Below are 57,671 nucleotides of genomic sequence, written 5' to 3'. Positions count from 1 at the left end.
TCTTCATCCATCGCATGTATTTCATATGAATAATGGCTTGTGTTGATCGCTTGTACCGACCAGCGTGAATGATCTTCTAACGCCTTATAAGAAGTGGTAGCAACTGTAGTAAAGTCTGCATGCCTTGCCACCGCTGGTCCTACCCAATCCAAATAGCTATTAGCTCTTGCTCGCAAATATTCCTGTAGCGGCGCATCTATCGGTAAACTTTGTGCATCCTGCCAGTTGTCACGTGTTTTCTCCCAATTCTTCACAGAGCCCACTAAAATTAGGCGTTCCTTCGCACGAGTCATGGCAACATATAAAACACGCATTTCTTCTGCACGCATTTCCAGCTCTTTTTTTTCTTTTAACGCTAAAAACGGTAAAGATGTATATGTGATGCGATTTTCTGGGTCAATAGCCTTGACAGCGAGTCCAAAATCTTGGTCGAATAAATAAGGTTGATGAAAATCCATTTTGTTAAACGGGCGTCCCATTCCTGCAACAAAGACTACTGGATACTCTAATCCCTTTGAGGAGTGAATCGTCACAAGACGCACAACATCGTCCTTTTCGCCAATTGATTTTGCAGTACCTAAATCATCCCCACGCGTACGCATTCGATCAATAAAGCGGAGAAAGCGGAATAGTCCACGAAAGGCCGTTTTTTCATACATTAATGCACGGTCATGTAAGATGCGTAAATTCGCCTGACGCTGCTTACCATTTGGCATTGCACCAACCATTTCATAATAATGCGTATCTAAATAAATCCTCCAAATTAAATCGGATAATGATCCACGACGTGCTAAATCTCGCCAGTTTTCGAAGGCCAGCATAAAGCGTTGAAGCTTTTCAAATGTAGTTGATTGCACGCCATGCCCTTCGCTACGAATAAATTGACGTAAAGCATCATAGAACGGTACCTTCTGATCGGCTAAACGAATTTTTGCCAACTCATTTTCCGTTAAACCAACAAACGGTGCACGCAGTACAGAAGCTAGTGGAATATCCTGATAGGGATTATCGACTACCTTCAAGACATTTAACATAATCATCACTTCGAGCGCATCAAAATAGCCTTTAGATGACTCAGCATAGAGTGGAATCCCTGCCAGCTTAAATTCCTCCACTAAATCTGTCGACCATGTCATGGAGCGCATTAAAATCACAATATCACTATACTTTAATGGTCGCTCAGACTTCGTTTTCGTATCATAAACAGTTGTCCCATCTTCCATCATCAGTCGTATACGATCAATGATAAAGCGCGCCTCATATTGTGATTTTTTCAATTCTTCTAGCTCTGTAGTAGCTTCATTGCCCATTTCCTCAAGCTCTTCTGTTGCTTCCTCATCCTGTGGCGGATGCATCACTACAAGCTCAACAGGTATTTCTTTTTCATCATAAGGTGCTGCTGGCTTTAATGATGCATTGTCATCATAAAGAATCTCACCAACACGCTCTCCCATAATTTGTGCAAATACATAGTTTGTAGCATTCAACACTTCTTTGCGACTACGGAAATTAGCATTTAAATCAATTCTCATTCCCGTTACATCAGGCATCTCCAAAAAATCACTATATTTTCGCATAAAGAGCTTCGGTTCAGCTAATCGGAAGCGATAAATACTTTGCTTTACGTCTCCAACCATAAACAGGTTGCCATCCCTCTCTTCCCCTGTTTTGACAAGCTGCAAAATGGTTTCCTGTAGCATATTCGTATCCTGATATTCATCCACAAGTACTTCTTTAAAACGTTTTTTCATATCTAATGCAACTGGCGAAGGCTGAAGTTCACCATCTATTTCTACTGTCAAAATTTGTAGCGCATAATGCTCTAAATCTGAAAAATCAATGATTCCCCGTTCTAGCTTAGCTAGGCGGAACTGTTCACTAAAAGTAGCGGTCAGGTCTACTAATGTGGCAATTATTGGCGCCATTAATCGTATTTCTTCAAGTAGGCGTGCAGGTGTACGAACAAAATACGTTTCTTTGATTTTATTCATTATTTTTTTAGCTGCTTCTCTTTTTTTCTTCGCAAGCTCCTGTAACTCTACATCTACTAATGCATCTTTGGATACTCGTTTTAACGTAGACCATTTGACCATCGCAAAAAATTCAAATAGCTCCTGCCATGTACCGTTTTGGCTAATTCGAATCCCTTCTTGAATCATGGCAAAATCAACTTCTGCCGTTTCAGCATAAGGAGCCGGTCCGTCTGGCTGTAATGTAATCGCCCGCATTTCTGAAATTAACACGAAGGCTTCTTCCAAACTATGGCGAACGGTCAATTTAACATATTGAGAAAGCTCTAGATCATCAATCGTTACATCCTCTGCTAACTCGTATACTTGAGGAAGACTCCATAGCCATTTTTGAGGCTCTGCATGTACACGTGACGTATCATATAGTTTACTAATCAGCGTTTCGATTGCTTGATCATCACGATCCGAAGTAAAGCTATCAACAAGGCGATAAATAGCCTGTACTTGAGCCTCATCCTCAGCATCATAGGCATCTTCTAGAACATCCGTTAATACATCATCTCTTAATAAAGCGATTTCTGCTTCATTGGCGATACGAAAGCCTGGATCTATATCAAGCAAGTATGCATATTGCTTCACAATGGCTAAACAGAACGAGTGCAACGTGGAAATTTGCGCTTTATTGACAAGGCTAAGCTGGCGTCTTAAGTGATTAGATGTTGGATTTTCTGCGATTGCTTTTTCTAATGCCTCTGACATACGATGTCGCATTTCAGCGGCTGAAGCATTCGTAAAGGTCACTACCAATAGTTCATCCACATTGATAGGATTCTCGGTAGCAATGACTTTTTCAATCATCCGATTAATCAGTACTGCTGTTTTCCCAGACCCTGCCGCGGCTGAAACAAGTGTGTCTTGACCACTAGCATAAATCGCCTTCCATTGATCATCTGTCCACGTGACATCTGCTGGCTTAATAGGAATTGTTTGTGCCATGCTACTCCATCTCCTTCCGAATTTTATCAACAATGTCATTCGGCTTCGCTTGCGCCAACTGACGATAGCTTTGTTTACCATCTGAAGGATCAAATTGACAAACCGCGGCGAATTGACAGTAATCACATGCTGTTTTGGCTTTTAATTTATAGGGGCTAATGGCTGTATCACCAGATAAAATGCCATTCCCTGCTTCCTGATGTTTACGTCGAACGAAATGTTGTAACTTTTTCATATCATTGACAGGAACAATGCGTGATTGTGATTCAGACGGTGTCCCATCCTTTTTCATATATACAGGAATAATTTTTGAGTGCCCACTACTTTCTTCTAATTGCTCGTCCATCGATAAAATCGCCTCAGCATTTTCTGACAGTAGGCCCTTCATTTTATATTGCTTTAATCGATCTTCCTCTATTTCACTATCTGTTAAATCCTTATCTAGCTTTAACATTGGATTATGGACATGGACATACAGTACTCCAGCTGGTTCAGTTTGACCAGGTAGCCAATAAGAGCTATTTTCCATTGCTACATCTAAATACGTAAGGACTTGTAAGGACAATCCATAATAAACCTCATTTAAATCCAGATCTCGAGCTGATGATTTATAGTCGACAACCCGCAAATAAGAACGATCATCGATTGTTGCACTATCCACTCTATCAATGCGTCCTCGCATAAACATTTTCTTGCCGCTAGTCAAATCGATTTCAAGTGGTGGTAGCTGTTCATGCTGCCCTGGACCAAACGACGCCTCAATAGCAATAGGCTTGAAATGGGACACATTAGCATGCTGTGTCAGTGCAGTCATTGTGCGCTCAACAATGCGAATAAGCTTACGCTGAATATAGCGATAACGAGCACTCGACAATAAAATTTGATGTGAAAAGACAGGCACAATTTGCTCTACTGCTTGTCGTGCTAATTGTTTAATTTGCTGTGTTGTTAAACGAATCCATGATAACTGCTGGCGATGTGTTTCTTCTGTAATCCACTTTAATGCCTCGTGGAATAAATCACCCATCGCAAAGGTTTCAAGTCGGTATTCAGCACGTTCTTCTAAACGTAGACCATACGTAGTGAAATGAGAAAATGGACATCTAAAGTATTTCTCGATTCGTGACACACTTGATGTTAACTTCTGACCATATAATTCCTGTGTAATATATGTTTCAAGTGGCTCAGCTTCATTTTTATGGGTAATCGGATAGAGGACACGCTCAAAAATGAGTGCCCAATACGGATCTTGTTTATAAAATTTTTGTAATGCTAGCCATTCTGGTGCTAGTTCACGGCTATGCTCAGCTTGACGTAACTGCACCATCAGATGCGCTAAAGCCGTACGAGGGTGGCGTAAATAGGGTAAAACATCTCCGTTAAGTAATTCAATGGGATCCATCACCACTCGCTCAATGACAACTTCACTTAATAAACCAGCTGTTTTATCATTGCCAATCATTTTCTTGATATAAAGAGAGGATAGCAGTGCCTTGCCCTCTTCATCTGCCGTAGGATATGTCATATACAGCTTGTCAGATGGTGTTGTAATAGCACGGTAGAATAAGTAATTTTCCTGTAATAAACGATTGGTGGAGGTTGGTGCAAGCTCGTAGCCAATTTGGCTAAACCATTCTCGCTCTGTATCTGACAATAAACCCTCATATTCCATTCGAGTTGGATAAACACCATCATTCATACCCACTACAAAAGTAACTTTGATATTAGACAATCTGGCTAAATCAACAGTAGCGACCATGACCTCATCTAAGGTCGGCGGAATGCGAGAAAATTCTAGCGTATCAAACCCTTCATCAAGAATTTTAGCTGCTTCCTCCAAAGTCATTTCTTGCTCCCCAAACATATAGACGAATTGGTCAAGAACACCAATCCATTCGTTCCAAGCTTGCTCATGTTCACTCGCTGCTAATGCGTCACCTCGCTCTAGCTCACGATCTTTCATTGCTTGAAGCTTATCATAAACCTGTAATGACTCCACTAGCTCAAATAATGCAGTCGCAATATCTCTACCCGTTTTCGCACTATCAAGCTTATCTTGTAAATTCTTTAACGGTAGACGAATTTCATCTCGAATAGCCTCGATTTCCGCCTGCATAGCACGTTCCTCATCTGTTTGAACACGCGAATGGAATTCTAATCCACGATACTTTTTATAAAACCAACGTGCCTCCTCAAACCACCGTTCTCCATAGATGCCTTGTGCCAAGCAATAGTTTTCTAATCGATCTGCTCGCTCACGCCAGATGGTTAGCTCAGCATGTAATGGGAAAAATAAATCTGTTTTCACACTACGAAAAACAGGTTCGTACTTCCAAGTAGACGTCATGACCTCTAGTGCAGAACGACTTAGCTCGATTAGTGGATGATGTAACATCGTCTTTTTTGTATTTGTAAAAATAGGAATTTCATATTGTTGGAAAATACTTGTAATAAGTGGATCATATAGCTCTGCTTGTCTATATAAAAGAACTATATCCTGATAACGATAACCGTCTTCTCTTGTCAGCTTTGTTATTTCCCGGGCAATCGCATGTACTTCGGCTCGACGATTAGACGCTTCAAGTACCATCACATCTCCAGAAGATTTTTTCGTTTTGGGCACCAAATCAGTAAATTTAGCCTCCACATGCTGCAAATCTTCAGAATGGAACCTTTTAGTATTGTAAAAATGTAATGGTGCATCAACATCGATGCCCTCTTCATTGGCGATGTCATGCAACCGTTGATTTGTTAAAGCCGCCTCATGGAATAGTGCCTGTTCATCAAACGCTTCATCTGAATGATCAAACGGAAGAACAATGGTTACTTGTTTAGTTACTTTTAACAACTCACGTACTAATTCTAACTCCCGTACAGTGAAGGCGGTAAATCCATCAATATAAATGGTTGCTTGCTTCATCGTATCAGCATACTTCAATTGCTCTGTTAAAATTGGATAATAGCCCTCACTGTCGACATATGTCGTGCCTAGTCGTTCCTCTAAGGCCTGTAACACTACATGTAAATCATTTGCTTTAGCCTGTAAGGTATTTGGAGCATCAATTGCTTTTAATGATTCCGTTACCTCTGCTAAGACTGAGCTATTGACGCTATAGCGGCTAAATTCTTTTAAAAGTGTTTCAATCTCCTCCGTAAAGCCACGTTTTCCTGCTGCTTGTCGAAATAAGGAAAACTCACTTTTTTGTTCCTCTAAAAGTTTACGAATGAGCATTCGATAGCCATAGCCATTCACTTCTTTGCGAGCAATCCCGCCAGTTTCCTGTAAAACCAGCCACGCTAAACGCTTAAACGTCATCACTTGTGCACGGATCAAGCCTTGTAAACCATGCTTATTCGTCAACTCATATTCTGTAGAATAAGACATCTGGTCGGGGACAATTATGAAAATCGGATGTCCCAATGGCTCCGTTTTAAGCTGTTCAATGATCTCCTGATGAATAAATGCGGATTTTCCTGTTCCTGAACGTCCTGAAACAATACGCAATGACATATTCTTTCCCCCTCCTCATTGACTTGCCCATTTTGGGTGAATCTTTTGATGATTTGATTATTTGATACGCTTTTTGAGCATTTCCTTTGCTAGTTAGTTAACGTACCTATATTACAGCAACTTTAATCGTCTATCTTAAATTCTATCGAAAAAAACTAGTAAATACTATCTATCAACCTTCATGTGAGAAGATAATGACACAAAAAAACAGCCTCTTTAAAAATTAAAGAGGCTACAAACAATTGGTTAGCGAGCATGATGATCCTGATTTTTCGTCAATTTTCGCGCTTGCTTCAAATCTCTTTCCACACGAGCGTTCAAGCGCTTCTCTATCAGCTTACCGACCCACCATAAAATTACGATGGCTACAGCAGCAATGACCAATCTGACGGGGCTTGTCAATAACGATTTTAAGTCATAGCCCAACACACTCATGCCTAAAATCATCACGAACTTCCCAGCCAATAAAACGACTAAGTAAAACTTTTTATGAATATGGGATAACCCAGCAACAATATTGACAATAACAGATGGTGTAAAAGGGAAACAAAGGAGGACAAAAAGAGGGCTGATGCCATTCATATCCACCCATTTAATAAGTTTCTGAACCTTTTTACTACCTGTTAAAAATCGTAGCCTTGGATGCTTGCCAAAATGGCGAACAAGCAAGAAGACAGCATAGGAGCCCGCTACAGAGCCTAACCATGATAATAAGAACCCTAACCATAAGCCAAATGCACTTGCATTCGCTACAACAAATACGACTAATGGCAGAAAAGGTAAAAACGCTTCTAAAAATGGTAGCAGTAAACCAATGATTGGGCCAAATGTTCGATATTGTGCCGCAACCTGTTCAATATTTTCTACAGTAAACCATTCACTCAACATCGACACCTCTATTTATACTGTAAAATTAAATGAAAAATTGTTAGCCCTTCCGAAGTATTGCGATATTCATGGGGCTGATGCCCTGAGAATACTAGTGTATCCCCTTCATCCAGTAATTCATGCATATCCCCAGCAGAAATAACTGCTTGTCCTTTGATGACCATTACAGTTTCCTCTACCCCTTCTGTATGAGCTTCACTCTTACTAATTGCCCCTGGCTCCATTTCAACCTTATAAAATTCCCAGCCTCGCTCAGGATTATACGGAATAATGGAGTAGACACGATAGCGTCCCTCATCTTCATCCACATGCGGCACATCCTTACTGCTATAACGCATGTAATGAGCGGTTGGTGGCTGTAATAATGAAGAGAATGATATGCGCATACCAGCTGCGATTTTCCAAATTGTTGAAACAGTCGGATTAGCCTCACCCTTTTCAATTTGTGCAAGCTGTGCTTTACTAACACCTGTCGCTTTAGCTACGTCATCTAGACTTAGATGACGCTGCTGTCTAATTTTCTTTAATTGAAATGCTAAATTTCGACTCATTTGTTCCATTTTAATCACCAATTTCTATTGTTTATTTTATCAGACATATGTATACTTTAATAAACATCAAGAACTATCAAACAATTCCATCAATAGTATACATGGAAATGATTAAGAAAGGATGGCCTATTTATGACAAGTACAACAGAGCTTCATCATGATGATTCCATAAGCCCTTCCAACGACAGCTTTCTACAGGGCGTCAAAGATTGCATACCTACTTTACTCGGTTATATTAGTATAGGACTTGCATTCGGTGTTGTAGGTTCCGCTTCTGGATTATCTGTCCTTGAAATTGCCCTGTTAACGATACTTATTTATGCAGGATCTGCACAATTTATTTTTTGTGCACTTCTTTTAACAAGCAGCCCTGCCTCTGCTATCATTGTAACCATTTTTGTAGTTAATCTACGCCATTTATTAATGAGTTTAACATTAGCACCTCATTTTACGCGCTACTCTATGCTTAGAAATGTTGGTTTCGGTACATTATTAACGGATGAAACCTTTGGTGTCGCAGTAACAAAGCAAATGCAAACAGGCAAATTATACGGCAAATGGATGGATGGGCTTAACATCACAGCCTACATTTTTTGGATTCTCTCCTGTGTTGCAGGTGCCTTTTTAGGACAATGGGTAGCAAATCCCGAAAAATGGGGCCTAGATTTTGCTTTAATTGCCATGTTTGTTGCATTGTTAGTACTGCAATTGAGCAGTGTTGGCAAAAGCAAAATCATGCATTATATCAAGTTAATCGGCTATATGACAGTTATTATGTATGGCCTTTCTTATCTAGTGCCTTCACATGTAGCTGTGCTTCTAGCAACAGTCATTGTCGCAACAATTGGGGTGGTGACAGATAAATGACAACAACTTCTTATATGGTCTGGCTTATTATTGGCTGTGCACTTGTTACATGGCTGCCGCGTGTCATTCCATTTATTTTTGTACGTAGTGTAACACTCCCTGATGTTGCACTCAAGTGGCTCAGCTTTATACCTGTTTGTATCTTAAGTGCTCTTGTAATTGAAAACTTATTCGATACTGAAAGTGGGAAAGTAGTGACTCTTGATTGGCCCGTCTTTGTTACATTTGTGCCAACTCTTATTATTGCACTTATCACAAAAAGTTTATCGATTACTGTCATTGCAGGCGTAATCATTATGGCAGCTGTTCGATTTTTCATGTAAAAAGGTCAATCCCCTTTGAGAGGACTGACCTTTTTATTTCTTCATTTTACTAGCTAACCAAAAGCCTACGGTTAATGAAAATGCATCCATCACATAAATAATAGGCGAAGATGTATAGCCTGCATAAACAGAAGCTGCGATAAGTGCAATCGCTAATAACAGCGCAACATAGCGATTATAGGTAATTCTTGTAAACAATAAGACAAGGATCGCTGGTATAAATAGCGCTAATATCATTTTTCCAAAAACATCCATTATATTTCCCTCGGCTCAGCTAGTAATAAACCAATACGGTAATGATCATTGCTGTAAATCACATGCTGTGTTAAACGAATTTCATTGTTGCGGTCCAACACTTCTAGACGACAGTGTGCTGCATTTAATTGCAATGCCTCGTATAGCTCATTCTCTGTAAAAATAGATTTTCCATTTACTTTACGAATACATTCCCCTGCAAGCAAGCCCATTTTTTCTGCTGGCGAATCAGGAAGAACAGCTGCGATAATGGCACCCTTTGTACTTGGTGCAACGGCATAATGATCTGTTTTATCCTGCTGTGCAAAGTAGATAGAGATGATGATACGTATAATTGCCCCAACACCAAGTACGATGAAACCGATCATCGGCTCAAAATAAGCAGCTAAGCCACCTATTAAAATAAGCTCTCCAAGCAATAAGACAGATCGCCCTATTTTAGGTAATTTTATGACTGGTAATTCCTTTCTTGATAGCTTAGCAAAGCCAATGATAAGAGGGAATAAAACAAGTGCAAAGCTACTATCACCTATCGTAAACAGTGGCCAATATGGCAATACAGCCGATATAGCATCACCAGGCATAACAAAGAAAATAGGTAATACCCATACATTTTTTGTGCGATAGACAATAGCCTGCATACCCCGCTTTGTTTTCTCTATGGAAGGCGTTGATACCTTCATGGCAGCACGACGGATTAATAGCCCCTCTGCGATAACACAAAGGCCTGCCAAAATGGTAATCGTAACAATTGCGCCATCCTCTAAATTGCTCCCCTCCAAGGAAAATATCCACCAAGTAAATGTCCAATTGTAATAGGACATGGCCCATATCACAAGTGTTGCAATACCCATTGTCACAATGGGCGATAGTGCATTAATAAGGTACAGGACTAGCGCTACTATAGAAATTACTATTAAAATGATTAAAAATTCTTTTGGTACAGTAAGCCCTGCGACAATACTGATAAGAGAAATGAGCAGTGCATAAAGCCATCCATCTTTCCATTGTCCGATTAACTCTGTCCAGCCCCAAATAATACGTCTATTAAAATATTTACGCTCCTGTTTTACACGACGATATCCTAAAAAAATAGCAAATATTATGACTATATACAGTAATGGGTTGAGTAAAAAGCGGCCAATCGCTGTTACAATTTCTATTAAAATCTCACTAACCATACGAACACCCGCCATTTCTATCTTGAATACTATGAATTTATTGTATCAAACGACTACACTCTTGCGTAGTACAAACTCATCGAAAGCTTTGTATTATGTTATTTTTGTTCTGTCAGATAGGTTTATTGTTCAATAGTGTGCAGTAAAAAGCTAGTGGCCATCTGGAATTGCTGGTCATTTTGACGATCCGCTTTATAATTTTTTAATGTCTCATTTAAGCTATTGAAGAAAGTTGTATCCATATAAAATTCATCTTCTGCTAATTTTAATTTTTTCTGTTTGCGATAAAGGTTGACGGCCTCTGCAGTCGTTTCATCCATATAGCCATCTAAACGATCTATTTGATAGCCTAGTTTCTGTAAGGCAGTTTGTGAATAGGCGATCTCCTCACTCATATCACCGACTTTAAATTTACCTGTTAGTGGATGTAGTTGAAAAGCAAATAATTCATTTTGCTCAATTACTAAACTTGCTTCAATGCCTTGCCCATGAATCCATTCGCGTTTTGGTGTCAGCCATTTATTAGTTGATAATTTCAGCTCTCCACCATTTGATAGCTCCCAAGATTCCTGCACAGTCCCTTTCCCAAAACTCTTGACACCAATCAGTGAAGCACGTCCCCAGCCTTTTAAAGCACCACTCAATACTTCACTCGCTGAAGCACTACCTTGATTTTGTAAGACAACGATTGGGATTTTGTTCATCGTTGCTACATATTTTTCATCAAAGCCTTTCGTTTGCGTTTTCAATGGTTCCATAGCACCTTCCGCATTTTGCATATATGCAAATACCTTGCCATTGTCCAATACCGTGCTCAGTAGCGCTGCGACGCTATGTAAATAACCACCTGGATTATCACGTACATCAATCACAATACCTTCAACATCTTTACGAAGCAATTTACTCGTTTCAGCAACCCATTCATTGGCCGTTTTTTCCCCAAACAATGAGATAGCCACATAGCCGATGGTTGTATCTTCTACTTTTATAACCTCACTCGATACCGTTTTATTAGAGATTGCAGCACGCTCCATTGTCATCTTAATATGTTTATCCTCACTCGGACGGTAGACAACAATAGTTACCTTCGACCCTTTTTCACCTTGAATTAAATGCATTAATTCACTCATCGTTTTCCCATCTACACGCACTCCATCAACTTGTACAATTTCATCGAGTGAACGCATACCAGCTTTCTCAGCAGGTGAAGAACGAACTGGAGACACAACAATAAACTTCCCTTTATTTTCTGCTAGTTCAATCCCAATACCTACCCTTTCCTCAGCCAGCATTTGCCGATGTTGCTCGGCCTCTTCCTGGGAGTAATACGTACTATATGGATCCTTAATGGCATCAGCCATACCGCGAAGAGCCCCCTCCACCAATGCATCCTTTTTTGTGCTGTAGACTGATTTTTCTTCAATAAGTGTCATGGCTTCACCAATTGTATCAACCTCCGTAACAAGCTCCTTTTTATCGTCACTAGAAAACCAATCAAAGTAAATACCACTACCTACCACCAAACTACTAAGCAGGACTCCGACACCGGCCGTTAATTTGCGCAATTCTTCCCTCCTCCGTCTCTTTTACTGTATGACTCTATTTTTTCAAACATACAAGATTACCTTTCAAATTTATGAAGAGAGAATATTTCACTTTTCTCATGGGTGTTGGTTGTTGCTTCGAGAGTATTTTCCTTTGCTCCGCGAGTATTCCCTCTGCCTCCGCGAGCATTCCCTCTGTCTCCGCGAGTATTTCCTCTGGCTCCGCGAGTATTTCCTCTGCCTTCGCGAGTATTCCCTCTGACTCCGCGAGTATTTCCTCTGACTCCGCGAGTATTTCCTCTGACTCCGCGAGTATTTCCTCTGACTCCGCGAGTATTTCCTCTGACTCCGCGAGTATTTCCTCTGACTCCGCGAGTATTTCCTTAATTCTTATAAAAATAAAAAATCTGCTCGTTTCTACTATAGAAAACGAACAGATTTTTTATGAATTAATCTAGTGCATCTACATAATCATTTAACATATCTACATCCATTGGTCCTCTGATGGCGCGTTGGATATAGCCGTTGGAATCAATAAAATAAGTGGTTGGAATGGTGATGATTTGATAATCTAAGCCAGCGTCATTGTCTGGGTCCAATAAAATGGGGAATGTTAGCTCAAAGCTATCTCTAAATGTCATCACTGTGTCTACTTTGGCATCGGCAGTCACATCCCGTTCTGCACTTGTTAAATTGACAGCTATAATTTCAACGTTTTTCTCTTTAGCATACTCATCGTAGAAACTTTGCATATGCGGCATTTCCGCCTTACAAGGTGGGCACCATGTCGCCCAGAAATTTAGTACAACCTTTTTTCCACGCAAATCACTTAATGTGATATCTTCTCCGTCTAAGCTTGTTAAGGTGAAATCAGGCGGTATATCCCCTTTTTTTAAACCCGTTTCTAGCTCCTCCATATCCTTACCAAGAGCAGACTTTTCAATAGCACGTTCTTCGTTAATTTGTTGTCTCACATATGTACCAATCATCGCAATCACTAATAGCACAACGATCAGTAGCCCAATATTTTTTTTCATTCTTTACCTCCCACATTGATTCGTTCATATTGAATGGCTAATCCCAAACAAAGTAGTACTACACTCACACCCACAGTTGTTTGCCATATACCAAGGGTTTGGAAGAGAGCTACGATCAAATAGCCAACTGTATACAATAATAAAGCTTGTTTCATCGCTGCTAGTTTCCATAATATGATGATGGTTAATACACTTAGCACAACTAATGTAATGATTTCACTCGATGTAGTGTTGTCATTGAGTAGCACGACAATCATTTGGTAAATAGATTGCGTTAAAATAATAGCCCAGCTACAAGGGATAATATCTTGTTTTTCAAGCTGAAGATTGTGCCGCTTTCTCCATATTTGTAAGGACACTACGATGACGCCGAGATAAACACCTATTGTACCGCCATTGAAATAAAGTAATGACATTGGATTATTCACAACAGCTTTGAAATCAGTCACAAGTAGGCTTAGTTTCCAAACAATGAGAAATGTAAAAATCGCATCAGCATATACTTCAGACCATTTTTTTGAAAATTGCACGCGTAATATGAGCCACACTATAAAAAATGTAATGAGTAAAGCCACTGCAGTAGCTGGTAAAGTTAGTGCTCGAATCGAGTACCACTCTGTATTAATCACTCCAACAAATCCTCCTCCGAAAGTTAGATACAGCATAGCATAGAACCCTTTTAAAATAAGAATATTTCACACTGTGTTCAGAAAATCTTCAGAAATTAACATCTGTTAAAAATACCCCACTATGTATATATTCATCATAACATTAAATAGAATCTTATAATAGCCGTTACTCATAGAGGAGGGAGTTCTTATCTTCTAAAGATATAGATGAAATAAAAAAAGCTATACACTAGAATTCTCTAATGTATAGCTGTTCTATTTTACAATGGAATATATTTTAGTGGGTTTACACTGCCCACAGCTTGTCCTCGCCAAGGACCAATATGCACTTCAAAGTGTAAGTGAGGGCCAGTAGAGCGACCTGTACTACCCATTGCTGCAATTTGCTGACCTTGTGTTACTTCTTGTCCTACACTAACATTAAATGCACTTAAATGGGCATAAACTGTTGTATAAATTTGTCCATCAACTGAGTGCGTTAAAATGACAACATTACCATAAGAACTAAGTGGTGCTGCATAAGAAACTACACCATCCGCCGCTGCCCAAATCGGTGTTCCTGTTGCATTTGCAAGGTCCACACCGTAATGGAATTCAGGGCCAGCTCCAATATTACGCCAGCCATAAGGTGATGTTAGGCGGCCGTTCGTTGGTTTAATCCAAGTACCATTTGATTGAGGCGCGTTCACAGTACCACCTGATGAACCACCACCATTGTTGGCTGCTGCAGCCGCTGCCGCCGCAGCAGCTGCTTTACGTTTTGCTTCTTGTTGACGAGCAATTTCAGCTAAACGTTTTTGCTCAGCAATGATTTGATCTTGTAATTCTTGGCTTACTTCTAATGCTTCTGAGTACTCTTTTTCAAGTAATACTTTTTCAGATTTGAGCTTTTCTTGCTCTTTTTCTAATTGGTCAACTAGTTTATTTTTCTCAGCTTTTTGGCTATCTAAAGATGCCTTTAATTGTTCAAGCTCAGCTTTCTTGCCTTCCAATTTTTGACGTTTTTCTTCTACACTTTGCTTTTGCTCTTCTAACTGTTGTTTATCATCTTTTTGATCTTGAATAATTTGACGATCCGCTTCTAATAGTGCATTAACTGCAGAGAAGCGATCAATGAAGTCTACAAAGCTATTAGATCCAAGCAAAACATCTAAATAGCTTACCGAGCCACCAGCTTGAATCGCACGTGCACGTTCTTGTAATAATAAATCTCGCTCTTCAATTTTATGCAGAAGTTCTTTAATGGAAGCTTCTAATTTTTTTATTTCTTCATTTGTTGTATGAATATCTGCTTGAACATTTTTAATATTACTATTGGTTTTGTCGATTTCAGCGTTCAATGCTTGAATTTGATCTAAGATTTTTTGTTGCTTTTCTTGATTAGCCGTGATGGCATTTGACTTATTACTAATGGATGAATTTAAATCATATTTCTTTGTTTCGATTTGTTTCTTTTCTTCTTTTAAATCCGATAAACTTGTTGCATATGCTGATGGAGTTTGGATAAAAAGAAATAGAGCAGATGCTGCTGCAAGTGTTTTCAATGTTTTTTTCGCCTTACTTTTCACCGATTGAACTCCCCTTCGACTATTCTTTTTCTTCTTCACAAATATCCGTTGTGACTAAATTTTTAAAAACTTACGCACTGACATAAAGCTTCCCCAAACACCGATAAGCACGCCAATGAGTAACAGGAGACCGCTCACCTGATACACAAGTGGAGAAAAATCAAGTAATTGAATTAGCTCACCTTGTAAACGTGGTGCAATAATTTTATATACATTGTGGTAAAGGGTTGTGACAACCGCAATCGGAATAATCGAACCTAAAATTCCGAGCCACATACCTTCCAATAGGAATGGGATACGTACGAATGAATTCGTAGCCCCTACAAGTTTCATAATTTCAATTTCATCTCTACGAGCAATAATAGTAATACGAATTGTATTCGAAATTAAGAAAATCGCCGTGAATAATAACCCTAAAATAAGTACGATGCCTACATTACGACTAATATTTAAGAAGTTAAATAGTTTTTCAACTTTTCCTTCGCCATACATAACGTCATACGTATACTCATATTTATCTATCGCTTTTGCAATTTTAGCTGTTTGCTGGGGATCAGCAGCTTTTACATAGATTACATTACGTAAAGGGTTGCTTTGTTCAAATAGCTTAAAATCATCACCAAAATCTTTTACTAACTTAGTTAACTCATCTTCCTTAGTGGAATAGGTCATCTCTGACACACCAGGCAATTTTTTGACTTTTTCGACGAGTGCTTTTTCTGCAGCTTCATCTGCTGTCTCATCAATTAAAACTTTAATCTCAACATCGTTTTCTAAATCAGTCGCTACTTTATTTAAATTCATCATAATAAGCGCAAAAACGCCTACTAGTATAAGCGTAACTGTTACGGCACTGACAGACGCAATGGTCATCCAGCTATTTCGGCCAAGTGATTTCACACTTTCTCGGAAGTGGCGCTTTACTGTATTAAATTTCATAGCCGTATTCACCTCCGTGTTCATCACGGACAATTAAACCGCCTTCAATTGCGATAACACGACGACGAATCGTATTGACAATTTCACGGTTATGGGTCGCCATCACAATGGTTGTCCCTCGAGCATTAATTTCCTCAAATAAATTCATGATTTCCCACGATGTTTCAGGATCGAGGTTCCCTGTTGGTTCATCTGCAATCACCACTTTAGGAACATTGACGATTGAGCGTGCAATCGACACTCGTTGCTGTTCCCCACCTGAAAGCTCATTCGGGAACATTCTTGCTTTATGCTTTAATCCCACCAGTTCTAATACTTCCATCACACGACGTCGGATTTCATCTGGATTTTCCTCAATTACTTCAAGTGCAAATGCTACATTCTCATAAACATTCAAACGAGGTAGTAATTTGAAGTCCTGGAAAACTACGCCAAGTTGACGGCGCAAAAAAGGGACCTTCTTATTTTTTAATGTTGCTAAATCAATACCATTGACTATAATTTGCCCTGATGTTGCCTTTTCTTCACGATACATCAATTTAATAAATGTAGATTTACCTGCTCCACTTGGACCAACTACATACACAAATTCGCCTTGCTTTATATTAACGGAAATACCATTTGTCGCAACTACACCGTTTGGGTACTTCTTTGTCACATTTTTCATTTCTATCATGATTAAACCACCTAAAACTCTCATCTATGTAAGAGGTATTTCTTTTACTATTATAGCACTCTATTTCTGTTTTTTTATTACAGTTTCATTTCAATACGTGCCAGTTCCTTCTATTTCGTTCTTTCATTGCCATTATCATTAAAAAAATGACAAAAATAAAAACAGCAATCGACGATAAACCAAGTCGAATACTGTTTGAAATCGCAAGAAGCATTCAAGCTTTCGCCTGAATGCTTCCCATGTTACATTTGTTGTTCGTCCGTTGTTGTGTAGCGCACTAAAACGGCGCCAGTTTTCGATTCGCCTTCGATAAATAAGCGATTTGCACTTTCAACTTCTTTATCAAAGCGTACTACTTTGGATAGGAATTGGTCCTGTGACTCCATTTTAGAAACATCCTGAATGCCTACATCTACTTTCCCGAAATTCGTCACAACTTTACCACTTAATGAAATGGTACGTGGGACATATATTTCCACCGCTCCAGCAACTGTTTGAGCTTTTATTTTAGATGAATTTGTGGAACAAGTTGTTACCACTACATGTCCATTGACAGACTTCGCCTCTACCTCATCCAAAGCTCCATCTAAATAAACACGTCCATTCAATGTTTCAGCCTCTAAATCCTTACCACGAACATTCGTTAATTCAATGGAACCATTAGAAGAGTCCACTTCCGCTTTTCCAAAATTAAACTTAGTGCCTTTAATAGCTCCGTTCAATGTTTTAACTTTTAATTCTTCAAATTCTATATCCTGTAGTGACGCACTACCATTCATGAGACGAACAGATAATTTTTCAAGTTTATCCTTAGGTACTTGCACCTTTACATTGACTTGAACAAGCTTTAATTGGCTTAAAATGCGAAGTGAACGCTCATCCTCTTTTACAACAAATTGCTCTAAAAAGTGATTGCGTGTTTCTTCCTCGCTCTCATTCATCAGCGGTGCTTTCACCTTACAAACTACCTGAATCGTATCTCCTCCACTTGCTTCCAATGAGAAATTACCATTTGGCAATTCAACAATAACATTGTCTACGTTAGCAGCTGCCACTTCTTCTGTATGTGTAAATTCAATTTTATCTCCAAATGGAGATGCTACATCAAATTCCTTTACCTTTTTAACAGCGGTATTCATCATATCCATAAAAAGAGAACCGATTTGCGTTAAATCCTTACGAAAATCTTGCATTTCATCTTGGAAATATTTCATAAAATCATCTTTTTTCTTGTCACCATCTTTTGATTTTTCTTCAAATAGTGACTCTTCTTTTTCAGTTGAAAAGGATTGCGCCTCTTTTGACACATCATCCATAACATTTTGAGTAGACTTGCCAGGTTGCTCTAATGCTTCTAGTAATGTAATCGCCTCTTGTGCCGAAATCGTTCCTTTTTCTACAAGTTCTAAAATTCGTTGACGTTCATTTTGCATAAATAAATAGCCTCCCTCAGTTCGTTATACTATTTATACGATTCATCATATGAAAAGTTTCACTGCAAAATTGAATAAATTGGGTCTGTTAAGATTGAGACGCTTCTACTAGCAATGCATCCATTCGCAGACGATCACGTTCCAGGATAGGTTTTAAGTATTTCCCTGTGTAAGAGCCAGCGACTTTTACTACCTCTTCTGGTGTACCTGTTGCAACGATAGTGCCACCTTTATCTCCACCTTCTGGCCCTAAGTCGATGATATAATCAGCGGTTTTAATAACGTCTAAATTATGCTCAATGACTAATACAGAGTCCCCATTTTCAACAAGCCGCTGCAACACGACTAGCAATCGAGCAATATCATCGGCATGTAAACCTGTCGTTGGCTCATCCAAAATATAGAAGGATTTCCCTGTAGATCGTCGGTGTAACTCAGAGGCTAGCTTTACGCGCTGTGCCTCACCACCCGATAAAGTGGTAGCTGGTTGTCCCAATTTCATATAGCCCAAGCCCACATCGACAATTGTTTGTAGTTTACGCTGGATTTTAGGAATATTTTCGAAAAACACTACTGCATTTTCAATCGTCATATCAAGAATATCTGCAATACTCTTATCTTTATACTTCACTTCAAGTGTTTCACGATTATAACGTTTGCCATGACATACCTCACATGGAACATAAACATCTGGAAGGAAGTGCATTTCGATTTTAATAATGCCATCTCCTCGACATGCTTCACAGCGTCCACCTTTAACATTAAAGCTAAAGCGACCTTTTTTATAGCCTCGTACCTTTGCTTCATTTGTTGCCGCAAAAACATCACGAATATCATCAAAGACACCTGTATACGTTGCTGGGTTTGAACGAGGCGTACGACCAATTGGTGATTGGTCAATATCGATTACTTTTTCAAGCTCCTCTAGGCCCGTCACTTCTTTATGTTCTCCAGGCTTAACCTTTGAACGATTCAGCTTCTGTGCCAATGATTTATATAAAATTTCATTTATCAGTGTCGATTTCCCAGAGCCTGACACACCTGTCACCGCTACAAATAAACCCAGTGGCACATCCACTTTGACGTTACGTAAATTATTTTCCTTAGCGCCTTTAATGGACAGCTTACGACCATTTGGTTGACGTCTTTCCACTGGTAATGGAATGAATTTTTTACCACTTAAATATTGCCCTGTTAGAGAGTTTTCATTCTTCATAACTTCCTGTGGTGTGCCTGCTGCCACAATTTGACCGCCATGAACACCTGCTCCAGGTCCCACATCAATAAGATAATCGGCTGCCAACATCGTATCTTCATCATGCTCTACCACAATTAACGTATTGCCGATATCACGCATATTTTGCAGCGTGTTAATTAAACGATCATTATCACGTTGATGCAAACCAATCGAAGGCTCATCTAAAATATAGAGAACTCCTGTTAAACGTGAGCCGATTTGTGTAGCGAGCCGAATACGTTGCGCCTCTCCGCCTGATAATGTCCCTGCTGCACGACTCAATGTCAAATAATCTAAACCTACATTGACAAGGAAGCCCAATCGTTCTTCAATTTCTCGTAAAACCAGTCGAGCAATTTGCATATCCTTTTCAGTTAAATCCAACTCTTTGAAAAATGTGTCCGCTTCCTGAATCGAATATTGTGTGACTTCACCAATATGCTTATCTGCTACTTTCACAGCTAACGTCTCAGGCTTTAAACGATAACCTTTACAGGACGGACATGGCTGCTGTGCCATATATTTTTCCATTTGCTCACGAACATAATCGGATGTTGTTTCTTTAAAACGGCGTTCCACATTGCGCACAACACCTTCAAATTCAATCATTTGGTCTCGCACATTGCCAAACTCATTTTCATAATGGAAGTGAATTTTGTCTTTTCCTGAGCCATATAAAACCTTATCCATCTTTTCCTTTGGTAAATCCTTCACAGGCACGTCCATTGGGATATCGTAGTGATCACACACCGCTTTTAATAATTGTGGATAGTACTGTGAACTAGTCGGTTCCCATGGAGCAATAGCATGCTCTAACAAGGAACGATCCCAATCTGGAACGACTAAATCTAAATCCACTTCCTGTGTTGAGCCTAAGCCATCGCAGCTTGTGCAAGCACCAAACGGGCTATTAAATGAAAACATACGAGGCTCTAGCTCGCCTATAGAAAAACCACATATCGGGCAAGCATGATGTTCACTAAATAATAATTCTTCATACTCCATCACATCAACAAGTACACGACCATCAGCCAAACGTAAAGCTGTTTCTAAGGAGTCACTCAACCGTGAGGCAATACCTTCCTTCATAACAACACGGTCCACTACTACTTCAATCGAGTGCTTTTTATTTTTATCAAGATCAATCGCATCATCTAAATCCCGTAATTCCCCATCAATTCGCACACGAACAAACCCTTGCTTTTTTAAATCCTCTAGCAGTTTAACATGGGTTCCCTTGCGTCCAGAAACCATCGGCGCAAGAAGCTGCATTTTTGTTCTTTCTGGATATGATAATAAACGGTCTACCATCTGCTCAATCGTTTGGGAAGTGATTTCTATGCCATGATTTGGACAGATCGGTTTACCAATGCGTGCATAAAGTAATCGTAAGTAATCATAGATTTCCGTTACCGTACCAACCGTAGAACGTGGATTACGACTCGTTGTTTTTTGGTCAATGGAAATAGCAGGCGATAATCCTTCTATTGCATCGACATCTGGCTTATCCATTTGTCCTAAAAATTGACGGGCATAGGCAGAAAGGGACTCAACATAACGACGTTGGCCCTCCGCATAAATTGTGTCAAATGCTAGAGAAGATTTTCCTGAGCCTGATAAACCTGTTAATACGACTAATTGGTCACGTGGAATTGTGACATTGATATTTTTTAAATTATGAGCACGTGCACCTTGCACGACAATTTCAGTATTTTTCACAAGTCATTCACCCTTCTACCTTCAATTCAAATATTGTATCTCGCAACTCAGCCGCACGTTCAAAATCAAGCGCTTTTGCTGCTTCCTTCATTTCGACCTCTAAGGAAGCCAAAAGCTGTTCTCTTTCCGCCTTTGTCAGCTTTTTGCCTTTCGTAGCCTTTTTCACATAGGATTCTTCTTCTTCTGCCACTTGTGTCGCACGAATTACATCTGGGATTTTCTTGATAATGGTTTGAGGCGTTATGCCATGCTCCTCGTTGTAAGCCATTTGCAATGCACGACGACGTTGTGTTTCATCAATTGCCTTTTTCATCGAATCTGTTACATGGTCCGCATACATAATGACATGACCATTTGCATTACGTGCAGCACGACCAATCGTTTGAATTAATGAACGTTCCGAACGTAAAAATCCTTCTTTATCAGCATCAAGAATCGCTACAAGTGACACCTCAGGAATATCAAGTCCTTCACGCAAGAGATTAATACCGATGAGTACATCGTACGTTCCTTTACGTAGCTCACGAATAATCTCAATACGTTCTAGCGTTTTAATTTCGGAATGTAGGTACTCGACCTTTAAGCCCATTTCTTTCAAGTAGGCCGTTAAATCTTCTGACATTTTCTTCGTTAATGTTGTCACTAAAACCCGTTCATTTTGGGCAATTCGATCTTGAATTTCATCTATTAAATTATCGATTTGCCCTTCAATAGGTCGCACTTCAATTAACGGATCCAATAATCCAGTAGGTCGAATAATTTGCTCAACCATTTCCGGCGTATGCTCCAGCTCATAAGGGCCTGGTGTGGCTGATACATAAATGGCCTGATGCACTCGGTTTTCGTATTCTTCAAAACGTAGTGGACGGTTATCAAGTGCTGATGGCAAACGGAAACCATGTTCTACGAGTACACCTTTACGAGCTTGGTCACCATTATACATACCACGAACCTGAGGAAGTGTTACGTGACTTTCATCTACTACAAGCAAAAAGTCATCTGGGAAGTAATCTAGCAATGTATATGGAGTGGCACCTGCTCCACGCAATGTTAAATGGCGTGAATAGTTTTCAATCCCTGAGCAAAAGCCCATTTCACGCATCATTTCTAAATCATAACGTGTCCGTTGCTCTAGGCGCTGTGCCTCTAGTAATTTATCCTCTGCACGTAGCAACGCAAGACGTTCCTCTAATTCTTTTTCAATGTTTTCAATCGCTTTTCGCATTTTCTCTTCTCGTGTAACGAAGTGGGATGCCGGGAATATAGCAACATGCTCTCGATCCGATAAAATTTCTCCAGTTAAGGCATCCACCTCTCGAATACGATCGATTTCATCACCGAAAAACTCCACCCGAATACAATGCTCGTCACGTGAGGCTGGGAAAATTTCCACTACATCTCCACGTACCCGAAATGTCCCCCGAGTAAAACTGACATCATTACGCTCGTATTGAACATCTACAAGTTTGCGCAGTAGCTGATTACGTTCAATTTCCATACCTGTGCGAATCGATACAACCATTTCTCGATACTCTTCAGGAGAACCTAAACCATAAATACAGGACACAGATGCAATAATGATGACATCATCACGCTCAAATAATGCAGAAGTAGCAGAGTGACGCAGCTTATCAATTTCATCGTTAATGCTGGAATCTTTTTCTATATAGGTATCTGTCTGCGGTACATAGGCTTCTGGTTGGTAGTAATCATAGTAGCTGACAAAATATTCAACAGCGTTATTCGGGAAGAACTCTTTAAACTCACTATATAACTGGCCAGCTAGTGTTTTATTATGTGCCATAATGAGTGTTGGTTTTTTAATTTGCTGGATGACATTAGAAATGGTAAACGTTTTACCTGTTCCCGTAGCACCAAGTAATGTTTGATGACGCTTGCCCGCTTTCACACCCTCCACTAATTCCGCAATTGCCTGTGGCTGATCCCCGTTAGGCTGATATGGCGCTTGTAAATCAAATGTTTGCACACATGTCCCCGTCCTTTCCTTCCAATTTGTACATATATTTTAGCATAGCAATATTAAAATTTCGAACATTTAACGAACGAATGTTTGTAAAAAATTTTTTTATCCCTAAAATGAATAACCGTGAAGCGAAGAATACTTATTACTCTCATAATAGCCGCTTCAACACATTTTCAAGCTTAATCTATTCAATAGATTTCGATTCTTGAGTAGAAGTCATAATATTTTCAGTAGAGGGCTTCTGCTTTTGTGAGTGGGGTAACAGATTTTTGGCGTGGGTTGCATTCTTTTATGAGCCAGGGCTCTTGCTTTGAGAGCGGATTTACTCCTGAGCAGGAGTTCTTACTTTCTGAGCAACTCTCCCTCTTTTATAAGCGAAGACTCTCACTTTTTGAACGAGCAGCCCTCCTTCAATCAAAAAAATCCCGCTCTCCAATAGACATGGAGAGCGGGTTCGTTAGTATGATTCATCCTCTGTTTGCTGCAAGGAATGTAGTTCGGCTGCGTATTGGTAAAATGCGTTTTCATCTTTTTCATCGAGTACTCTGTCTATCAGAACCATGAGTTGCTCTTGACGATGCATACGCTGGATACGATTTAAAAATAAATCTAAATAAATCTCGTTTAATAATTTCTCTGCCTCATCAACTTTTTTCGACTGACCCACGGCTTTTAGAAAATCTGTGTACGAATAATATTTATCCAACGATCTCACCTCGATCCTTTTCTAAATTATATGAAAATTGAAATTAAATTGCAATGCTTACGAATTGAAAATAACTTGGATTAGCTATTAATCTCGTGACATTTGCAGTGAATTCTCTAAGCATTTCATTCTTTTCTGAAGGGTTTTCAGCTACTTTGTCTATTTTTTGAAACTCTCATTTTGTTCTACACTACCGTTATCAACAGAAAAAGGAGGCTCTCTCTATATGACTAGCAATTTTGTCAATAGCTACTTAATTTCATTCAACACTTACTTGCTTCAACCTATTCAGCACAACTCCAAGGTTTTCACTCATGTTATCGATAAGCACAATGAGCTGATCGTCACGCGTAAACCGATGCATGTGCTTCGAAAATCTTGTATCTCATTAGGTTCAACCTATGAAGCTGCAAAACTATCGGCTAAACGTTTCTTTGGCAATCAACATAAGCTACCAATCGTCGTGGCCTTTGACTACGGCTATCCCTGTATTTTTCTACCAACTTATTCCCCGAACTCCATTCATAATATATGGATTGGACTTCACGCGATTATCAATATTACACCAAGTCAGACGGGGTGTGTTGTCACATTAAAAAATGGTAAAACAATTGAACTACCTATTCAATATGCCTCGATTAGTAAACAGTTTTTGAATGCATCGATGCTCTATAAATATTACATGAACGAGCGCAAGCAGCTTAGCCAAGATGCGCCATATCACCCTCCCTTTTAACTAGAAAATCCCCCAAGAACACCTCTTGGGGGATTTGTGTATTAGCCAATTTTCGAGCGTAAATAGGCATTAATAAACGGATCTAAATCGCCGTCCATCACTGCACCAACATTACCTGTTTCTTCATTCGTACGGTGATCCTTCACCATAGAGTATGGGTGGAATACATACGAACGAATTTGTGAGCCCCAGCCGATTTCCTTTTGCTCACCACGTATTTCATCTAGTTGCGCTTGCTGCTTATCTAACTCTAATTGATATAATTTCCCTTTTAGCATCGTCATCGCTTTTTCACGGTTTTTAATCTGTGAACGCTCTGCTTGACACTGTACAACAGTACCAGTCGGAATATGTGTAATACGAACTGCTGAATCTGTCGTATTAATATGCTGACCACCCGCACCTGTAGCACGATACGTATCAATTTTTAAATCCTCTGTGCGAATGTCGATTTCAATATTTTCGTCGAACTCTGGCATAACATCACAAGAAACAAATGATGTATGACGACGACCTGACGAATCGAATGGTGAGATACGCACTAGACGATGCACGCCTTTTTCAGCCTGTAAATAACCGAAAGCATTGTGACCTTTAATCGACAATGTTACCGATTTAATCCCTGCTTCATCACCAGGAAGATAGTCCACAGTCTCCACTTTAAATCCACGCTTCTCCGCCCATCTTGTATACATACGTAACAGCATAGAACCCCAGTCCTGAGATTCCGTTCCACCGGCACCAGGGTGTAGCTCTAAAATAGCATTATTTTGATCATATGGACCACTTAACAGCAATTGCAGCTCAAAATCCCCCATTTTTTGCTGGAATTCTGCTAGCTCTTTGCCTAGTTCTTCCTGTAACTCTTCATCTGGCTCTTCCTGTAAAAGCTCCAGTGTCATATCTAAATTTTCATGGGTTTCCACTAAATCTTTATATTCATTGACGATTGCTTTTAAGCCATTGCCTTCATTGATGGTCACCTGTGCCCCTTGCTGATCATCCCAAAAGCCAGGCTCTAGCATCATTTCATCTAGCTCCTGAATGCGTGCCTCTTTGTTTTCTAAGTCAAAGAGACCCCCTGAAGTCCGCCAGTTTTTTGGCTGTAGTGTCTAACACATTGCGTACATCTGCTAATTCAATCATTGTTAAATCCTCCGAACGTTAGTAATGGAGCTAACATTGCACTCACAAAGCTCCGTATCTTTTCATTATAACGTTTTTACAAAGGAAAACATACTATCTAGCAGTTGTTTTCTCGGAGTAATCAATGATCCTGTGTCTCGTCCTCTAGCATATTAAGAGCGAGACGCTGAAAAACCTTTACACGGTCATACTGAACAAGCAAATGCTTTGTTCGTTTTTCTAACCTATATTTTAATAAATAGGCTCTCTGAATACGATATTCTAACGCATTAACACTGACATCCACTACCAGTTCTTTGCCATTCGTAAAAGTTATTTTTGCTCTCTTTTTATCCACAGCGATATATTCATCAATATGATGAACGGCGAACCAGATACATTCAGGTTGTAGAGGAGACTTACTTGGAAACCATAAAATATTACATCGTTCATCCACTACAATTGGATTTTTATTAAGCTTTCCTAAAATCATTTTCGAGCCATCAAATGCCCCTCTTAAACTCGAACCAAAATAACGAAGGTTATAGTCCATTAACTTCGTTGGTGCTAATTTCGATAGATATTCATTATTTTTCTCAATCACCCGCGTACATAAATTTCCAAAGGAATCATACACAGGCATATACATCATCGTTTCACTATTCATAATATCTTTTTTATGCACCTATAGTCCTCCTTTATACACTTTATGTTTTTTCAATTAAAATAAAAAGGGATATACCAATATTCGTACATTCCAGATGTTTGTGACTCGTAAAATTGCTTTATTATCATGCATAGCACCCCTTCCCTTTCTAGGTCTAAGTCTTCATAGCACCTTCTTATTTAGGATAATAACGGGAGCTTCCCTGAACTAAAATCCTAATATTACAGCTATTGTATACCCATATTTTTCAATTGTCTATAAATTCTGACTTTTATTCCTAAATTTCTTCCTAAAACAGTATAATGTCAAAAGAAAAAAACCATTTCAACATGTAGTTAAAATGATTTTTTTCACTAATATATTATTGACCTGCACCATGACAGTTTTTAAATTTCTTGCCGCTTCCACATGGGCATAAATCATTACGACCAATATTTTCAGACTTACGCACAGGTTGTTTTTTCGGAGCTGAGCCGCCTTCTTCCTTCGGATTAACCGCTTGGCCCTTCGCCACCTCTTCACGCTCAAGATTACTGCGAATTTCTGCCTTCATTGCATATTTCGCAACATCCTCACGAATAGACGCAACCATATCCTCAAACATAGCAAAGCCTTCTTGTTGATATTCTCGAAGTGGATCATTTTGTCCATATGCACGTAGATGGATACCTTGACGAAGTTGGTCCATCGCATCGATATGATCAATCCATTTCGTATCAATAGAACGTAATAAAATTACCTTTTCAAACTCACGCATACGCTCTGGTGTCAGTTCTGCCTCTTTTTCATCATAACGAGCATGAACAGCATCCGAAACCAACTGATTAATGTCTTCAGCAGACTTGCCTTGGAAATCTGCTACTTTAAGCTGACCCTCTTCTAACAGATTAGCCGCTACAAAATCTTCAATTGCTTTTAAGTTCCAATCTTTCTGCTCACCCTGAGTATACAGACCAACAACATTATCGATTGTCTCTTGAATCATAGACTCTACGAGTACACGCATATTCTCTGTTTCCAATACATCATAACGCTCTTTATAAATAATCTCACGTTGCTGACGTAGCACATCGTCATATTGTAATAAACGTTTACGTGCATCAAAGTTATTACCTTCGACACGTTTCTGCGCTGATTCTACAGCTCTCGACACAACTTTTGATTGCAATGGCTGAGAATCATCCATGCCTAAGCGCATCATCATCGACTTCATATTATCAGAGCCAAAACGACGCATTAAATCATCTTCTAGGGATAGATAGAACTGCGTAACCCCTGGATTCCCTTGACGACCAGAACGTCCACGAAGCTGGTTATCGATACGACGTGATTCATGTCGCTCTGTCCCGATGACCGCTAAACCACCAATTTCTAGTACACCTTCACCTGGTTTAATATCTGTACCACGACCCGCCATGTTTGTCGCAATCGTTACTGCGCCCTTAGTACCGGCATTTGCAATAATTTCTGCCTCGCGTTCATGGTTTTTCGCATTCAAGACATTATGAGGAATTTTATGTTTATCAAGTAACTGCGAAATAATTTCAGATGTTTCAATCGCAACTGTACCAACAAGCACAGGTTGTCCTGCCTTATGACGCTCAGCAATATCGGCCGCCACCGCTTTATATTTTCCTTCCATCGAAGCAAAAATTAAATCTGGACGGTCATCACGAGCTATTGGTTTATTCGTTGGAATCGCAATAACGCTCATGTTGTAAATATTTCGGAACTCTTCTTCCTCTGTTTTCGCTGTACCTGTCATACCCGCAAGCTTTTGGTACATACGGAAATAGTTTTGGAACGTAATGGTAGCCATTGTCATTGATTCATTTTGAATGTCAACGCCCTCTTTGGCTTCAATTGCTTGGTGAAGTCCATCAGAATATCGACGGCCCTTCATTAAACGGCCCGTAAAGCCGTCAACAATTACAATTTCGCCCTCTTGGACAACATAGTCAACATCATTATGCATACTCACATGTGCCTTTAACGATTGGTTAATGGCATGATTTAAGCGTACATGTGTTAAATCAAACAAATTGTCGATCCCAAATGCTTTTTCTGCCTTTTCTACACCTGCATCTGTTAATGTAACACCTTTTGTCGACTCTTCGTATGTGTAATCTGTATCTGCACTTAACATGCGTACAAAAGCATTAGACTGTTTGTACAACTGTGCTGATTTCCCAGCTTGACCCGAAATAATTAATGGCGTACGAGCCTCATCAATTAAAATAGAGTCCACCTCATCGATTACAGCATAATGAAGCGGTCGTTGAACACGCTCTTCTTTATAAAGCACCATATTGTCACGTAAATAGTCAAATCCTAATTCATTGTTTGTACTATAAGTAATATCCGCTTCATATGCCGCACGCTTCTCTTCTTTTGACAGGCTATTTAAATTTAAACCTACTGTAAGACCTAAGAAATTATACAGCTGTCCCATCTCAGCAGCATCACGACTAGCCAAATATTCATTGACTGTTACAACATGTACACCTTTACCAGTAATCGCGTTTAAATAAACCGCCATAGTAGCTGTTAATGTTTTACCTTCACCTGTTTTCATCTCTGAAATATTACCTTCATCCAGTGAAGCAGCCCCCATGATTTGAACACGGAAAGGATACATCTCTAAAACACGTTTAGATGCTTCGCGACAAACAGCAAAAGCCTCTGCACGAATCGACTCTAAATGCTCTCCATCAGCATAACGCTTTTTAAACTCTTCTGTTTTTGCTTGTAATTGTTCATCTGAAAGCTGTTCCATTTGAGAAGCAAATCCCTCTACTTGGTCAGCGATTTTTTCTAATTTTTTTAACTCACGTTTATTGAAATCAAATAATTTATTTAATAGGTTTGCCATGAATGTTTTTCACTTCCTATATAGATTCAACTTCCATTTTACCATTGTGTAACAGTTTCATGCAAACAGTCACCCTACTTGCAGAAGAAAGTCATACAAAAAAGACTCTCGCCATCGCGAGAGCCTTTGTCATCATGAAGTTTTAAGTTGTTTCGATTAAGCCATATTTACCGTCTTTACGTTTATACACAATATTTGTGCCATTAGATTCAGCATCTGTAAAGACATAGAAATCATGCCCTAACATATTCATTTGTAAAACAGCCTCTTCTTGATCCATCGGTTTTAAATCAAATTGCTTTGTACGTACAATTGAGTATTCCTCTTCCTCTGTAGTAGCATCAGCGGCTGCTTGTGTAGTAGCAAAATAAAGGCCTGCACCTTCTCGCTCACGGAATTTACGGTTTACTTTTGTTTTATGCTTACGAATTTGACGCTCTAATTTATCAACGATTAGATCAACCGCAGCATACATGTCATTATGACGCTCTTCAGCACGAAGAGTTAAGTTCTTCATCGGAACTGTGACTTCCACTTTTGTTTGCTTGTCATTATAAACCTTTAAATTTACGTTAGCATTGGCGTTAACATCTTCGTTAAAATAACGTTCGACTTTTTCGATTTTATTCTCAACATACTCACGAATAGCTGGAGTTACCTCAATATTTTCACCACGAATGTTAAAGTTTAACATGTAAACTCCTCCTTTATAACTGCTATACTATCTATTTCTACACAAGTGTGTGAAATTCCTCTAAAATAATTCTTTTTTTTACAAAAAAATTTTATAAAATTAATGGTTGCTTTGCTTTTTTGCTTCTGCCGCTTCCTTTTTACGTCGCAGCTTTAATTCTTCTACAATCAAATCTTCTACTCGTGCCTGATCATTGAAATAAATGCCATATTGCTTGCCGCTACCAAACGGACGGCTCCAAATAACTTCACCATAAGCCCGCACCTCTTGTGTATCAAGCACAAAATGGATATCCAATGGTGGAGGATTCACGCCTAAATCCACTTCAGTAAACATCTTTAACCCACGTGGACTAATGTCCAGCAAGTCCGCCATAGCCGTTTGTCCATGATTGACCCTTCCGTTCTCATAAATAGCAAAAGTTATTTGAACAGGCTCCTCAAATTTAAATCGGAAACCTTCTTGACGCTTAAAGATCATATTCCCACCCCAGTACTATGTTAAACATTTATATTGCTTTGATTATGACACGATGCCCTTCTTACAGCTAGAGGGAATAAGTAACATATTTTACCGTCAAATAGCCTAATTTATGACTATTTAGTGTTAATTTCTAGTTATTATTCCTGTCATATAGAAAAGAGACCATCTTTTGATGATGGTCTCTAATTTTGTCTAAATTTGTCCGCTGTTTCCCTGACCAAATTGCTGTTGTCGAGTAATGCGAATAACTTCCTTCCACGTATCGCGGAATTCCGTCACCAATCCTTCTACTTCTTCAATAATCGCTACATCATTTTGAATGTTTGCCTCTACTAAACGATGATTCATATATTCGTAAAGAGGTAGCATTTGTTTCGAAATCTCAATATCCATATTGAGTGTAGACATTAGCTCGGCAATGATCGCCTGTGCCTTTATAAGATTTGTATTTTTTTCTTGGACATTTTTCTCTTGAATAGCTTGTTTCGCCTTATGCAAGAATTTTAAACATCCATTATAAAGCATTAACGTCAATTCGCCAGGAGAAGCTGTAGTCACACTATTTTGTTTATACGCATTTTGTGCTGTTAAATTTGCTGCCAATAAAGGACAACTCCTTTGAAAGGTTACTTATTTACTAGTTTAAACCATTTTACGAAGAAAAGCTATTTGATCAATAACGCCCAAGCGTAATTGTGTCGGGATTTTGAATTGTGTGATCATAATTCATCCTTTTAAAATTCTTGACGTCCGCCGGAGCTTTATCTTCATTCAGCTTGCGGCTTCCACCACACTAAATGAAGATAAAATGTCAATTCTTTTTATCGTAATACATCCCGTCCATCACACGAACATTGGAGTAAGGGTTGAAATATTGCTGTTCACTTTTTTTCGTTTTTTGTAGGTTTGCCATATCTTGCTTAACTGCATCCATAACAGCTGCTAATCTTTTTTTAATACCATTATCTAGTTCCAACAGTGTACGATGAATACGATTTTGTTCATTGAAATGAAAACCTTCTTGTTTCAAGCCTTTAATAATCGTTTCACGCTTGTCCAACATGCTATTGATTGTGTTGATGTATTCGTCACGCTCTTCACCATTTGGAATGTCACCTAAATGCTTAAATAAATTGGCTGACACTTGCAATAGTTGATCTGTTTGATGCATATTATTCTCCTACCTTAATTAGAAGCCTCAGCCTTGCATGAACATGCTGGATTGTTGATTTGCTTTATTTATTGCTTGCTCCATTGCTGTGAATTGCTTCCAATAGCGAGATTCTATATCCTCTAGTTTTCTCTTCCAAGTACTAATTCGACTTTCTGTATCCATTAGGTTATTTCCGATTGCATATTGAGCGTCTGTCATCGTAGAACGTCCAGCTTTTTTTTCAATAGTAATTTCAAAAGTTTTCATCGATTCACGTAGTTTTTCTAAATAACCTCGTGTATCGACTGTTTTTCCATCTACTACATCATCTTTTTTACCTTCACTATTTTTAAAGAGTTTTTCAACTGCATCAGGATCTTCTTCTAATACTTTTCGTAATTTTGTTTCATCAATTTCTAATGTACCGCCATCATTATAGTTTTTTGATGTTGTAATCCCAATACTGAAAAGGGTATTATATTTTGAATCAATACCAGGATTTGATTGATATACTAAAGAACGCATACCCGAAAGCCCTTCACGAATAAGAGTATCACCTCTTAATAACCCACTCTTCGCTTTTTCTTCCCAAAGCTTAATCTCATTTTCTGACATGTCTTCTCTTTGCTCACTAGTCAATGGCGTATAATCACGATATTTAGTTTCTTTTGTTTGATCATTTAAATCTTTGATAAAACCGTTATAAGTAGTGATAAACTCCTTAATTTTAGCCATGATGTCATCAACATCTGTTGTGGAAGTCATTGTGACTGCTTGTGCTTTTTGAGCAGCATTTACTTTATCTTCGTCAACGATTTTACCACCACTACCATCATCCTTTAAAATACCTGCCGCATTTGCATCTGCTGTTGCTGCCTTTTCGGTATTAGTTGCTTCTGTTAAACGAGTTTGAGCTGCTTTCTCTTCAGCATCGGCAGTTAAATACTCTGAACGTTTAATATTCTGATCCGCCAAATCATAGAATTGACCTTTTTCTTCTGGGGATAAGCTATTCCAAACCTCTTTTTGTTTTTCTGTTAAATCCTCAACCTTTTTAGATCCATCTTGCAAACCTTTAATTAACGCATCTCCAAATTGATTATACTTTTGTTTTAAATCCTCAGCTTGAGCTTTTTCTTGATAAGTTTTTAAAGTTGCTGAATCTGTTGCTATTAAATTAGTTAAATCATCTTTACTTAAAGATTTTAACGCATCTTTTACTTCTTTTGTAAATTCAGGATTATCATCTATATCTTTATGAATTTTATCAATTGAATCATTACTGTCATATGAGAAACGTTTTAATGCATCGATGGCATTTTGATCAAAATCTTTTAATTTTGCACCATACTTTTCGTACTCTGCTTGAGCTTTAAAATCTGTAAGCTGATCTTTGTTTGAAAATAAAACATCTAACACATCATTAGATAAATCCTTTAATTTCGCTTTGCTTTCATCACTTAAAGAGCTTCCATCTAGATTATCTTTAATACCTTGTGCAGATGATTGGTTTTTAATGTAATTTATTTCATCAGTTGATAAATTTCTCCACGCATTATTTCCAAGTTTGTTATATTGCACTTGTTGTGACAAAGATAAAGTATTACCAAAAGCATTTTTATAAGCAGTTTCATGGTTAGCTGTATAGCTATTAATATCACTAGCACCATAAGCATTTTGTTTTGTAGTAAGATTTGCTTGTTTATTTGCTAAATTAGTAGTAGCATTTTTTAATTCTTCCACAGCAGCTTTATATTTATCTGCAATCGTTTGGAGGCCGTTGAATGTATCTTTTAACGTTACATTATAACCCGAAATCGTAAACGTATTTGTTGTTCTTTCTGTTGCTATACCATTCACAGTGAAAATAGCATTTTTTCCTTCTGTATTTTGAACTTTATTAGGATCAGCAAACCCTAACTTGTTGAAAATATCTAAACCACCTACAACTTTGATTTCATCATCACCTTTAACATCACCAGTGTTTTTGGCAGTAAAGGAGAATCGACCATTTTCAAATACAGCACTAATTCCTGCATTACTAGAATTCACTTTACTAATAAATTGATCAACTGTCATATCAGAAGTAATTTCAATCTTTGTTGCCTCACTCGCTAATTGACCGTTGGTTTGAATGGCTTTAAATTCTATAGTTCCTGTTGCTCCTAAATCGGACATTTTCGTAGTTCCTACAGCATTAACTTGATCACCAACTTTACGAGCTGCTGTAGCTAATTGGGAAACACCCTCGATTGACAGTGTTCCTGAAGCACTTCCTGTTGCAGTTGCAGATACTAAGTTAGAATTAGAACTAGCTGCCGTTTTAGAAATAAGACTTTTTAGTACTAGATTATCTGATATATAAGTATCAAATGTTTTTAGCTTTGTATTAACACTTCGATATGCGTCACGTTGCCACTCGTACGTTTGTTTCTTTTGATATAACTTGTTTAAAGGTGCTCTTTCCGCATTCATTAATTTTTTTACTATTGAATCTATATCCATTCCTGAAGCTAAACCGCCGATTCTATTTACCATTATATTTCCTCCTAAATATTCTTATATTTTTTCGTCCACAATCATCCCTAATAACTTTTGCATCTCATAATATGCGTCTAAAAGTTTTTTTGGAGGGATCTCTTTTACGACTTCTTCTGTTTGGGTATCAACAACTTGTACAAAATAACGATCTAAACCGTCATGTAACACAAATTTAGAAGCATTATGATTGATTTGCAAAAATTCATTCACAGTATCTACTACATTTTGCAACTTTTCTTTAGATACCTCTTGACCCTCAGCAACTGGTATTTTTTCTCCTTGTGATTGCGTTATTAACTGAGATTTAATAGTAGTCATCGTAGTTTCTTCTATAATAGCTTTCTTAGAAGATGTTGATGACGTTGCAGTTCCCACATCTGTAGATTGTCCTTGAGCTGCAATACGCATAATATGTAACCTCCCAAACATTTCGTATTCTTATATCTAGTATCGGAAGTTTTTAGAAATGTTTCACCTTTTTACAGCAAACTACTTTAGATGATACCTTTCTCAAAAAAACCCCTTATTCAGATGATATTTACCTGAATAAGGGGCTTCTTTGAATCTTTAACTATTATAAAAAGCATTTATAAAAAATTACGGTAGCTCTACTTACTAATCATGACAAACATATGCCCCATTGTTGTATAACCTAAATTCATCATACCCTCACGAACATCTAGCAAATAAGATGGGGTATGTTCAATCACCTTCGCAAGCTGTTGTACACATTCAATAAACATTTCTTGTGTTAATTGTTGTTGTTTAGCGGCCATACCAATTAGATGCAACTTAATTAACGTAAAATTGACAACAAGCATCATATAACTTTCAAAGAATGTCTTACAATCATAGGGAAATAGATTTTTAAATACATAGTTCACCATGTAATTTTCAAACATATATTCATTTTCTTTAATAAATGGTTCATATATATTAGTATAGGATTCTTTGTATTTCAATACTGTTGCTTCCATATCACGTAATTCTTTTTCTTCATCCTCTTCCAAAGCTAAGCCTTCTATTAATTGATGAAGAATAGTGATATATTTTTCTGAAGCAATACCACTTGTAATACGAAGGCGAATTAATGCACGTGCTAAATTCAATTGAAAATTTAAATTACCCTTAATATCTTCTAACGATTTAATATATTCATCGTTATCTAAACGATTTAGATAATCTTGCATTATCATTTGTAATTCTTGTTCCAATTCATTCGGTTTTAATTGTTCAATTTTTTGTATGAATAGCCCTAAAATAATTAAACGAATCTCAATAGGTTGTTGGCGACTTTGAAGAAGCTGAATTGTAAAAATACGCAAATCCCAAAAATGAGGGTGTTTTTCTAATTTTAGGTCCTTATTTATTAGTCCACGCGTATTTTTTGGTTCTTCTGTCTCTATAAAACCGATTCCATCTTTACGTAATAGAACAATTCGTGCTGCCTCTGGGCAAGACAATGTTAAACTTTTTTCTGTTACATTCCCTACACTTGTAAGGAATCGAGGATAAACAGCACAAGTATTACATAAAAACTCTTCTCCTAATTCTTTATGAATACTACATAACCCGTCCTCTAACATCATATGACAGTTTTTATTATCATCTAAAATGAACTTTGCATAATTAGAGTCATCATGACCTTTACGATTTCGTTTTACATATTTTAATAGTTTTTCTGCCATCTCCGGCTGACGCACTTTACGATACGCTTGATATGTTTTCTTTTCAACTGTTATATTCCAACCAGCACAACAAGTATCTTCACAAGCACTACCTATACAACTAAAATCTTCTATATATTCAGGAACTAAAATAGGTCTCATTTCCTACACCCTTTTTATAATTTAATATTAATATACATTATTTTTTTAATCTGAACATATGCTTACTTTTCTTTTTTGAATAATTTATTGATAGTTTTAAAAATAGATAGTGGTATCTTCTATTAATTGTTCTCACTCTATTCAACTACAGTTAATATAAATGATAAACTTCATATTAAAAGAATACTTCCTCATCAAATGTATTCTTTTAATATACTCACTATATAGTTAATATCTTCATCAGTTAAACGAGGATGTATAGGCAATGTTAACGCTTTTTTATACCATTCCTCTGCTACTGGGCATAGTCCTTGCTCATAACCAAGCTTTTGATAATACGGATGCCAATAAACAGGTATGTAATGAACATGGACACCAATATTTGCAGCTCGCATAGCATTAAATACTTGTTTCCGATTTGCTTCATCTAATTGAATCATGTACAAATGCCAGCCAGATTCAGTATCCTCTAGTTGCTTCGGTATTGTAATTCCAGTCACATTTCCTAATGCTTCATTGTACTTTGCAGCAATTTCTTGTCTCCGCTTAATAAAATAATCAAGTTTCTTCATTTGTGAAACACCAAGGGCTGCCTGTAAATCTGTCATACGAAAATTATAACCTAATTCTGTCATTTCATAATACCAGTCACCTTGTTCTTCAGCATAAGCTGTTGGCTCAATTCCATGACTTCTGAACTTTACTAGTTTTTTATAATAATTTTCGTTATTTGTAACAACTATGCCACCTTCTGCTGTTGTCACAGGCTTTACAGGGTGAAAACTAAACATTGTCATATCCGCCTGTGTTCCAACCTTTCGCCCTTTATAACTAGCACCAAATGAATGAGCACCATCTTCAATTACGACGAGTTCATGCTTCCTTGCGATATCCATAATGACATCTATATCAACAGGTTGTCCTGTAAAATCCACTGGAATAATTGCCTTTGTTTTTGATGTAATTTTAGAACGTATTTGTTCAGGGTTAATATTATAAGTACGTTCATCGATGTCCGCAAAAACAACTGTTCCGCCAACATAGCGTACACAGTTTGCACTTGCAGCAAAGGTAATAGGAGACGTAATGACCTCATCCCCTTCATCAATTCCAGCAGCATAACAAGCACCATGTAAAGCTGCTGTTCCATTGCAGAATGCTACTGCATATTTTGAACCAACATAAGCTGCCACAGCTTGCTCAAACTGTGCAATTTTCGGTCCTTGAGTTAAGTTTGGTGAACGCAATGTTTCAATAACTGCTTGAATATCATCTTCATCTATACTTTGACTGCCATATGAGATAAATCGAGGTGAATCAATCATAGTAATAAATCCCAACTTAATGGAGTTCCTTTTTTTACATCACGCTTAATCGATTTACCAATCACTAAATCATAGTACTTCGTTGGCAAACCAAGGCCTGGTCGAACGTTGCGAACATTTTGTTCTGTTAAAATATCACCAGCTTTTAAATCTGAGCCTATATATAAAGAACGTCGGAATTTTGCTGATTCCTTCTCCGCATTTGTTGGTCCATAACTCACATTCCCTAAACTTTGCCATGCACGCTCCGTTTCTTCCACTAACATTTTTAATTCATGTGGTTCCATTGAAAATGCAGAATCAACCCCTCCTTCAGCCCGAGATGTTGTAAAATGCTTTTCAATTACCGTTGCTCCAAGTGCCACTGCAGTAACCGATACACCAACCCCCATTGTATGATCTGATAAACCTACTTCTGTACTAAACATTTCTTTCAAATGTGGTATAGTTACTAAATTTGAATTAGCAGGTGTAGCAGGATATGTACTAGTGCATTTCAGTAATATGATTTGATTATTACCTTCTTCGCGAGCAGCACGAACTGCTTCATCTAGTTCAGCAGCAGTCGCCATACCTGTGGAAATAATCATTGGTTTTCCTGTTCGCGCAACTTTTTTAATTAATGGGATATCTACATTTTCAAATGAGGCAATTTTATATGCTGGTACATTCAATGTTTCCAAGAAATCCACTGCTGTCTCATCAAATGGAGAACTAAAAGCAAGGAGACCAAGTTCTTGTGCTTTTGCAAAAATCTCCTTATGCCATTCCCAAGGTGTATAAGCCTCTTTATATAAATTATATAAAGAATTACCTCTCCAGAGATTTCCATCTTCTTGGATGAAAAACTCACCTGTATGAACGTCTAATGTAATTGTATCAGGTGTATATGTTTGTAATTTCAGAGCGTCAACACCTGCTTCTGCGGCTAGCTCTACTAAATGTAATGCTCTTTCCAATGATTGATTATGGTTACCTGACATTTCTGCAATAATAAATGGCTTCGTATGACGACCAATTTCTCTATTTCCTATTTTAATCATTTTATCAACTCCAATATTTTATAAACCCACTCATTTGGTTGCTCATTTTGAGTTAGAATAAGCCCTTTTTCACTTAAATCTTTAATCTGTAAATTTTTTAATAACTGTTTATAAGTTTCCGATGTCACGTCTTTATGCCATCCCAGATTAATAACTATGCCAAGTTCTGCAACAAATTCTGTCCCTTCTTTCTGATTATTAGCTACAATAGTACTCGATGAAGGTAGTCCAACATAACAACGTTCCCATGTTGTACTTCCCCCCGCACCAATAGCAAAATCAGCCTGTTGCATTAACTTTGCCATATAATTAATTTGACAGTGATAGTCATACCCACGCTCTTCACAAATCTCCCGAATTTGTTCCTTAAAAACATTACCATTTCCAACAACTACATCAATATGTTTAAACTGAAATTCTTCAAGTGCCTCCAAAATTTTCATCGTCTCATTCGTTGGATCCGAACCGCCCATAAAAATGAGTAAATTTTCAATTTGTTCATTCCTCTTGCGCAATAGCCGTCTTGCATCAATAAACTCATCACGCATAATTAAATATTTTGGACCTAATAGCTTTATACATGCATCAGACACTAAATCGTCATATCGTGATTCAAAATTTGGCAATACATTAGGGTCCAGAAGCAACTCGCAATCATGCTTACGGTTCGCTAAATCATCAATTACCACAATTTTTTTTGTAAATACACGTATTTTGCACTCCCACTCTTTATCAATCCCATAATGATCAATGATATATATGTCTGCTTGCTCTGCTTCAAAAATATTTCCAAAACCTTCACTGATTACGTAATCAATTAGATTTCCAGGTAAATCTTGCATCCAAAAGATTACTTCACATCCATTCACACGCAAATTTTTTGCAACTGTCAAACAACGCATAACATGACCACTACCGATTTCAATAGATGCATCTGTACGAATAATGACTTTCATTAAATCACCGGCTTTTGCTCGATATGAGCATTTAGTTTTGCAACTTCAGGATTATCTTTTAAAAATTGAATCACATCTTTACTTGAAATTAATGGGTTGTTGAAATGCTTTGCCACCTCATAAATCAGTTTATAGTCTTCGATTGTATCTAGCGTAATGCGTAGTTCTGGCGCAATACGATTTGCTGGCGCTTTATATGTAACTGATTCAAATTCTTCAGCAAATTCATAGGCGTAATAAGTAACATGCTCACGATGTCGAGATTCTAGCCCTACTTTATGAATATATAAAAGTGCTTCATATGAAATAAGTTCTACCGCTAATCCTCGAGGTAATTGCCCGTCAATTAACACGATATCTTTACGTTCTTTTAGAATTAATTCTACAATATCACTTGCCATTTCATAGTCAACAAATGGACAATCCGATGTTACACGCATCACATAATCAGGTTTGTATTGCTTTGCACATTGAACATAGCGATCTAATACATCTCCCTCAGAACCTCTGAAATATGCAACTTGTTGCTGTTCACACCAATTTGCAATTGCATCATCCTGTTTTAAAGTACTTGTCGCAACAATAACTTCATTAACACCTTTGATAGCACGACAGCGCGTGATATCGTACCTTAAAACATCTACATCTCCAAGCGGTTTTAAAATTTTCCCTGGCAAACGAGAGGAGCCCATTCTTGCTTGGATAATTACAATTGTTTTCATAGTTAAACTCTCCATTTATAAAATTATTACTTCCCTCGTAAACGATGTTAAGAAACTTTGTCCATCCCAAACACCATCAAAATTTAGCGCTTGCCCGATTGGGACAATTCGATCTATCCCTCGTGTAGAAATTGATTCTACTAATTCCTTTAACTCAGGTTTCTCAAAACCAAAGTATGCAATTGTTTGATCTTTATCGATTATAATTTGTTCTAAGTCTATTAAGTTTTCAACTTCATACTCATAAAACAAGCCACCACCGCAATGCTTTTCACGTACATCTCTTGGCACATCATTTAGCTTTATACGTGAAAAGTTCGTTATAGGTACTACTTTTTCTACATAATTTTCCGCGGCTAATTGTAAACTTGTCGAATATTTCAATACTTGCGTTGCTGCTAATAACTCATGTTGCTTTTTCTGGATTTTACGTTCAAATGCCGTCCAAAAAGATTCTATTTTCTCACCTATCCAAACGATAAGTCTTGGTGATGAACATGCCATTTGGTCAAACCAAAACACATCGTTATAAAATTGCTCAAGTAATGCATCTAGTGCCTCATCATCTAATAACATAACTTTTTCGGAGTTTAATATGGCTAATGAGAATCTGTCTGGAAATGCTAATTCATTTGCTAGTGGTGCAAGGGGAATTTTACGAATGGCTTTTACCGTTTCATCCCCTCCCCAAATAACACGTGTATGACATGTTAGACTGAGCATTTCTGTTGCACTCTCATCATGACCATATGTACAAATTATTATTTGTTCCGCTAACGATTTATAATTAGGTAACTCTTCTAAAATCACTTGTAATAACTCATTTATTTCCGTTTTACTTGAAATACGAATGATATTGCGATTCCCTGCAAGAAGTGACAGCATCCATGAATAAACGAAAATAGTATCAACATTTGAAGGAGCGATATGAAAAGCTGTACCTCGCCCACGAACTACTTTTCCCTTAGTAGCCTTTTCAAACTCTGCTTGCATTTGCTTAATATTTGATTTTCGAAGCCAGTAACCAAGTGCTACAACTTCAGGCATGTATCGCATCCGTACAAAACGCTTCGATAAACTTTGTGTAAAAGCAATTACTTCTTCAGCAAAAGGTTGATTCAATTTTTGATTATTCAAGTTGCATAGTACATTATCAAAATTCCCATTCTTTGGCCAAAATATTTTCACAAACGCACACCTCCTTGAAAAGTATCACTACAACCGCGTAATTCTGCCTTCGGGATACGTCCAACTACACTAAAATACTTTCCTTTCCATCCACATGGACAATCATCAATACCATGAATTGTTCCTAAATCTTCTGTCAATAAAGAATGACCCGGATAACTTTTTGGTAATTCACTCACTACCTGAATTAAACCTTGTTGTCCTACAGGTAAAACATTAAACGTAATCGGATTACGAATAATCACATCAGCATAGCTCGGTGCATGTAAATGTCCTTCATTACACTCTACAAAAATTGAACCGACCTGTTCAACCATGCCATAATAGTTATGTACTTCTTGAATGCCTAATTGCTTACTAAGAAGATGATTAAAAGTCAAAGCATCAACCGCCTCATCCTTAAGCTTTTTCCATCCACCTCCGTGAATAAGTACACTATCACCAAAATTAATATTTAAACCTTTATCTCTTATTTCTTTATAAACGTACTGCCATATCATAAATGTAAAACCAAACAGTAATATACGTTGTCCTTCGTATTCTTTTAAATACGCTTGTAAACCTTCAACATCCAATGTCATATCATCATTTAAAGCATAAAAGTGTTTGCGACCGAAATTAGAGAACCCTAAAATTCCCGCTCCACGTGCACTAAATGATTTTCGATCCTTTAGCACAGATTTCGTATCTAACAGAATCATTGGCAAACGTCTATTACCTAAAATAGGTTTCATCACTTCTACAAGTGCTTTTGTCTGTGCAATCGATGTCTCTTTATCGAGGTAAATTTTAGATACTTGCTGTCCCGTTGTCCCACTTGATGTTAGCACTTTTACAACGTTCTCTTGAGAAACCGATTTTAAATTCATTAGCTTAAACAACTGCACAGGTAAAAATGGTACTTCTTCTAAACAACTTGCTTCTAGTAATGCATTGCTTTTTTCTAGCATTGATTTATATTCATGACAATTTTCAGTGTGCCATCTAGTTAGTTCATTTAATTTAACTACTAGTTCAATTTCTTTCTCGGCCTGTACTAAATGATAAGGGACCGTCATAAACAGCTCTCCTTTAGCTTCATATAATCGGTTTTTCCACTTACAAAACGTGGAATTTCATCAATCACCTTGACTTTAAATGCCGTTTTGTGAAGCTTATATAAATGTTCAATCGCTTCTTTTACTTTTTCAACATAATCAGCTTGTTCAATAGCTACAATTAATTTATCGTCAGATCCAGTACAAGCTAAAGGTATTTGTAGTTCTTCTTCAAGTTTCTTCTCCACATCATCTAAATTAATGCGCAAACCAAATAACTTAATAAAACGCTTCATTCGTCCTGTAATTGTAAAGTATCCATCTTCATCAATGATTGCTGTATCGCCAGTATATAGTACCCCATTAAGTTCATAGCCATTTGCTAAGTCTGATAAATTCTCAGCGTACCCCATCATGACATTAGCACCCATATAAATTAACTCCTCGGTTTCTACATCTATAGAAAGTTTGCCACCAGGAATAGCAATACCAATTGTGCTAGACTTCTCTAATACTTTTTCATAAGGAATATATGAAATACGTGGTGCAGCTTCAGTTTGACCATACATTATGTAAAATCTCTTATTTTGTTCTTTTGCATATTCTGCAAAATGCTTTACAAGCTTTTCATTTAATCGTCCCCCAGCTTGTGTCATTGTCTTTAAATAAGGTAACTCCATTTTTGTAAAGCCTATACGCTGTAACATTTGATATGTAAATGGAACACCTGCAATTGAAGTTGCTTTATGTTTTTTCACAAGTTCCCAAAATGACTTCTCCATCACGCTTTCATCAGTCAATAAAATTGAAGCACCTGCTAAAAGGTGACTATTCACAATCGACATGCCATATGAATAAGAAAGTGGTAGATTCATAACTGCTCGTTCATTTTGATTAATTTTTAGATACTCTATAATAGATTCAGCATTTACCCTAATATTGTCATAGGAAAGACGAACAAACTTTTGGCTACCAGTTGTACCTGAAGTACTTAATAAAATTGCAAGGTCAGGATGAATATTGGTTACTATTTCTTTTGTTCTTATTAATTGATTTTCATTTATTTCATACCCTTCATGGCTCTTTAATCCAATAATCCATTTCGGCTGATATGTTTTTATAATGTTTGCTAGTAATTCATGATTAATACCTTCATTAATCAGCATAACCGCATGCTTGCTATTCATAGCTGAAATATAAGTAGCTAAAATATCTATTGTGTTTTGGCATAGTATCAATATTAACTCTTTGCTTGTACTACGAAATTCAATTTTAGGAATTTCACTAAAAGCATATGTTTGTTCATTTGTAATAATCGCCACATCACTACTCTCTAAATTAAAAAGTTCCATAAGCTCGCTCCTTCTTTATAGGAAAAGGTGTGATAGCATCTACCACACCAATAAATAATTAAATATTATTTAATGTTTCCTTTATACTTTTAGCAACTTTATTAGCAGTTAATCCGTAATAGTCTAGCATCTCTTCATATATTCCTGCTCTGCTATAATCACTAGGTAATCCTATCATTAAGTGAGGAGGCTTTTTAACCTCCATAGCTATTGCTTCGGATATGGCACTACCTAGCCCTCCAGCAATTACATGCTCTTCCATACTTACAAGAAGCTTTTTATCTTTAATAACCATTTTTATACCTTCATTATCTAAAGGTCTGATAGTATGGACATTAATTACTTCAGTATTAATGCCTTCTAATTCTAATAATTCTGCAGCTTTTATTGCCTCACTTATAATGGAACCCGTAGCAAATATCGCGATATCTTCGCCATTTTTCACTGAGATAGTTTTTCCGATTTCAAAATTATAATCCTCTTTATAAATAATTGGAGAGGGCGCTCCACTAGTCAATCGAAGATATACTGGATTGGGATAACTTTCCAGAGCCTCTAATACTTTTACTAATTCAAAAGAATCTGCAGGTGAAATAATTGCTATGTTAGGGATAGCACGAATAACAGCTATATCTTCAAAACTACAATGCATATTACCTATCATACCTAATACTACACCACTAGATAATCCTACCATTCTTACTGGATGTTTCATTTCACCAATATCCATTCGAATTTGTTCTAAACATCTTAGCGTATGGAATGGAGCATATGTTGTTGTATAAACATCAAAACCTTCACTGGCTAAACCAGCGGCTATACCAATCATATTTTGTTCAGCAATTCCTACATCAATAAATTTGTCAGAATGTTGCTTTCTATAACGATCTAAGCCTGCTGGAATAGATACATCTGCTGTTATCACCAATAAATCTTCCTTTTTTTTGGCCTTCTCTAACATGACCATTCCAAATGTGCCTCGTTGACCTAAACGTGCTAACATTTTATGATTTTTTAATGTATTATTCATTTTCTTTCACCTGCTCTTCTATCGCTTCGTTAAATAATTTATCCGTTAGCACAGCATGATGCCAATCAATATTGTGCTCCATAAAAGAAACACCTTTGCCTTTAATAGTATTAGCTATTATTACTCTAGGTTTATGAGAAACACTATCAAATACACTTATTAATGCCTCAATATCATGCCCATCTACAGTGGAGACAGCCCAGCCCATCTCTTCTAGTACTTTCTCCAAATGATTCATTGGTAAAATATCGTTCGTTTTACCACCTAACTGAATACCATTCCGGTCAATAATGACTGTTAAATTATCTAATTTAAAATGTGGAGCAGATAAAAACCCTTCCCAAATCGACCCTTCGTTACTCTCACCATCACCTAATAATACATAAACATGACTTGATAATTGCTTACGTTTTAATCCCATCGCAACACCGATAGCCAATGATAAGCCCATTCCTAAACTACCACTTGTAAATTCAATACCTTTTTTACGATTCATTACTGGATGACCTAAAAAGGCACTACCTGTATTCATAAAACTAGCTAAATCTTCCTCTGTAATAATTCCATTCTCATATAAAGCAGTATAGTAAGCTAATACCCCATGTTCTTTACTTAAAATAAAACGGTCTCTACCTTCGTCTAAAGAATTTTTACTATTAATATTCATAGTGTGACCGTACAAAACAGCTAAAATTTCAATAATGGATAAGCCCGGGCCTACGTGAGCAGCATTATTCCCTGAAGCATTTGCTAATTTCAAAGCATTTATTCTCATATGACTAGCTTGTTTCTTTAATTTTTCTACTAAGCTTGCATTAATCATTAAAAAGTCCCCCATCTACCCGTAATATTTGTCCAGTAATATAGGATGACAAATCAGATGCCAAAAATAACACACTATTTGCAATTTCCTCAGGTCTAGCTAAACGTTTTAAAGCTAAATGACTTTGTAGTTGTGTCAAAAATTCTTTATTTGTGATTGCATTTGATACCATATCGGTTTCTGTAAAACCTGGAGCAATAGCATTTACCCTTATATTAACATTACCTAGTTCATTCGCTATTGTTTTAGTAAAGGCGTTAAATGCAGCCTTACTTGCCGTATAGGAAATCATCCCTTTGTAACTATCATCGGCTGCAATAGATGTAATATTTACAATAGATGCCGCTGTACTTTTTCTCATTAATTTCGTAATATATTGAGTCAATAAAAAAGGGCCATAAAAGTTCACTTTCATTTTTTCTTCAAGTGTTTCCATTGTAGTCATTTGATAAATTGTATCCCCAGCTATCCCAGCATTATTAACTAATATATCAATCGTAGAGAACAGATTTCTTATTTCTTTTATGGCTAATTTAACTTCATCTTCCTTACTAATATCAAAATAGACAGGTGTTATTAGAACACCTGTCTCGTTTTGAAGATTAGTTAAGTAGCTTTCAAATTCCACAGTACTTTTTCGAGCACATGCAATTATATTAGCGCCCTGTTTAGCAAATACAGTTGTAATGGCTTTTCCAATTCCCCGATTACATCCTGTTATAACCGCTACTTTTCCGCTTAAAAGCATACTAACTACCTCCTACTTTATACTTCAACATCATATTTTTTTAAAATTTCTATACCAATCGTATATGAGCTAAACTCAATCACATCATCTGTTTCAAGCATAATATCAAACACATCTTCTAATTCAGCAATCATTGCCATATGCCCTACAGAATCCCACTCTTCTATTGAGTTATATACTAACGTTTCATTTAATTGGTCCTCGTTAATATTAAAACACTCTTTAAAAACATTGTTATACTTGTTTAAATTATTCATTGCTATTTTTTCCTCTCAATTCGAATGGAGCCCTTAATTTATGATATTTTTGATAGTTGTTAATCCACGTATCTTTTAAGATTTCCAGAACTTCTACATCATAATATACGCCATCTTTTTTTATATGCTGAGTTAACGTACCTACTTTTCTAAATCCATAATGATAGTCCATTTTCAACATAGATTCATTTATAGAGAGAACTTCAATTACTAATTTGTTAAACTTCATTTCGAAGAAATAAAAATTTAGAAAATAAGGCAGGATACGGCTTGAAACAATAGAATATTCTAATTCACCAATATAAAAGCCTGAACTGGCTTTCTCATGTATGTAATCAATATTATTTAATGAAATTAAACCTATAGGGCTATCTTTATAAACGATAACCCAATTTAATTGAGTATAATCTTTGTTTATCTTTTCAAACCATTTTCTTTGCTTGTTTAAATCAGGCTCGATATCCGTATACATAAATTTAGTTACGTGTTCACTAGTGCGCCATTTCATTACTAAATCTAAACTATCTTCATCTAATAATTTAAATTCCATACTCATTATTATTCACCACTAATTCATTTTGGAACATACGCATATAGTTTTCTCCAATTATGCTTAACTACATATTTTGGGTTAGCATCTTTTATTATTTTTTCGAGAATTTGCGCATCTTCTGGGAAATGATACGTACATATTGATAATTTTGGCTCCATTTCTTTTAAAGTTTTTTGAGCCCCTATAAGCATATATCGTTCTGCACCTTCGATATCAGCCTTAATATAATCTACTTTCTTAATCACCTTTTTTTCAACCAAATTATCTATTGTATCAATAGGAACTGATCTTATTTGATCATTTCCACGATTCATATAAAAAGAGTCTAGTACTCCTGTGTCTGATTCAAATAAATCCATGTACCCTTGATGGTCTGATAAACCATACGGTATTATTTGAATATTGTCATATATCTTTTTTTGCTTTTCTAATATCTCGAGTGATTTTTTCCCTGGCTCACAAGCATATACTGTGCACCCCATACTAGCTGCGTAACAAGAGTATAACCCTATATTTGCACCGGCATCGATTATATAATCTCCTTCTTCGAGGTGAACATCTTCAAACTCATAAACACCATCTACTACTAATGAAAAATCGTTTAAAATGCTAGGTGATAATTCATCCCCTACTGTTTCAAAAAAAGCACCTTTTAAATCACTATTAAATAGTATAGGGTTATATATTTGAATACCATTAAAATCAATTATTTCTTTCGAAAGGTCGATGTTGAATTTTTTAAAATATTCTTCAAAAAATGGATCTTCATAGTTCTCTATAGACTGTATATTTACAATATTTTTATAACCCGTTTTCATAAGAGAACTAAATACTTCTTCATTATGGGAAACTACAGTTAAATAAATATCAACATTATCTTTTAGTAAACTTATTTCATTAAGTTCAACTATAGGTACACTTCTCATTTTTCCACTTTTACTATGATAACAATATTTCTGTTCTTTCTTATGCCCTGGACTTACAAAGACATAATCCACTTGGATATTCTCAAACCAATCCAAATAGTTTATTAAAACTTTTGCTGCGTAACCTATACCATAAACAACTGTATACCGAGGTTCAGTATTCATTATATGTCTTTTTCTCCTATCATTCTCACTAGATCTTTAACATTTAACCATTCTTTATTATTATCACTTGTATAAGCAAAGCCGTCTGGTAGAGGAATACCGCCTTCAAACTTATCAGCATACCACCAAGAAAATTCAGGTTGAATGACATAATATGTATCAAACTCTAATGTATGCCGAGCATCATCTTCCATAATCATTGCTTCATGAAGTTTTTCACCAGGGCGAATTCCAATAACTTCCATTTCGCATTCAGGAGCAATAGCTTTTGCTAAATCTGTAACTTTCATACTTGGAATTTTCGGCACAAAGATTTCCCCACCGTACATTCGTTCCAAATTATCTAATACGAATTGTACCCCTTGATCGAGGGTAATCCAGAAACGGGTCATACGCTCATCTGTAATAGGTAATTTACCTGTATCTTTAATCTTTTTAAAGAATGGTACTACGCTACCGCGACTTCCTACTACATTGCCATAGCGTACAACTGCAAATCTTGTTTTCTTTTCTCCTACATAAGCATTGGCAGCAACGAATAATTTATCAGATGCTAATTTTGTCGCACCATATAAATTCACAGGGCTACATGCCTTATCCGTTGAAAGCGCAATTACCTTTTCTACACCACGGTCGATAGCTGCCTCAATAATATTTTGAGCTCCATGAATATTTGTCTTTACCGCCTCAAAAGGATTATATTCACATGCATCAACATGCTTCATAGCAGCTGCATGAATGACAATATCCACACCATCAAAGGCACGATATAATCGGTCTTTATCCCGCACATCACCAATAAAGAATCGGATTCGTTCATCTTGGAACTCTTGCTTCATTTCATATTGCTTTAACTCATCGCGACTAAAAACGATAATTTTTTTTACACCTAATGTAAGTGCTTTCCTGATGAATTTTTTACCAAAAGAGCCTGTACCGCCTGTTACTAATACCACTTTATCTTTTAAAACACTCATTAGTATTTCCCCTTATTATGTATCATATAAATATTATATCGGATAATTTTAACGTATTTCTACTTTTGAAAAATAAATATAATTTTTAATGCAATATCCACTTTTTATTTGTACATATTTCACTTTTTCCTTTTTACTCTACACATTTCCTCCTTAGCAAATGTTCATTTTAATAGATAGACGAAAAAACACTCTTTGAATTAGAATGTACATTCAAAAAGTGTTCTTATTTTAACTATCTCTTAATTGATATTAATTTCAAGCTATAATTTGTTCAAAATATGGCAACATTTCATATTCAAAAATATCAGCTACAAGGACAAAATCTTGTTTTTCTAAACCTTCATTTATAAGGTTTAAATACTCTTCTAATTGTTGTTTGTTTAAATTTGTATTAACCCCTTGATCCGTTAGTATTTCTTCCATTTGTTTTATCCAAGTAATTCCCTCTGAAAAATTCAATATTTCATTTAAAGCTGTCGGAACATTGCCAGATCTTAAACTATCAGCAATATATTGTAACCCTGCTGGAATTTTAGCTATATATTTGTAATATTCATCTACAATCTCTATTTTGTCCATTTTAACAACCCCCGAATTCTTCTAATGCTATTCTTGTATATTTTAAAGATTTTTCTGTTGCCTCTAAAATATTTTCATAAAGATACATATTTTGTTTATGAATTTGTTTAAATTTTTCTACTGTCTCTAAATGTTTATTATCTATAGTCATTCTCATCACATCCATAGTAATCGGGTCAATGATTCTTTCCATAATTACTTGTGGGTAATATTCTTTCAATTTAGAATCGATTTTATCTAGTTTTTTTAATGTACTAGCTGAAAATACCGTATTATTTCTTTCTTCTTTTAACAGTTGAATCGCTTCTACTAGTAATTTTTTTATTTTTAAATAGACTTCTATTTCTTGACTCATAAATTGCTTATAATTGACAACGCTATTATCTATTTCATTTTTAAGTTCCAATTTTGAAATATTATTTGTCTGATACATATAGTTTTCACAAAATGTTGCAAAATCTAATTGTGGGATACCGTTAATTTTTACGCCACCTTCGGTACAATTATAAATTTTATGTTGTTTGTGCAACATTATATATAATTTTTCTATACTCTTCCTCATACTGTTAAATTGGTGATTCGTTTTTACAGGTTCCCCGTAGTATCCTTCTACTTCAAAAGTCATGTCTTTCTTGAAAAATTCATCAGTTAACTCACTATAATGATTATTATTTTCTGCATGGGATTTATTGTTCGTATAAGCTAAATCTTGTCCAATAATTGCGATTGGTCCTGTACTAATTTTACTTGCTATTTCTAATGCAGTTATAGCAACTGTACCACCAGTTGATAGCATTGGTAAATCCTTACCTAGCCCTTCTTTAATACGTTTTTGTATACTATCTTCTCCATAAAAACAAAAACTATAGCGGTTTCCTTTAAAATCTCGTTCTATTTTCCATGCATTCCCTAAACCATAAATCAAATCGAAAGCATTATTTTTAATGTTTTTAAAGTGTAAATAATTACTTTCTCCTCCATCCATTGTTACTACATAGTCAGGTGTAATTTCTGCTGCCAGTAGAGAGTTGATGGTAGATCCTGCACTAATTATCAAACATTTATCTTTCAATTTTTTTAACAGTGGTAACTGTTTTGTTAATGAAGGACCTCCCGAAGCTAAAATTACTGGGCAATCATATTTATTGTAAAGTTCCTTTAAACTCTGATCTTTATGAACATAATATAAATTCATAATGTAATTTTCCTGCCATAAATCGCCAAAAAATCTTATTGTATTTTCATTCACAATATCTTCAATTTGTATATGACGAATAAAGTCTAGAAATTCTTTATATTCCTTGTCAAAAATTTTGTCATAATTAGGTGAGAGCAGTATATTGACTTTACGATCAAAATCAGCTATATAATCTTCTGAACGCATATAAAAGTCCTGTAAATCAGAAAAAACGCCTTCAATTTTATCTTTACCCTCAATATTTAAACTACTAAATAAAGGGTCATACACTAAAATATCAGTGTTTCCATATTTTTTTGCAATAGCATTAGCTATGTACCCTAGTCCATAGCCAAACAGTATATTTAAATATCCTTCTTTATAGTTCTTATCTATGTATTTATCAGCTTCTGCTTCAGGATTGTAATTACTATGTAAAAAATACCCATTTACTTTTGCATTTGGCTTATCATTTTTTGTTTGTAAATAAATTATATCTAAATCTTCCATAAAGTCGTCTCCTTGGTTAACCTTGGTGAGGCTCTCTTTTAAAAAAGGGTTATTAAATCATATTTGTTTTACAGAAAAGTGTCTTACTTCTTTGATTATATCGGTATAAAAAAGGATTTTTAAATTTTTTATTAAAAAAAGCTTGAACGAAATTTCGTTCAAGCTTTTAATATTTTAGGCTAAAAGTTAATCAATTATTGTAATAATTGAAGCACACCTTGTGGTTGTTGGTTAGCTTGAGCTAACATAGATTGAGCAGCTTGCATTAAGATGTTGTTCTTAGTGAAGCCCATCATTTCTTTAGCCATGTCTGTATCACGGATACGTGATTCAGCAGCTGTTAAGTTTTCAGATGTAGCACCTAAGTTGTTGATTGTGTGCTCTAAACGGTTTTGAACAGCACCTAAATCAGAACGTTGAGAAGAAACTAATTCTAAAGCTTCGTTGAAGTTTTTAATTGCTTTGTCAGCAGCTGTTTGAGAATCAATTTTACCAGTAATTTTTAAACCAGCTGTACCCATTGTTCCGATTTTTAATGTAATAGATTGGCCATCATTAGCACCGATATGGAATTTTTTACCAGAGAATGTACCATCTAATAATTTTTGAGTATTGAACTCTGTGTTTTTAGCGATACGGTCGATTTCTGATTTTAATGCTTTAACTTCTTTGTCAAGTGCTCCACGGTCTGCAGTTACGTTTGTATCGTTTGCAGATTGTACTGCTAATTCACGCATACGTTGTAGGATTGCGTGAGTTTCGTTAAGAGCACCCTCAGCAGTTTGGATTAAAGAGATTGAGTCTTGAGCGTTTTTAGTAGCCATATCAAGACCACGGATTTGTCCGCGCATTTTTTCAGAGATTGCTAAACCAGCAGCGTCATCGCCCGCACGGTTTACTTTGTAACCTGAAGATAGTTTCTCAAGGTTTTTAGAAGCTTGAGTGTTGTTGAAAGTAAGGTTACGGTGTGTGTTTAAAGCTGAAATGTTGTGTTGAATTCTCATTTGGAATTCCTCCTTGAATTTTTAATGTGTTATTCCACATCCGTGTGGAATTTCGGATTAGGTAGTATGTATGTACTTCCTGCCCCTTACAAACTATATATCGTAATTAGTTGGAAATGTTTAATAGTTTTTTAGAAAGTTTTTTTATTTTTTATGTAATTATTTCAAAATAAACATATATCTCTTATTATTTTTTCTTCAATTGCTCTAAAAAGTTTGATGTTACAGAAAGGGCTTCTTTATTTTCCGCTTGGATTGCTTCAAAAACTTCTGATCGATGTACTTTCACCGTTTTCGGTGCAACAATCCCCAGTTTGATTTGGTCACCCTCAACTGCTAATATTTTTATTTCAACTTGATCACCTATCATAATTGACTCATCTTTTTTTCGTGAAAGAACTAGCATTATTTCGCACTTCCTTCCAATGGTAGCATTGGATAACGTAATGGAAAGGCTTTATTGTCTTGAAGAACGATTTGCTTACCGCGTTTTTTTTCTATATTTAAAATAACAGGTGCCAGCAAGTTAATCGTAGAGTCTTGAAATGCTTCTTTTAATGTTACAATAGCATATGGAAGAACATCTTCTTGCTTTTCAATTTGTAATTGCTCACGATCTTCTTCGCTAATATCAAAGCTATAATCTTGTTTGAATGCAAAAGGGTAGGCTACGACAAAACCAATTTCTTTATTCTGAACAGATTGTAATAATGCAAGTGGAAGGTCTGCATCAATCGGTAACAAAACAAATTTTTTCTCCTCCTCTAATCCTAGTAAACCATGCTCAAATGTAAGGATATCTTGTTCACCAATTTCTACTTCTCCTAAAAATTTAGTAGCAATTTTCATTTATAAACTCTCCTTTAAATGATGACATCGATGTCAACATCTGGTCTTTGTATCATTGTACCAGTTACTTTTCCTGGTGTGTATTCGTGTATAGGTTTGTTCACTTTAGCGTCAATTACTGGTTCTCTTCGTTGAATATTGACATCCGTTGTACCTGGTGTGTAATTAATTTTGACTGATCCTACGGATGGTACAAATTTGACATTAAATTGTACACGGTGTGGACCGTGGTTTTGTTTAGCTATATTTTGAACTATTGCCCGTCCTTGATCTTTTCCAGCGTTCTCCATCATTTGACGTCCCTCTTGTGCTCTGCGTGCCATTCCTTTTATTGCCTCTCGTTTTCCTTTTTCTGCGTAATTTGCACTTGATTCTAAAGGACCAATCATTCCTATGTCTCTTCTTGCCTGTGAGGAGTCAATTTTCAAAACACTTCTCGTTGTATTTATATCTAAAATAGCGGCTGGTTGTTCAATACGCTGTGTCGCCTTTGGCTGTTCAATATGCTGCTGAGGTTTACCAATATGAAGATCAATTTTGGCATTGATTGTGCGAATTTGTATTTGTGGTAGCCTCACAATACTAGCTCTCCTTTCAAGAAAAGCGTTTGAACAAAGTGTCCAAACGCCTAAATTATATTAACGGATAAAATCCACTAATGTTTGTTGAATGATTTTAGAACCTACTGAAAGTGCAGCCTGATGAATAGATTCATGTGTAACCATTTCAGTAATGGCCTTTGCATAGTCGACAGACTCATTATCCCTGAGTTGTTTTGTGACGTTAACCTCACGTATACCTAGTCGATTTTCCATCATTTCTACACGGTTTTGCCGTGCACCGATATCTGCCTGTGCTTCTAAAACTTTATTATGCATGGCTGTAATATCATCATTTGTAGTGGCTGAGGATACCCCGCCAAGCATGCTAGCAATTTCTTCACCTGTTTTTGTTGGGTCGCCTAATAAATCCGAAATTTTCCCCATCATATCATCTATATTATTAAATAAATCTTTCCCTGGGGTATTTACAGAAAGCTGGATACCATCATAAATTTCTATTTTTACACCTTCTTGATTAGTATTCGGATTTATGACTCCACCAATAAATAAAGGCTCGTTAGTTCTAGTTCCACTAAATATGTAACTGCCACCAATATTCGTATTTCCTACATCCTGTAATTGTTGGCGAATTTGGTCAATTTCTTTTTTTATTTTGTCACGATCCTCTGATGTATTTGAATCAGTGGCAGCTTGAATAACAAGTTCGCGAACTCGTTTCATTTGCTCACCAACCTGATTAAGAGATTCATCTGTCGAATCCAACCAGCTACTTGCCGTAATCGTGTTACGAGTGTATTGCTCTACCTTAGCTAAATCTCGACGATAGCCCATACCCTTTACTGCAATAACTGGATCATCGGATGGACGAGTAATTTTTGAACCTGAATTTATTTGGTCCTGTAGCTTAGACATTTTACCATAGCTGTTATTTAAATTTCGTAGCATGTTATTTGATAGCATTGATTGTGTTACACGCATTTTGTAAAAAGCCTCCTTCTTGTAGGTTGATAAATTGGTCATTATTTACTTGATTCTATTGTTATAAACCAACTCGGCCCATACCGTTAATAATTTTATCCAATGTTTCATCGACAACCGTAATCATACGTGCATTTGCATTATACGCCTGTTGGAAAGTAATCATATTTGTCATTTCTTCATCTAAAGAAACCGCACTTACAGCATCGCGACTATTAGATACCATCAGAAGTTGGGATTCAGAAGTCGCAGCTATACGTAATGCCTCTTCACCATCTACACCAACTTTTCCGACAATCGCTTGATAGAATGATTGTAAGCTTGCATTATCTATATCTGCATATAATTTATGTTGCATATTGGCAAGTTCGTAAGCATTCTTACCATTTCCTTCTTCTGTTGGGTCAGAAGATGCTGCTAAAAGGTTAGGATTTTTTAAGATATCTTCATTAACCTTGATTCCACCAGCACCAGTTCCTTCAAAGAAAACGCCACCTGGTTTCGAAGGATTTATGATGTTTCCATTCGCATCTTTTTCTTCAAGGGTATAACCTTTTGCATGTTGCGCATTGAATTCTTTAATAAATGCATTGGCTAATTGATCTAATTTTTGTAAAGTTTCTGTGTAGTATCCTTTAATATCGCCACCCGCACTTTGGTAACCATACGAATTAATTAGTGAAAGTAATTTTCCTTTTGATGCCTCAAAGTCTTGCTGTTTAATTGCCGTTTGTGTACTAGTGACAGCACCCGCTTCATGCGCATCTAAAGATTCCAATCCTGTTAATTGTAGTTCAGAGAAAGAATTTGTAATTTCATCGCCAGTCACCTTCGTGCCGTTTGTACCCATTGCAGTAAATTGAGCGAAATCTTTACCGTTTACTAAATCTCTGATAACACCGTCATTACCTTTAAAAGTAATTTTTAAGCTTCCTTCTGCAACCTCTGATGCTAAACCACCAGAAGGAATACGTTCAATCGATACTGGAATATACTCATTTAGTTTATCAACTAGAGTATCACGCACATCATATAAATCATTTGGTACATGCCCACTAGGTTCAACCTCTTGAATTTGCTTATTAACGGCAGCAATTTGTTTAAGGATAGTATTAATTTGAGTTGTCGAAACATTAAGTTCATTTCCAAGATTACCCTGAATCATTTTTAACTGTTTATCAAGGTAATTTAAAGAATCAGCTAAGTGCTCCGCACGACTAATGGCTACTTTACGTGAAGCACCATCTGCAGGCTTCGTCCCCACATCTTCAAGTCCCTTCCAAAACTGTTCGAAAGCTTTATCTAAACCGAATTCCGAAGGTTCATTCATAACATCTTCCATTTGAGAAATGGCATTTGTTCTAGATTCCCAATAACCTAACTTATTCGTCTCTTGACGATATTGGCGATCAATAAATTCACTACGAATACGTTGGATTGAACTTGCTTCAACCCCAGTACCAAGATGTCCTGGATAAGTTGGTTGGTTTAAGCCGGCTGTTGGAAAACCTGGTGTCGCCTGCATGTTTACTCGTTGGCGTGAGTAACCTAATGTGTTGGCATTGGAAATATTATGTCCTGTTGTGTATAAAGCTGTTTGTTGTACGAAGAGGCCGCGTTTACTTGCTTCTAGGCCCATAAATGTTGAGCGCATTTTTCTTCCTCCTTTTAGGCTTGTGAATCGAAATATGATTTTTTAGCTATGTTATTTGTGCCATGAACCTCGTTGCTAGAGTAGTTCATTTGCTCTGTGCGAGGTCTTACAGCATCTAATGTTAGGTTGACGATTTGTAGTGATTGGAAAACAAGTTTTTGATTTAAGTCATTTTGTTTTCGTAGGTCAGTGATAATTTGCAGTAAACGATCGCGAACTACTGATAAGGTTGCTTTGTCAGCTTGTTGGTCAGCAGCCTCGATGACATCTGCGACAGTCGTTTTGTCAGATGAAGCAAGTCCCTTTGCTTCGAGGTAGTCCGTTACCTGTTTCTGACGCTGTTGCTCGAGCTTATCGATGGCCGCTATGTGTGCCTGCTCATCCTTGAGCAATTGGTCTAGAGCTTCGATATCACCAGCTTTAATGATTTCTGTTTTTTTCAAGGCTAGTTCAAGTAAACTTTTATGCATTCTTTCTAGCATCGTTAATGTAGAATTAATCGCTTCTACAGACATATCGCTATACACCCTTTCTGCTGTTCCCTAGAAACGATAATATTTCAGCATATCCTCTGCTACTTTGCGAGCATCTACTTTGTATTCACCAGAATCAATGTCTTTTTTCAGCTGTTGTACGCGGTCAGCTCGCTCTGTACTGTATGTTGATACGCTTTTCATATCTTGAGCAGCTTTCGAAATCTCAATTTTATCAGCAAAAGATGCTTTGTTTGTATCTGATTTAACGTTACGTACTTGGTTTTTATAGGCGTTTACTGCATTAATTCCATAAGATGTAATTTTCATTTTGAAACCCCCCATCTAAAAATCTTATCTTCCTATTATTTCGGATTGTCTCACATAATGTTAAGTTTTCACATATAAAAAAGTGTGCTAATTTTGTTTAAAATTAACACACTTCCCGTTATTAGCGTTTTCGCTCTGCGTGATAGGTTACACGATCGCGTTGCTCTACACTGTCGCGGAATTCCTTAGCTGCTTCAAATGTACGTAAGTCAGCCTTTAATTCATCTTGACATTTTGTACAAAGCTTACCTATGGTTGTCAGGTGACCACAGTTATCACATGGATAACCAAGGTTAGGGAACATGGCTGGCTGCAAGCGGCCTTTACGAACCCAT

Annotated in this window: 54 protein-coding genes (2 of these 54 running past the window's edge); 3 read left to right on the top strand and 51 right to left on the bottom strand. The window is 36.8% G+C overall.

Features of this window, described 5'->3' with window-relative positions; all coding sequences use genetic code 11:
- The 4 genes from addA to NV349_RS03435 form a co-directional block, all read right to left on the bottom strand.
- Window positions 1-2,966 carry the 5' portion of a helicase-exonuclease AddAB subunit AddA gene (gene addA, locus NV349_RS03450; RefSeq protein WP_271912420.1) on the bottom strand. 754 nt of this gene lie to the left of the window's left edge, so the window shows 2,966 of its 3,720 coding nt (coding positions 1-2,966); its start codon is at window positions 2,964-2,966; its stop codon lies beyond the left edge, outside the window.
- A gap of 1 nt (window position 2,967) precedes the next feature.
- Window positions 2,968-6,477, bottom strand: coding sequence for a helicase-exonuclease AddAB subunit AddB (gene addB / locus NV349_RS03445; RefSeq protein WP_271912419.1), 3,510 nt, complete (start codon window positions 6,475-6,477; stop codon window positions 2,968-2,970).
- Window positions 6,478-6,723: 246 nt separating this feature from the next.
- On the bottom strand, window positions 6,724-7,362 hold the full coding sequence (locus tag NV349_RS03440) for a TVP38/TMEM64 family protein (RefSeq protein ID WP_170829911.1): 639 nt from the start codon (window positions 7,360-7,362) through the stop codon (window positions 6,724-6,726).
- A gap of 11 nt (window positions 7,363-7,373) precedes the next feature.
- Window positions 7,374-7,925 (bottom strand): helix-turn-helix domain-containing protein, encoded by a 552-nt coding sequence (locus NV349_RS03435; protein WP_036120940.1) that lies wholly within the window; start codon window positions 7,923-7,925, stop codon window positions 7,374-7,376.
- Window positions 7,926-8,048: 123 nt separating this feature from the next.
- Here NV349_RS03435 and NV349_RS03430 point away from each other — a divergent pair, with 123 nt between their 5' ends.
- Both NV349_RS03430 and NV349_RS03425 read left to right on the top strand, forming a co-directional pair.
- Window positions 8,049-8,783 carry an AzlC family ABC transporter permease gene (locus NV349_RS03430; RefSeq protein ID WP_058843818.1) on the top strand — a complete coding sequence of 245 codons (735 nt, stop codon included), beginning with the start codon at window positions 8,049-8,051 and terminating at the stop codon, window positions 8,781-8,783.
- Complete coding sequence (locus tag NV349_RS03425) at window positions 8,780-9,106, top strand: AzlD domain-containing protein (RefSeq protein ID WP_036120943.1); 327 nt, start codon at window positions 8,780-8,782, stop codon at window positions 9,104-9,106. Before NV349_RS03430 ends, NV349_RS03425 begins: the two co-directional genes overlap by 4 nt.
- A gap of 33 nt (window positions 9,107-9,139) precedes the next feature.
- Here the strand turns inward: NV349_RS03425 and NV349_RS03420 are convergent, their stop codons facing one another.
- The 12 genes from NV349_RS03420 to NV349_RS03365 all read right to left on the bottom strand — a co-directional run bounded on the left by NV349_RS03420 (window position 9,140) and on the right by NV349_RS03365 (window position 24,014).
- Window positions 9,140-9,361, bottom strand: a complete 222-nt coding sequence (locus NV349_RS03420; protein ID WP_036120955.1) for a DUF2198 family protein — start codon at window positions 9,359-9,361, stop codon at window positions 9,140-9,142.
- Window positions 9,361-10,542, bottom strand: coding sequence for a PDZ domain-containing protein (locus NV349_RS03415; protein ID WP_036120958.1), 1,182 nt, complete (start codon window positions 10,540-10,542; stop codon window positions 9,361-9,363). The genes NV349_RS03420 and NV349_RS03415 overlap by 1 nt, the downstream gene beginning before the upstream one ends.
- 122 nt (window positions 10,543-10,664) lie before the next feature.
- Window positions 10,665-12,107: a S41 family peptidase gene (locus tag NV349_RS03410; RefSeq protein ID WP_089934825.1), complete on the bottom strand. Its 1,443-nt coding sequence runs from the start codon at window positions 12,105-12,107 to the stop codon at window positions 10,665-10,667.
- Window positions 12,108-12,535: 428 nt separating this feature from the next.
- Window positions 12,536-13,123 (bottom strand): peroxiredoxin family protein, encoded by a 588-nt coding sequence (locus NV349_RS03405; RefSeq protein WP_036128486.1) that lies wholly within the window; start codon window positions 13,121-13,123, stop codon window positions 12,536-12,538.
- Window positions 13,120-13,752 (bottom strand): hypothetical protein, encoded by a 633-nt coding sequence (locus tag NV349_RS03400; protein WP_089934824.1) that lies wholly within the window; start codon window positions 13,750-13,752, stop codon window positions 13,120-13,122. The genes NV349_RS03405 and NV349_RS03400 overlap by 4 nt, the downstream gene beginning before the upstream one ends.
- A gap of 260 nt (window positions 13,753-14,012) precedes the next feature.
- Complete coding sequence (locus tag NV349_RS03395) at window positions 14,013-15,320, bottom strand: murein hydrolase activator EnvC family protein (RefSeq protein ID WP_249646027.1); 1,308 nt, start codon at window positions 15,318-15,320, stop codon at window positions 14,013-14,015.
- 54 nt (window positions 15,321-15,374) lie between these two features.
- Complete coding sequence (gene ftsX, locus NV349_RS03390) at window positions 15,375-16,259, bottom strand: permease-like cell division protein FtsX (protein WP_036120971.1); 885 nt, start codon at window positions 16,257-16,259, stop codon at window positions 15,375-15,377.
- Window positions 16,249-16,935 (bottom strand): cell division ATP-binding protein FtsE, encoded by a 687-nt coding sequence (ftsE, locus tag NV349_RS03385; RefSeq protein WP_036120973.1) that lies wholly within the window; start codon window positions 16,933-16,935, stop codon window positions 16,249-16,251. The genes ftsX and ftsE overlap by 11 nt, the downstream gene beginning before the upstream one ends.
- A 242-nt stretch (window positions 16,936-17,177) precedes the next feature.
- Window positions 17,178-18,368, bottom strand: a complete 1,191-nt coding sequence (locus tag NV349_RS03380; RefSeq protein ID WP_271912418.1) for a DUF4097 family beta strand repeat-containing protein — start codon at window positions 18,366-18,368, stop codon at window positions 17,178-17,180.
- 88 nt (window positions 18,369-18,456) lie between these two features.
- The gene (gene uvrA, locus NV349_RS03375; RefSeq protein WP_271912417.1) at window positions 18,457-21,324 is read right to left on the bottom strand and encodes an excinuclease ABC subunit UvrA; all 2,868 of its coding nucleotides are present in this window, start codon (window positions 21,322-21,324) and stop codon (window positions 18,457-18,459) included.
- A gap of 7 nt (window positions 21,325-21,331) precedes the next feature.
- Window positions 21,332-23,311, bottom strand: coding sequence for an excinuclease ABC subunit UvrB (gene uvrB / locus NV349_RS03370; RefSeq protein ID WP_271912416.1), 1,980 nt, complete (start codon window positions 23,309-23,311; stop codon window positions 21,332-21,334).
- Window positions 23,312-23,765: 454 nt separating this feature from the next.
- A complete protein-coding gene (locus tag NV349_RS03365; protein ID WP_036120988.1) occupies window positions 23,766-24,014 on the bottom strand; it encodes an IDEAL domain-containing protein in 249 nt (82 codons plus the stop codon).
- A 226-nt stretch (window positions 24,015-24,240) separates the two neighbouring features.
- On the opposite strand from NV349_RS03365, the gene NV349_RS03360 reads away from it, so the two are divergent.
- Window positions 24,241-24,750, top strand: coding sequence for a competence protein ComK (locus tag NV349_RS03360; protein ID WP_036120991.1), 510 nt, complete (start codon window positions 24,241-24,243; stop codon window positions 24,748-24,750).
- A gap of 41 nt (window positions 24,751-24,791) precedes the next feature.
- On the opposite strand, the gene prfB is transcribed toward NV349_RS03360, so the two are convergent.
- The 35 genes from prfB to NV349_RS03185 all read right to left on the bottom strand — a co-directional run.
- A protein-coding gene (prfB, locus tag NV349_RS03355) for a peptide chain release factor 2 (protein ID WP_283778204.1) occupies window positions 24,792-25,896 on the bottom strand; the annotation gives its coding sequence in 2 pieces (ribosomal slippage) (window positions 24,792-25,820 and window positions 25,822-25,896; 1,104 coding nt in all).
- A 121-nt stretch (window positions 25,897-26,017) separates the two neighbouring features.
- Window positions 26,018-26,560 (bottom strand): competence protein ComK, encoded by a 543-nt coding sequence (locus NV349_RS03350; RefSeq protein ID WP_271912415.1) that lies wholly within the window; start codon window positions 26,558-26,560, stop codon window positions 26,018-26,020.
- A gap of 343 nt (window positions 26,561-26,903) precedes the next feature.
- On the bottom strand, window positions 26,904-29,414 hold the full coding sequence (secA, locus tag NV349_RS03345; RefSeq protein WP_036120997.1) for a preprotein translocase subunit SecA: 2,511 nt from the start codon (window positions 29,412-29,414) through the stop codon (window positions 26,904-26,906).
- 142 nt (window positions 29,415-29,556) lie between these two features.
- Window positions 29,557-30,108 carry a ribosome hibernation-promoting factor, HPF/YfiA family gene (hpf, locus tag NV349_RS03340; RefSeq protein WP_036121000.1) on the bottom strand — a complete coding sequence of 184 codons (552 nt, stop codon included), beginning with the start codon at window positions 30,106-30,108 and terminating at the stop codon, window positions 29,557-29,559.
- A gap of 99 nt (window positions 30,109-30,207) precedes the next feature.
- A complete protein-coding gene (locus NV349_RS03335; RefSeq protein WP_036121003.1) occupies window positions 30,208-30,588 on the bottom strand; it encodes a PilZ domain-containing protein in 381 nt (126 codons plus the stop codon).
- A gap of 195 nt (window positions 30,589-30,783) precedes the next feature.
- Window positions 30,784-31,194: a flagellar export chaperone FliS gene (gene fliS / locus NV349_RS03330; RefSeq protein WP_141904756.1), complete on the bottom strand. Its 411-nt coding sequence runs from the start codon at window positions 31,192-31,194 to the stop codon at window positions 30,784-30,786.
- 208 nt (window positions 31,195-31,402) lie between these two features.
- Window positions 31,403-31,762: a flagellar protein FliT gene (locus tag NV349_RS03325; RefSeq protein ID WP_271912412.1), complete on the bottom strand. Its 360-nt coding sequence runs from the start codon at window positions 31,760-31,762 to the stop codon at window positions 31,403-31,405.
- A 27-nt stretch (window positions 31,763-31,789) separates the two neighbouring features.
- Complete coding sequence (fliD, locus tag NV349_RS03320) at window positions 31,790-34,282, bottom strand: flagellar filament capping protein FliD (RefSeq protein ID WP_271912410.1); 2,493 nt, start codon at window positions 34,280-34,282, stop codon at window positions 31,790-31,792.
- A gap of 21 nt (window positions 34,283-34,303) precedes the next feature.
- Window positions 34,304-34,693: a flagellar protein FlaG gene (flaG, locus tag NV349_RS03315; RefSeq protein WP_089934818.1), complete on the bottom strand. Its 390-nt coding sequence runs from the start codon at window positions 34,691-34,693 to the stop codon at window positions 34,304-34,306.
- Window positions 34,694-34,893: 200 nt separating this feature from the next.
- Complete coding sequence (fliB, locus tag NV349_RS03310) at window positions 34,894-36,114, bottom strand: flagellin lysine-N-methylase (protein WP_271912407.1); 1,221 nt, start codon at window positions 36,112-36,114, stop codon at window positions 34,894-34,896.
- A gap of 194 nt (window positions 36,115-36,308) precedes the next feature.
- Window positions 36,309-37,439 carry a UDP-4-amino-4,6-dideoxy-N-acetyl-beta-L-altrosamine transaminase gene (pseC, locus tag NV349_RS03305; protein ID WP_271912405.1) on the bottom strand — a complete coding sequence of 377 codons (1,131 nt, stop codon included), beginning with the start codon at window positions 37,437-37,439 and terminating at the stop codon, window positions 36,309-36,311.
- Complete coding sequence (gene pseI, locus NV349_RS03300; protein ID WP_271912403.1) at window positions 37,436-38,482, bottom strand: pseudaminic acid synthase; 1,047 nt, start codon at window positions 38,480-38,482, stop codon at window positions 37,436-37,438. Before pseI ends, pseC begins: the two co-directional genes overlap by 4 nt.
- Window positions 38,479-39,438 carry a UDP-2,4-diacetamido-2,4,6-trideoxy-beta-L-altropyranose hydrolase gene (gene pseG / locus NV349_RS03295; protein WP_089934813.1) on the bottom strand — a complete coding sequence of 320 codons (960 nt, stop codon included), beginning with the start codon at window positions 39,436-39,438 and terminating at the stop codon, window positions 38,479-38,481. The genes pseI and pseG overlap by 4 nt, the downstream gene beginning before the upstream one ends.
- Window positions 39,438-40,160 (bottom strand): cytidylyltransferase domain-containing protein, encoded by a 723-nt coding sequence (locus NV349_RS03290; RefSeq protein ID WP_101966440.1) that lies wholly within the window; start codon window positions 40,158-40,160, stop codon window positions 39,438-39,440. The genes pseG and NV349_RS03290 overlap by 1 nt, the downstream gene beginning before the upstream one ends.
- A gap of 15 nt (window positions 40,161-40,175) precedes the next feature.
- The gene (locus NV349_RS03285; RefSeq protein ID WP_089934811.1) at window positions 40,176-41,348 is read right to left on the bottom strand and encodes an acyl-CoA reductase; all 1,173 of its coding nucleotides are present in this window, start codon (window positions 41,346-41,348) and stop codon (window positions 40,176-40,178) included.
- Window positions 41,345-42,406 (bottom strand): LuxE/PaaK family acyltransferase, encoded by a 1,062-nt coding sequence (locus NV349_RS03280; protein WP_089934807.1) that lies wholly within the window; start codon window positions 42,404-42,406, stop codon window positions 41,345-41,347. The genes NV349_RS03285 and NV349_RS03280 overlap by 4 nt, the downstream gene beginning before the upstream one ends.
- Complete coding sequence (locus tag NV349_RS03275) at window positions 42,403-43,737, bottom strand: AMP-binding protein (protein WP_089934803.1); 1,335 nt, start codon at window positions 43,735-43,737, stop codon at window positions 42,403-42,405. The genes NV349_RS03280 and NV349_RS03275 overlap by 4 nt, the downstream gene beginning before the upstream one ends.
- Before the next feature lie 58 nt (window positions 43,738-43,795).
- Window positions 43,796-44,767, bottom strand: a complete 972-nt coding sequence (locus tag NV349_RS03270) for a transketolase family protein (protein ID WP_089934798.1) — start codon at window positions 44,765-44,767, stop codon at window positions 43,796-43,798.
- Window positions 44,760-45,590, bottom strand: a complete 831-nt coding sequence (locus tag NV349_RS03265) for a transketolase (RefSeq protein ID WP_089934797.1) — start codon at window positions 45,588-45,590, stop codon at window positions 44,760-44,762. The genes NV349_RS03270 and NV349_RS03265 overlap by 8 nt, the downstream gene beginning before the upstream one ends.
- Window positions 45,583-46,338 carry an SDR family NAD(P)-dependent oxidoreductase gene (locus NV349_RS03260; RefSeq protein WP_089934796.1) on the bottom strand — a complete coding sequence of 252 codons (756 nt, stop codon included), beginning with the start codon at window positions 46,336-46,338 and terminating at the stop codon, window positions 45,583-45,585. Before NV349_RS03260 ends, NV349_RS03265 begins: the two co-directional genes overlap by 8 nt.
- A gap of 17 nt (window positions 46,339-46,355) precedes the next feature.
- On the bottom strand, window positions 46,356-46,595 hold the full coding sequence (locus tag NV349_RS03255) for an acyl carrier protein (protein WP_271912400.1): 240 nt from the start codon (window positions 46,593-46,595) through the stop codon (window positions 46,356-46,358).
- The gene (pseH, locus tag NV349_RS03250) at window positions 46,588-47,151 is read right to left on the bottom strand and encodes a UDP-4-amino-4,6-dideoxy-N-acetyl-beta-L-altrosamine N-acetyltransferase (protein WP_271912399.1); all 564 of its coding nucleotides are present in this window, start codon (window positions 47,149-47,151) and stop codon (window positions 46,588-46,590) included. The genes NV349_RS03255 and pseH overlap by 8 nt, the downstream gene beginning before the upstream one ends.
- 17 nt (window positions 47,152-47,168) lie before the next feature.
- On the bottom strand, window positions 47,169-48,239 hold the full coding sequence (locus NV349_RS03245) for an FkbM family methyltransferase (RefSeq protein WP_271912398.1): 1,071 nt from the start codon (window positions 48,237-48,239) through the stop codon (window positions 47,169-47,171).
- On the bottom strand, window positions 48,239-49,216 hold the full coding sequence (gene pseB / locus NV349_RS03240) for a UDP-N-acetylglucosamine 4,6-dehydratase (inverting) (protein ID WP_271912397.1): 978 nt from the start codon (window positions 49,214-49,216) through the stop codon (window positions 48,239-48,241). Before pseB ends, NV349_RS03245 begins: the two co-directional genes overlap by 1 nt.
- A 258-nt stretch (window positions 49,217-49,474) precedes the next feature.
- The gene (locus NV349_RS03235; RefSeq protein ID WP_089934787.1) at window positions 49,475-49,798 is read right to left on the bottom strand and encodes a DUF8042 domain-containing protein; all 324 of its coding nucleotides are present in this window, start codon (window positions 49,796-49,798) and stop codon (window positions 49,475-49,477) included.
- 1 nt (window position 49,799) lies between these two features.
- Complete coding sequence (locus NV349_RS03230; RefSeq protein WP_271912396.1) at window positions 49,800-51,485, bottom strand: motility associated factor glycosyltransferase family protein; 1,686 nt, start codon at window positions 51,483-51,485, stop codon at window positions 49,800-49,802.
- A 194-nt stretch (window positions 51,486-51,679) separates the two neighbouring features.
- A complete protein-coding gene (locus NV349_RS03225; RefSeq protein WP_271912395.1) occupies window positions 51,680-52,489 on the bottom strand; it encodes a flagellin N-terminal helical domain-containing protein in 810 nt (269 codons plus the stop codon).
- A 187-nt stretch (window positions 52,490-52,676) separates the two neighbouring features.
- Window positions 52,677-52,895 carry a carbon storage regulator CsrA gene (csrA, locus tag NV349_RS03220; RefSeq protein ID WP_089934782.1) on the bottom strand — a complete coding sequence of 73 codons (219 nt, stop codon included), beginning with the start codon at window positions 52,893-52,895 and terminating at the stop codon, window positions 52,677-52,679.
- Entirely contained in the window at window positions 52,895-53,338 is a 444-nt protein-coding gene (gene fliW, locus NV349_RS03215; protein ID WP_271912394.1) for a flagellar assembly protein FliW, read from the bottom strand. Before fliW ends, csrA begins: the two co-directional genes overlap by 1 nt.
- Window positions 53,339-53,352: 14 nt before the next feature.
- Complete coding sequence (locus NV349_RS03210) at window positions 53,353-53,916, bottom strand: DUF6470 family protein (protein WP_271912393.1); 564 nt, start codon at window positions 53,914-53,916, stop codon at window positions 53,353-53,355.
- A 60-nt stretch (window positions 53,917-53,976) separates the two neighbouring features.
- The gene (flgL, locus tag NV349_RS03205) at window positions 53,977-54,879 is read right to left on the bottom strand and encodes a flagellar hook-associated protein FlgL (RefSeq protein ID WP_089934776.1); all 903 of its coding nucleotides are present in this window, start codon (window positions 54,877-54,879) and stop codon (window positions 53,977-53,979) included.
- 61 nt (window positions 54,880-54,940) lie between these two features.
- Window positions 54,941-56,533 (bottom strand): flagellar hook-associated protein FlgK, encoded by a 1,593-nt coding sequence (gene flgK / locus NV349_RS03200; RefSeq protein ID WP_271912392.1) that lies wholly within the window; start codon window positions 56,531-56,533, stop codon window positions 54,941-54,943.
- Window positions 56,534-56,547: 14 nt separating this feature from the next.
- The gene (locus NV349_RS03195; RefSeq protein ID WP_058843853.1) at window positions 56,548-57,048 is read right to left on the bottom strand and encodes a flagellar protein FlgN; all 501 of its coding nucleotides are present in this window, start codon (window positions 57,046-57,048) and stop codon (window positions 56,548-56,550) included.
- Window positions 57,049-57,075: 27 nt separating this feature from the next.
- A complete protein-coding gene (gene flgM, locus NV349_RS03190) occupies window positions 57,076-57,336 on the bottom strand; it encodes a flagellar biosynthesis anti-sigma factor FlgM (RefSeq protein WP_036121087.1) in 261 nt (86 codons plus the stop codon).
- 121 nt (window positions 57,337-57,457) lie between these two features.
- Window positions 57,458-57,671, bottom strand: partial view of a TIGR03826 family flagellar region protein gene (locus NV349_RS03185; RefSeq protein WP_271912391.1) — the 3' portion only. The gene runs 200 nt beyond the window's last position; only the last 214 of its 414 coding nucleotides appear in the window; the start codon falls outside the window, past its right edge; the stop codon is at window positions 57,458-57,460.

The organism is Lysinibacillus sp. OF-1 (genome assembly GCF_028356935.1).
Lineage (GTDB): Bacteria > Bacillota > Bacilli > Bacillales_A > Planococcaceae > Lysinibacillus > Lysinibacillus fusiformis_D.
The sequence above is the reverse complement of the archived record's forward strand: the minus strand, read 5'-3'. Positions and strand labels throughout refer to the sequence as shown.

Coding starts and splice junctions, on each gene's coding strand:
- NV349_RS03225 (WP_271912395.1), bottom strand. CDS start 52,489: ATGAGAATTCAACACAACATTTCAGCTTTAAACACACACCGTAACCTT.
- NV349_RS03405 (WP_036128486.1), bottom strand. CDS start 13,123: ATGAAAAAAAATATTGGGCTACTGATCGTTGTGCTATTAGTGATTGCG.
- NV349_RS03290 (WP_101966440.1), bottom strand. CDS start 40,160: ATGAAAACAATTGTAATTATCCAAGCAAGAATGGGCTCCTCTCGTTTG.
- NV349_RS03425 (WP_036120943.1), top strand. CDS start 8,780: ATGACAACAACTTCTTATATGGTCTGGCTTATTATTGGCTGTGCACTT.
- flaG (WP_089934818.1), bottom strand. CDS start 34,693: ATGCGTATTGCAGCTCAAGGACAATCTACAGATGTGGGAACTGCAACG.
- NV349_RS03255 (WP_271912400.1), bottom strand. CDS start 46,595: ATGAATAATTTAAACAAGTATAACAATGTTTTTAAAGAGTGTTTTAAT.
- pseH (WP_271912399.1), bottom strand. CDS start 47,151: ATGAGTATGGAATTTAAATTATTAGATGAAGATAGTTTAGATTTAGTA.
- secA (WP_036120997.1), bottom strand. CDS start 29,414: ATGGCAAACCTATTAAATAAATTATTTGATTTCAATAAACGTGAGTTA.
- NV349_RS03325 (WP_271912412.1), bottom strand. CDS start 31,762: ATGCATCAAACAGATCAACTATTGCAAGTGTCAGCCAATTTATTTAAG.
- fliW (WP_271912394.1), bottom strand. CDS start 53,338: ATGAAAATTGCTACTAAATTTTTAGGAGAAGTAGAAATTGGTGAACAA.
- pseG (WP_089934813.1), bottom strand. CDS start 39,438: ATGAAAGTCATTATTCGTACAGATGCATCTATTGAAATCGGTAGTGGT.
- NV349_RS03280 (WP_089934807.1), bottom strand. CDS start 42,406: ATGACGGTCCCTTATCATTTAGTACAGGCCGAGAAAGAAATTGAACTA.
- NV349_RS03380 (WP_271912418.1), bottom strand. CDS start 18,368: ATGCAAAATGAACGTCAACGAATTTTAGAACTTGTAGAAAAAGGAACG.
- flgM (WP_036121087.1), bottom strand. CDS start 57,336: ATGAAAATTACATCTTATGGAATTAATGCAGTAAACGCCTATAAAAAC.
- NV349_RS03360 (WP_036120991.1), top strand. CDS start 24,241: ATGACTAGCAATTTTGTCAATAGCTACTTAATTTCATTCAACACTTAC.
- NV349_RS03260 (WP_089934796.1), bottom strand. CDS start 46,338: ATGCTTTTAAGCGGAAAAGTAGCGGTTATAACAGGATGTAATCGGGGA.
- flgK (WP_271912392.1), bottom strand. CDS start 56,533: ATGCGCTCAACATTTATGGGCCTAGAAGCAAGTAAACGCGGCCTCTTC.
- pseB (WP_271912397.1), bottom strand. CDS start 49,216: ATGAGTGTTTTAAAAGATAAAGTGGTATTAGTAACAGGCGGTACAGGC.
- fliB (WP_271912407.1), bottom strand. CDS start 36,114: ATGAGACCTATTTTAGTTCCTGAATATATAGAAGATTTTAGTTGTATA.
- NV349_RS03420 (WP_036120955.1), bottom strand. CDS start 9,361: ATGGATGTTTTTGGAAAAATGATATTAGCGCTATTTATACCAGCGATC.
- NV349_RS03270 (WP_089934798.1), bottom strand. CDS start 44,767: ATGAATAATACATTAAAAAATCATAAAATGTTAGCACGTTTAGGTCAA.
- csrA (WP_089934782.1), bottom strand. CDS start 52,895: ATGCTAGTTCTTTCACGAAAAAAAGATGAGTCAATTATGATAGGTGAT.
- NV349_RS03235 (WP_089934787.1), bottom strand. CDS start 49,798: ATGGACAAAATAGAGATTGTAGATGAATATTACAAATATATAGCTAAA.
- pseI (WP_271912403.1), bottom strand. CDS start 38,482: ATGATTAAAATAGGAAATAGAGAAATTGGTCGTCATACGAAGCCATTT.
- NV349_RS03435 (WP_036120940.1), bottom strand. CDS start 7,925: ATGGAACAAATGAGTCGAAATTTAGCATTTCAATTAAAGAAAATTAGA.
- NV349_RS03265 (WP_089934797.1), bottom strand. CDS start 45,590: ATGATTAATGCAAGCTTAGTAGAAAAATTAAAGAAACAAGCTAGTCAT.
- ftsX (WP_036120971.1), bottom strand. CDS start 16,259: ATGAAATTTAATACAGTAAAGCGCCACTTCCGAGAAAGTGTGAAATCA.
- NV349_RS03245 (WP_271912398.1), bottom strand. CDS start 48,239: ATGAATACTGAACCTCGGTATACAGTTGTTTATGGTATAGGTTACGCA.
- NV349_RS03275 (WP_089934803.1), bottom strand. CDS start 43,737: ATGGAACTTTTTAATTTAGAGAGTAGTGATGTGGCGATTATTACAAAT.
- hpf (WP_036121000.1), bottom strand. CDS start 30,108: ATGTTAAACTTTAACATTCGTGGTGAAAATATTGAGGTAACTCCAGCT.
- fliD (WP_271912410.1), bottom strand. CDS start 34,282: ATGGTAAATAGAATCGGCGGTTTAGCTTCAGGAATGGATATAGATTCA.
- NV349_RS03195 (WP_058843853.1), bottom strand. CDS start 57,048: ATGTCTGTAGAAGCGATTAATTCTACATTAACGATGCTAGAAAGAATG.
- NV349_RS03415 (WP_036120958.1), bottom strand. CDS start 10,542: ATGGTTAGTGAGATTTTAATAGAAATTGTAACAGCGATTGGCCGCTTT.
- addB (WP_271912419.1), bottom strand. CDS start 6,477: ATGTCATTGCGTATTGTTTCAGGACGTTCAGGAACAGGAAAATCCGCA.
- flgL (WP_089934776.1), bottom strand. CDS start 54,879: ATGCGTGTAACACAATCAATGCTATCAAATAACATGCTACGAAATTTA.
- NV349_RS03335 (WP_036121003.1), bottom strand. CDS start 30,588: ATGATCTTTAAGCGTCAAGAAGGTTTCCGATTTAAATTTGAGGAGCCT.
- NV349_RS03430 (WP_058843818.1), top strand. CDS start 8,049: ATGACAAGTACAACAGAGCTTCATCATGATGATTCCATAAGCCCTTCC.
- ftsE (WP_036120973.1), bottom strand. CDS start 16,935: ATGATAGAAATGAAAAATGTGACAAAGAAGTACCCAAACGGTGTAGTT.
- pseC (WP_271912405.1), bottom strand. CDS start 37,439: ATGATTGATTCACCTCGATTTATCTCATATGGCAGTCAAAGTATAGAT.
- NV349_RS03230 (WP_271912396.1), bottom strand. CDS start 51,485: ATGGAAGATTTAGATATAATTTATTTACAAACAAAAAATGATAAGCCA.